This is a genomic window from Croceicoccus sp. Ery15, assembly GCF_020985305.1.
Lineage (GTDB): Bacteria > Pseudomonadota > Alphaproteobacteria > Sphingomonadales > Sphingomonadaceae > Croceicoccus.
Map to the genome: position 1 here is coordinate 2,727,501 of NZ_CP087588.1, position 54,861 is coordinate 2,782,361.

Annotated in this window: 60 protein-coding genes and 1 tRNA gene (1 of these 61 cut by a window edge); 35 read left to right on the forward strand and 26 right to left on the reverse strand. The window is 64.3% G+C overall.

Annotation, left to right across the window (positions count from 1 at the left end; genetic code table 11):
- Positions 1-177: 177 nt before the first annotated feature.
- From LOZ77_RS13345 to arsB, 7 genes are all read left to right on the forward strand, one after another.
- Positions 178-744, forward strand: a complete 567-nt coding sequence (locus tag LOZ77_RS13345; RefSeq protein WP_230279492.1) for an RNA polymerase sigma factor — start codon at positions 178-180, stop codon at positions 742-744.
- 38 nt (positions 745-782) lie between these two features.
- Positions 783-1,700, forward strand: a complete 918-nt coding sequence (locus LOZ77_RS13350) for a FecR domain-containing protein (RefSeq protein WP_230279493.1) — start codon at positions 783-785, stop codon at positions 1,698-1,700.
- Positions 1,679-4,153, forward strand: coding sequence for a TonB-dependent receptor (locus LOZ77_RS13355; RefSeq protein WP_230279494.1), 2,475 nt, complete (start codon positions 1,679-1,681; stop codon positions 4,151-4,153). Before LOZ77_RS13350 ends, LOZ77_RS13355 begins: the two co-directional genes overlap by 22 nt.
- 113 nt (positions 4,154-4,266) lie before the next feature.
- Positions 4,267-7,473, forward strand: coding sequence for an autotransporter domain-containing protein (locus LOZ77_RS13360; RefSeq protein WP_370638011.1), 3,207 nt, complete (start codon positions 4,267-4,269; stop codon positions 7,471-7,473).
- Positions 7,474-7,640: 167 nt separating this feature from the next.
- Positions 7,641-7,973 carry a helix-turn-helix transcriptional regulator gene (locus LOZ77_RS13365; protein WP_230279496.1) on the forward strand — a complete coding sequence of 111 codons (333 nt, stop codon included), beginning with the start codon at positions 7,641-7,643 and terminating at the stop codon, positions 7,971-7,973.
- Positions 7,970-8,398 (forward strand): arsenate reductase (glutaredoxin), encoded by a 429-nt coding sequence (arsC, locus tag LOZ77_RS13370; protein WP_230279497.1) that lies wholly within the window; start codon positions 7,970-7,972, stop codon positions 8,396-8,398. Before LOZ77_RS13365 ends, arsC begins: the two co-directional genes overlap by 4 nt.
- 25 nt (positions 8,399-8,423) lie before the next feature.
- The gene (gene arsB, locus LOZ77_RS13375) at positions 8,424-9,482 is read left to right on the forward strand and encodes an ACR3 family arsenite efflux transporter (protein WP_230279498.1); all 1,059 of its coding nucleotides are present in this window, start codon (positions 8,424-8,426) and stop codon (positions 9,480-9,482) included.
- Positions 9,483-9,489: 7 nt separating this feature from the next.
- Here the strand turns inward: arsB and LOZ77_RS13380 are convergent.
- Positions 9,490-9,566 (reverse strand) — tRNA-Arg (locus tag LOZ77_RS13380).
- 182 nt (positions 9,567-9,748) lie between these two features.
- Between LOZ77_RS13380 and LOZ77_RS13385 the strand changes: the two genes are divergently transcribed.
- From LOZ77_RS13385 to nadC, 13 genes are all read left to right on the forward strand, one after another.
- A complete protein-coding gene (locus LOZ77_RS13385) occupies positions 9,749-10,138 on the forward strand; it encodes a hypothetical protein (protein ID WP_230279499.1) in 390 nt (129 codons plus the stop codon).
- A gap of 40 nt (positions 10,139-10,178) precedes the next feature.
- Positions 10,179-10,676, forward strand: a complete 498-nt coding sequence (locus tag LOZ77_RS13390) for an MmcB family DNA repair protein (protein ID WP_230279500.1) — start codon at positions 10,179-10,181, stop codon at positions 10,674-10,676.
- Between the two features lie 126 nt (positions 10,677-10,802).
- A complete protein-coding gene (locus LOZ77_RS13395; protein ID WP_230279501.1) occupies positions 10,803-11,570 on the forward strand; it encodes a sterol desaturase family protein in 768 nt (255 codons plus the stop codon).
- Positions 11,567-12,013 carry a DUF2141 domain-containing protein gene (locus tag LOZ77_RS13400; protein ID WP_230279502.1) on the forward strand — a complete coding sequence of 149 codons (447 nt, stop codon included), beginning with the start codon at positions 11,567-11,569 and terminating at the stop codon, positions 12,011-12,013. Before LOZ77_RS13395 ends, LOZ77_RS13400 begins: the two co-directional genes overlap by 4 nt.
- Before the next feature lie 12 nt (positions 12,014-12,025).
- Positions 12,026-12,904 (forward strand): CoA ester lyase, encoded by an 879-nt coding sequence (locus LOZ77_RS13405; RefSeq protein WP_255671132.1) that lies wholly within the window; start codon positions 12,026-12,028, stop codon positions 12,902-12,904.
- A gap of 117 nt (positions 12,905-13,021) precedes the next feature.
- Positions 13,022-13,870, forward strand: coding sequence for a hypothetical protein (locus LOZ77_RS13410; protein WP_230279504.1), 849 nt, complete (start codon positions 13,022-13,024; stop codon positions 13,868-13,870).
- A gap of 68 nt (positions 13,871-13,938) precedes the next feature.
- Positions 13,939-15,039, forward strand: coding sequence for a phosphatase domain-containing protein (locus LOZ77_RS13415; RefSeq protein ID WP_230279505.1), 1,101 nt, complete (start codon positions 13,939-13,941; stop codon positions 15,037-15,039).
- A gap of 75 nt (positions 15,040-15,114) precedes the next feature.
- Entirely contained in the window at positions 15,115-16,512 is a 1,398-nt protein-coding gene (locus LOZ77_RS13420) for a M48 family metalloprotease (RefSeq protein WP_370638012.1), read from the forward strand.
- A 28-nt stretch (positions 16,513-16,540) separates the two neighbouring features.
- Positions 16,541-17,320: a DsbA family protein gene (locus tag LOZ77_RS13425; protein WP_230279506.1), complete on the forward strand. Its 780-nt coding sequence runs from the start codon at positions 16,541-16,543 to the stop codon at positions 17,318-17,320.
- Positions 17,317-18,288, forward strand: a complete 972-nt coding sequence (locus tag LOZ77_RS13430) for a M48 family metalloprotease (protein WP_230279507.1) — start codon at positions 17,317-17,319, stop codon at positions 18,286-18,288. Before LOZ77_RS13425 ends, LOZ77_RS13430 begins: the two co-directional genes overlap by 4 nt.
- Positions 18,289-18,402: 114 nt before the next feature.
- On the forward strand, positions 18,403-19,593 hold the full coding sequence (locus LOZ77_RS13435; protein ID WP_230279508.1) for a sensor histidine kinase: 1,191 nt from the start codon (positions 18,403-18,405) through the stop codon (positions 19,591-19,593).
- 45 nt (positions 19,594-19,638) lie between these two features.
- On the forward strand, positions 19,639-20,436 hold the full coding sequence (locus tag LOZ77_RS13440) for a LytTR family DNA-binding domain-containing protein (RefSeq protein ID WP_230279509.1): 798 nt from the start codon (positions 19,639-19,641) through the stop codon (positions 20,434-20,436).
- Between the two features lie 314 nt (positions 20,437-20,750).
- Positions 20,751-21,611: a carboxylating nicotinate-nucleotide diphosphorylase gene (gene nadC, locus LOZ77_RS13445; RefSeq protein WP_230279510.1), complete on the forward strand. Its 861-nt coding sequence runs from the start codon at positions 20,751-20,753 to the stop codon at positions 21,609-21,611.
- 9 nt (positions 21,612-21,620) lie between these two features.
- On the opposite strand, the gene LOZ77_RS13450 is transcribed toward nadC, so the two are convergent.
- Positions 21,621-22,076: a nucleoside deaminase gene (locus LOZ77_RS13450; protein ID WP_230279511.1), complete on the reverse strand. Its 456-nt coding sequence runs from the start codon at positions 22,074-22,076 to the stop codon at positions 21,621-21,623.
- Positions 22,073-22,279: a hypothetical protein gene (locus tag LOZ77_RS13455; RefSeq protein WP_230279512.1), complete on the reverse strand. Its 207-nt coding sequence runs from the start codon at positions 22,277-22,279 to the stop codon at positions 22,073-22,075. The genes LOZ77_RS13450 and LOZ77_RS13455 overlap by 4 nt, the downstream gene beginning before the upstream one ends.
- On the opposite strand from LOZ77_RS13455, the gene rpmB reads away from it, so the two are divergent.
- Positions 22,269-22,547, forward strand: coding sequence for a 50S ribosomal protein L28 (gene rpmB, locus LOZ77_RS13460; RefSeq protein WP_230279513.1), 279 nt, complete (start codon positions 22,269-22,271; stop codon positions 22,545-22,547). The genes LOZ77_RS13455 and rpmB overlap by 11 nt on opposite strands.
- A 30-nt stretch (positions 22,548-22,577) precedes the next feature.
- On the opposite strand, the gene LOZ77_RS13465 is transcribed toward rpmB, so the two are convergent.
- The 4 genes from LOZ77_RS13465 to xseA are packed head-to-tail and all read right to left on the reverse strand — an operon-like array spanning position 22,578 to position 26,254.
- Positions 22,578-23,585: an esterase-like activity of phytase family protein gene (locus LOZ77_RS13465; RefSeq protein ID WP_230279514.1), complete on the reverse strand. Its 1,008-nt coding sequence runs from the start codon at positions 23,583-23,585 to the stop codon at positions 22,578-22,580.
- A gap of 13 nt (positions 23,586-23,598) precedes the next feature.
- Complete coding sequence (locus tag LOZ77_RS13470) at positions 23,599-24,519, reverse strand: M23 family metallopeptidase (RefSeq protein ID WP_230279515.1); 921 nt, start codon at positions 24,517-24,519, stop codon at positions 23,599-23,601.
- Positions 24,516-24,719 (reverse strand): DUF2093 domain-containing protein, encoded by a 204-nt coding sequence (locus tag LOZ77_RS13475; protein WP_230279516.1) that lies wholly within the window; start codon positions 24,717-24,719, stop codon positions 24,516-24,518. The genes LOZ77_RS13470 and LOZ77_RS13475 overlap by 4 nt, the downstream gene beginning before the upstream one ends.
- Positions 24,720-24,745: 26 nt before the next feature.
- Positions 24,746-26,254 carry an exodeoxyribonuclease VII large subunit gene (xseA, locus tag LOZ77_RS13480; RefSeq protein WP_230279517.1) on the reverse strand — a complete coding sequence of 503 codons (1,509 nt, stop codon included), beginning with the start codon at positions 26,252-26,254 and terminating at the stop codon, positions 24,746-24,748.
- Here xseA and purD point away from each other — a divergent pair.
- Entirely contained in the window at positions 26,254-27,543 is a 1,290-nt protein-coding gene (gene purD / locus LOZ77_RS13485) for a phosphoribosylamine--glycine ligase (RefSeq protein ID WP_230279518.1), read from the forward strand. The two genes, xseA and purD, sit on opposite strands and share 1 nt — an antisense overlap.
- A gap of 23 nt (positions 27,544-27,566) precedes the next feature.
- Here the strand turns inward: purD and LOZ77_RS13490 are convergent, their stop codons facing one another.
- Entirely contained in the window at positions 27,567-28,562 is a 996-nt protein-coding gene (locus LOZ77_RS13490) for an adenosine kinase (RefSeq protein WP_230279519.1), read from the reverse strand.
- Between the two features lie 116 nt (positions 28,563-28,678).
- Between LOZ77_RS13490 and LOZ77_RS13495 the strand changes: the two genes are divergently transcribed.
- The 3 genes from LOZ77_RS13495 to LOZ77_RS13505 all read left to right on the forward strand — a co-directional run bounded on the left by LOZ77_RS13495 (position 28,679) and on the right by LOZ77_RS13505 (position 30,926).
- Complete coding sequence (locus LOZ77_RS13495; RefSeq protein WP_230279520.1) at positions 28,679-29,461, forward strand: EI24 domain-containing protein; 783 nt, start codon at positions 28,679-28,681, stop codon at positions 29,459-29,461.
- Positions 29,448-29,870 (forward strand): hypothetical protein, encoded by a 423-nt coding sequence (locus LOZ77_RS13500; protein WP_230279521.1) that lies wholly within the window; start codon positions 29,448-29,450, stop codon positions 29,868-29,870. The genes LOZ77_RS13495 and LOZ77_RS13500 overlap by 14 nt, the downstream gene beginning before the upstream one ends.
- 90 nt (positions 29,871-29,960) lie before the next feature.
- Entirely contained in the window at positions 29,961-30,926 is a 966-nt protein-coding gene (locus tag LOZ77_RS13505; protein WP_230279522.1) for a hypothetical protein, read from the forward strand.
- A 9-nt stretch (positions 30,927-30,935) separates the two neighbouring features.
- On the opposite strand, the gene LOZ77_RS13510 is transcribed toward LOZ77_RS13505, so the two are convergent.
- From LOZ77_RS13510 to LOZ77_RS13560, 11 genes are all read right to left on the reverse strand, one after another.
- A complete protein-coding gene (locus LOZ77_RS13510) occupies positions 30,936-31,295 on the reverse strand; it encodes an iron-sulfur cluster assembly accessory protein (RefSeq protein ID WP_230279523.1) in 360 nt (119 codons plus the stop codon).
- Positions 31,295-31,765 carry an SUF system Fe-S cluster assembly protein gene (locus tag LOZ77_RS13515; RefSeq protein ID WP_230281874.1) on the reverse strand — a complete coding sequence of 157 codons (471 nt, stop codon included), beginning with the start codon at positions 31,763-31,765 and terminating at the stop codon, positions 31,295-31,297. The genes LOZ77_RS13510 and LOZ77_RS13515 overlap by 1 nt, the downstream gene beginning before the upstream one ends.
- A 74-nt stretch (positions 31,766-31,839) precedes the next feature.
- Positions 31,840-33,051, reverse strand: coding sequence for an aminotransferase class V-fold PLP-dependent enzyme (locus tag LOZ77_RS13520; protein ID WP_230279524.1), 1,212 nt, complete (start codon positions 33,049-33,051; stop codon positions 31,840-31,842).
- A complete protein-coding gene (locus LOZ77_RS13525) occupies positions 33,048-33,806 on the reverse strand; it encodes a SufD family Fe-S cluster assembly protein (RefSeq protein ID WP_230279525.1) in 759 nt (252 codons plus the stop codon). Before LOZ77_RS13525 ends, LOZ77_RS13520 begins: the two co-directional genes overlap by 4 nt.
- Positions 33,803-34,132, reverse strand: coding sequence for a hypothetical protein (locus tag LOZ77_RS13530; RefSeq protein ID WP_230279526.1), 330 nt, complete (start codon positions 34,130-34,132; stop codon positions 33,803-33,805). Before LOZ77_RS13530 ends, LOZ77_RS13525 begins: the two co-directional genes overlap by 4 nt.
- Entirely contained in the window at positions 34,129-34,884 is a 756-nt protein-coding gene (sufC, locus tag LOZ77_RS13535) for a Fe-S cluster assembly ATPase SufC (RefSeq protein ID WP_230279527.1), read from the reverse strand. Before sufC ends, LOZ77_RS13530 begins: the two co-directional genes overlap by 4 nt.
- The gene (locus LOZ77_RS13540) at positions 34,884-35,423 is read right to left on the reverse strand and encodes a DUF559 domain-containing protein (protein WP_230279528.1); all 540 of its coding nucleotides are present in this window, start codon (positions 35,421-35,423) and stop codon (positions 34,884-34,886) included. Before LOZ77_RS13540 ends, sufC begins: the two co-directional genes overlap by 1 nt.
- 17 nt (positions 35,424-35,440) lie before the next feature.
- Positions 35,441-35,851, reverse strand: a complete 411-nt coding sequence (locus LOZ77_RS13545) for a hypothetical protein (RefSeq protein ID WP_230279529.1) — start codon at positions 35,849-35,851, stop codon at positions 35,441-35,443.
- Complete coding sequence (sufB, locus tag LOZ77_RS13550; RefSeq protein ID WP_230279530.1) at positions 35,851-37,359, reverse strand: Fe-S cluster assembly protein SufB; 1,509 nt, start codon at positions 37,357-37,359, stop codon at positions 35,851-35,853. Before sufB ends, LOZ77_RS13545 begins: the two co-directional genes overlap by 1 nt.
- Positions 37,356-37,769: an SUF system Fe-S cluster assembly regulator gene (locus LOZ77_RS13555; protein ID WP_230279531.1), complete on the reverse strand. Its 414-nt coding sequence runs from the start codon at positions 37,767-37,769 to the stop codon at positions 37,356-37,358. Before LOZ77_RS13555 ends, sufB begins: the two co-directional genes overlap by 4 nt.
- A 118-nt stretch (positions 37,770-37,887) precedes the next feature.
- Positions 37,888-39,792, reverse strand: coding sequence for a DUF885 family protein (locus tag LOZ77_RS13560; RefSeq protein WP_230279532.1), 1,905 nt, complete (start codon positions 39,790-39,792; stop codon positions 37,888-37,890).
- Positions 39,793-39,919: 127 nt separating this feature from the next.
- Here LOZ77_RS13560 and LOZ77_RS13565 point away from each other — a divergent pair, with 127 nt between their 5' ends.
- The 4 genes from LOZ77_RS13565 (at position 39,920) to LOZ77_RS13580 (ending at position 45,744) form a co-directional block, all read left to right on the forward strand.
- Positions 39,920-40,957, forward strand: a complete 1,038-nt coding sequence (locus LOZ77_RS13565) for a quinone-dependent dihydroorotate dehydrogenase (protein ID WP_230279533.1) — start codon at positions 39,920-39,922, stop codon at positions 40,955-40,957.
- A complete protein-coding gene (gene ggt, locus LOZ77_RS13570) occupies positions 40,954-42,690 on the forward strand; it encodes a gamma-glutamyltransferase (RefSeq protein WP_230279534.1) in 1,737 nt (578 codons plus the stop codon). Before LOZ77_RS13565 ends, ggt begins: the two co-directional genes overlap by 4 nt.
- A gap of 135 nt (positions 42,691-42,825) precedes the next feature.
- Complete coding sequence (locus tag LOZ77_RS13575) at positions 42,826-44,670, forward strand: long-chain fatty acid--CoA ligase (RefSeq protein ID WP_230279535.1); 1,845 nt, start codon at positions 42,826-42,828, stop codon at positions 44,668-44,670.
- 114 nt (positions 44,671-44,784) lie between these two features.
- Positions 44,785-45,744 (forward strand): DUF4238 domain-containing protein, encoded by a 960-nt coding sequence (locus tag LOZ77_RS13580; RefSeq protein WP_230279536.1) that lies wholly within the window; start codon positions 44,785-44,787, stop codon positions 45,742-45,744.
- 474 nt (positions 45,745-46,218) lie between these two features.
- Here LOZ77_RS13580 and LOZ77_RS13585 read toward each other — a convergent pair whose 3' ends face one another.
- The 3 genes from LOZ77_RS13585 to LOZ77_RS13600 all read right to left on the reverse strand — a co-directional run bounded on the left by LOZ77_RS13585 (position 46,219) and on the right by LOZ77_RS13600 (position 48,461).
- Positions 46,219-46,764, reverse strand: coding sequence for a hypothetical protein (locus LOZ77_RS13585; protein WP_230279537.1), 546 nt, complete (start codon positions 46,762-46,764; stop codon positions 46,219-46,221).
- A gap of 173 nt (positions 46,765-46,937) precedes the next feature.
- Positions 46,938-47,948: a sulfur carrier protein ThiS gene (thiS, locus tag LOZ77_RS13590; RefSeq protein WP_304505991.1), complete on the reverse strand. Its 1,011-nt coding sequence runs from the start codon at positions 47,946-47,948 to the stop codon at positions 46,938-46,940.
- Between the two features lie 90 nt (positions 47,949-48,038).
- Positions 48,039-48,461 carry a MerC domain-containing protein gene (locus LOZ77_RS13600; protein WP_230279538.1) on the reverse strand — a complete coding sequence of 141 codons (423 nt, stop codon included), beginning with the start codon at positions 48,459-48,461 and terminating at the stop codon, positions 48,039-48,041.
- A gap of 128 nt (positions 48,462-48,589) precedes the next feature.
- Between LOZ77_RS13600 and LOZ77_RS13605 the strand changes: the two genes are divergently transcribed.
- The 5 genes from LOZ77_RS13605 (at position 48,590) to rpsI (ending at position 51,463) form a co-directional block, all read left to right on the forward strand.
- Positions 48,590-49,666 carry a COX15/CtaA family protein gene (locus tag LOZ77_RS13605; RefSeq protein WP_255671278.1) on the forward strand — a complete coding sequence of 359 codons (1,077 nt, stop codon included), beginning with the start codon at positions 48,590-48,592 and terminating at the stop codon, positions 49,664-49,666.
- Positions 49,663-49,977, forward strand: a complete 315-nt coding sequence (gene cutA, locus LOZ77_RS13610; protein WP_230279539.1) for a divalent-cation tolerance protein CutA — start codon at positions 49,663-49,665, stop codon at positions 49,975-49,977. The genes LOZ77_RS13605 and cutA overlap by 4 nt, the downstream gene beginning before the upstream one ends.
- Positions 49,978-50,045: 68 nt before the next feature.
- Positions 50,046-50,297: a hypothetical protein gene (locus LOZ77_RS13615; RefSeq protein ID WP_230279540.1), complete on the forward strand. Its 252-nt coding sequence runs from the start codon at positions 50,046-50,048 to the stop codon at positions 50,295-50,297.
- Positions 50,298-50,462: 165 nt separating this feature from the next.
- Positions 50,463-50,942, forward strand: a complete 480-nt coding sequence (rplM, locus tag LOZ77_RS13620; protein ID WP_230279541.1) for a 50S ribosomal protein L13 — start codon at positions 50,463-50,465, stop codon at positions 50,940-50,942.
- Entirely contained in the window at positions 50,942-51,463 is a 522-nt protein-coding gene (gene rpsI, locus LOZ77_RS13625; protein WP_230279542.1) for a 30S ribosomal protein S9, read from the forward strand. Before rplM ends, rpsI begins: the two co-directional genes overlap by 1 nt.
- 81 nt (positions 51,464-51,544) lie before the next feature.
- Here rpsI and LOZ77_RS13630 read toward each other — a convergent pair whose 3' ends face one another.
- From LOZ77_RS13630 to LOZ77_RS13640, 3 genes are read right to left on the reverse strand one after another with little or no spacing between them, the layout of a single operon-like run.
- Positions 51,545-52,408, reverse strand: coding sequence for a metallophosphoesterase (locus tag LOZ77_RS13630; RefSeq protein WP_230279543.1), 864 nt, complete (start codon positions 52,406-52,408; stop codon positions 51,545-51,547).
- Positions 52,408-53,259, reverse strand: coding sequence for a diacylglycerol kinase family protein (locus LOZ77_RS13635; protein WP_230279544.1), 852 nt, complete (start codon positions 53,257-53,259; stop codon positions 52,408-52,410). The genes LOZ77_RS13630 and LOZ77_RS13635 overlap by 1 nt, the downstream gene beginning before the upstream one ends.
- Before the next feature lie 45 nt (positions 53,260-53,304).
- The gene (locus LOZ77_RS13640) at positions 53,305-53,583 is read right to left on the reverse strand and encodes a hypothetical protein (RefSeq protein WP_230279545.1); all 279 of its coding nucleotides are present in this window, start codon (positions 53,581-53,583) and stop codon (positions 53,305-53,307) included.
- A gap of 271 nt (positions 53,584-53,854) precedes the next feature.
- Between LOZ77_RS13640 and LOZ77_RS13645 the strand changes: the two genes are divergently transcribed.
- A complete protein-coding gene (locus tag LOZ77_RS13645; RefSeq protein WP_230279546.1) occupies positions 53,855-54,157 on the forward strand; it encodes a UrcA family protein in 303 nt (100 codons plus the stop codon).
- 155 nt (positions 54,158-54,312) lie between these two features.
- Here LOZ77_RS13645 and LOZ77_RS13650 read toward each other — a convergent pair whose 3' ends face one another.
- Positions 54,313-54,861, reverse strand: partial view of a LytTR family DNA-binding domain-containing protein gene (locus tag LOZ77_RS13650; RefSeq protein ID WP_230279547.1) — the 3' portion only. Its footprint extends 231 nt past the window's final position; the window shows 549 of its 780 coding nt (coding positions 232-780); the start codon falls outside the window, past its right edge; the stop codon is at positions 54,313-54,315.

A 54,861-nucleotide genomic window follows, 5' to 3' on the forward strand; every position in this document is an offset into this window, starting at 1 on the left:
CAATTCCGCGGATTTCAGCCATTTAGGCGTCCGGACTGAGCCTGACAGCTGCCCCGAACCGCCTTTCGGCCCATGTTTACCCGCCAAACCGATCGTCCGGCGTCGACCTTTCGTCGATTTCCAGGTGCACCCTATATAGGGCTGTCTATTGCAACGCGCCGCCCAGCGAATATCTGCATGGGCCGAAAGGCAGGATCGACAATCGCCGTGGAGCGGGACAGCCATAGAGAGGATAGCACGACCCGCCCCGCTTCGGGGCTTGAGGCGGCATATCTGCAGAACCGGCCCGCACTCTTGCGATTCCTGAAGGCGCGCGGCGCGGGCGATGCGGCAGAAGATCTGTTGCAGGAAATCTGGCTGCGTATTCGCAATGCCCCCGCCGGTCCCGTGCCTGCGCCGCTGCCCTATCTCTACCGGATGGCCAATAATGCGATGATCGACCGGCACCGGTCGCTGGCCCAGTCGGCCCGTCGCGATTCGGATTGGGCGGAAACGCAGGCGGAACCGGAGCAGCCCTCTCCCGAATCGGGAGTGGCGGCGCGGCAAGAGGTGGCGCAGCTGCTGCATCTGGTGGACCGGCTGGGCCCGCGCACCGGCGCTATCCTGCGCCGTCACCGAATCGATGGCCTGTCGCAGCGCGAAGTGGCCGCCGAAATGGGCATCAGCATCAGCACGGTTGAGAGCGATTTGCGAACCGCCTATCGGGCGCTGCTCGAATGGAAGGAGCGGCGCGATGAGGCATAAGGCAAATGTCTCCGTCTCCTTGGGCAAAGGAGCGTGCCATGGCGATTGACGAAACCATCCGCGAACAGGCGCTGGATTGGGCAGTGCGGACGGGCGACCCCGCATTCGACGATTGGGAATCGTTCACGCTGTGGCTGGAACGCGATCCCGCGCATGCCGATGCCTATGACCGGATCGCCGCCGCCACGGAAGAAGCGGGCGCAATACTGGCCGCGACTCGGCCTGCGAACGACGATTTCGTGCCCGCACCGCCAAGCCGGCGCCGTTGGATGGGGGGCGTTCTGGCCATGGCGCTGGTCGCGGTGGTCAGCCTTGCCCTGTGGCGGCAGACCGCCCCCGACCTTTATACGGTGGAAACCGCGCCCGGCACGATGCAACTGGTCGATCTGGGCGAAGGGACGAAGGTCGAGATCGCGGGCGGATCGCGCGTGGCGTTCGATCGCAGGGATGCGCGCTATGCCAGCCTGGAACAGGGACGCGCCCTGTTCACCGTGCGCCATGACGAAAACGCGCCCTTCCGCGTGACGGTCGGGCAGGACCGGATCGTCGATGTCGGCACGGTGTTCGACGTGCGCCTCGACGATGCGGCATTCAGCGTCGCCGTTTCCGAAGGGGCGGTACAGTTCAATCCCGACAGGCAGAATGTCCATGTGGCCGCGGGACAGATATTGTCGCGCGGCGCTGACGGCTATCGCCTTGGCAGCGTCGATATCGCGCAGGTCGGGGACTGGCGCGCAGGTCGGCTCAGTTTCGATGGCGAAAGCCTTGGCGCGGTGGCGATGGAGCTGGAGCGCGCGACCGGATTGTCCTTTGCCGTCGATCCGGCCAGTGCGAACCGGCCGGTCACCGGATCGATACTGGTCGAACCGGTGCGCGACGATCCGGCCAGCCTTGGCCCGATGCTGGATGTCGGCATCACGCAGCAATCGGGCACATGGGTGATCGGCACGCGGTAATGCGATTGTCGCGCCTGAGCCTTGCTGCGGCCCTGCTGGCCGCACCGCTGGCCGTTCATGCCGGCGAAGCCGAAGTCCCGGCCAAAGGGGTTTCGGCCAATGACGTTTCGGCCAATGGCGGGCGCGCAGGGGCAGTGGCGATCAATCTGGCGCGGCAGACCGGCAGCAGCATTATAATCACCGACCCGCGCCTTGCCCGTCGCAACGTGCCCGCGATCCGCGGACGCATGGCCGCATCCGAAGCGGTCCGCCGCCTTGCCGCCGCGCTGGGCGCCCGCGCGGTGCCGACCGGCGCGCGGTCGTGGCGGATCGAACCGGCTCCGCCCCGCGCCGCGCCCCGAACCTCCCGCCCAGCCGATGCGGGCAAACCCGCTGCGCCTCCGCCAGAACCGCCCCCACCAATCGTGGTACAGGCCAGCAAGCGCGATCTGTTGCCGCAACAGATACCGGCGCAAGTCTCGGTACTGGATGGCGGGCTGATCGAACTGGGCGGCAGCGGCGGCAGCGAAGAGATCACGCGCCGCATTGCCAGCGTATCGTCGACCTATCTGGGCAGCGGGCGCAACAAGCTGTTCATTCGCGGCATCGCGGATTCCAGCTTTACCGGCCCCACCCAATCGACCGTGGGGCAATATTGGGGCGATCTGCGGCTGAGCTATAACGCGCCCGATCCCGATCTGCGCCTGTCGGACCTTGACCGTGTCGAAGTGCTGGAAGGGCCGCAGGGCACGCTTTACGGCGCGGGGGCGCTGGGCGGCATCATCCGGATGGTGCCCAATGCGCCGCGCATGGACGATGCCAGCCTGTCGGGCCAGATCGGCGGATCGCTGACCCAGCACGGGTCGCCCGGCGGCGATGCCAGCCTGACCGCGAATATCCCCGCCACCGACAATATCGCCTTTCGCGCAACGGTCGATGCGGCATCGCTGGGCGGCTATATCGACAAGCCCGATGCGGGGCGCGACGACGTGAACCGGACGCGGATCGCGGGCGGACGGTTGACGGGGCGGATCGAGGTGTCGCCCGTCTGGTCGGTCGAGCTGACCGCCCTTGGCCAGACCATCGATGCGCGCGATGCCCAATATGCCGACCGCGGCGATCCGCCGCTGACCAGCACTGCCGCGGTGACCGAGGGGGCGGATATCGATTACGCGCTTGGCAGCGTGGTCGTGGACGGCGCGTTCGGGGGTATCCGCTTCCGCTCTACCACCGGCATCGTGCATCAGGATCTTGAGGAGCGGTACGACGCCGCCACCGGAATGTCGCCCGACCGGCTGTTCGTACAGTCGAACCGCGCGCGCATGGTGGCCAATGAAACGCGGCTGTGGTCGCCCGAAAGCCGTGGTTTCAGCTGGCTGGTCGGCACCAGCCTGACCCATAGCGAAAGCGATATCCGCCGCGAATTCATCCGCTATGAACCGCCGGTCGAGCCGTTTTCCGAGCTGATCGTCACGATGCGCGCCAATACGCCCGGCGTTACCAATATCGTGGACGAGGCGACGCTGTATGGCGAAGCCAGCTACCGGATTGCGCCGGTCATCGTCGCCACGGCGGGCGGGCGGCTGACATGGGCACGGCTGGGCGGCGGGGCCGACGATGTCGCGCCCGTCATCGCCCCGGCCCTTGTCCTTGCGCGGGCCGAGATTACCGCGCGGCGGACCGAGGTCGATTTCCTCCCCTCGCTTGCGCTGCATGCCGAATTGTCGGACCGCGCCTTGCTCTATTCGCGTTACCAGCAGGGGTTCCGCCCGGGCGGGCTGGCCATCGAAAGCGAATTCGTCCGCCGTTTCCGGAACGACCGCACCTCCACATGGGAAATCGGTGCGCGCTACGGGCGGGCGGGCTCCGGCGCGGGGGCTGGCAGCCCTGCCAGCGGCGATCCGTTCAGCATGGCGGTCAGCCTTTCCTATACCGACTGGCGCGATATTCAGGCCGACTATGTCGATGGCAGCGGCCTGCCCAGCACCGCCAATATCGGCGACGGTCGCATCTGGTCGGCCAGCCTGTCGGGCGCGGCGGAAGTGGCGCGGGGCCTGTGGATAGAGGCAGGCGCGACATGGAACCATAGCCGCATCGACGAGCCGCAGCCCGAACTGCGCTCGCGCACGAGGCAGATACCCAATATCGCGGAATTCGCAGGGCGGTTGGGCGTGAACTACAGCGCGCCGGTCGGCCGCGACTGGTGGCTGACGGCAGATGGCTGGGCCAGCTATGTCGGCCCTTCGCACCTTGGCATCGGGCCTGAACTGGGCGAGCGGCAGGGCGATTACCTCGACAGCGGGATCGATGTGCGGATCGGCAGCGACGATTTGGGTATCACGCTGGGCATTTCGAACCTGGCCGACATGCGCGGCAACCGTTTCTCGCTCGGCACGCCGTTCAGCGACAACCGCGATCAGGTGACCCCGCTGCGCCCGCGCACGATCAGGCTGGGCATCGACCGCAGGTTCTGAATCTTCCGGTTCGGGCTTTTTCAAATCAGGGTTTTTCGTTCTGGTTTTTTCAAGGCAGCGCCGCGCCGGCTCCGTCTGACGGATCGTAACCGATCTGAAGGATGCCCAGAACCGTGCGTAACCTGCTTTGCTCTACCGCCTTTGCCGCCATCGCCATCGCCTCGACAACGGCCGGCGCCAAGGATGTCACCGATGCGCGCACCGCGCCGATTGCCACCTCGACCGTCAATGAAGGGGCGGCGGATGCGATCAATATCACCAGCAATGGCTCTGTCACCGTGAATGGCGGCACGGCAGTGACGATGGACAGCAACCATAAGGTCACCAATGGCGGCAAGATCGCCATTTCCAACGCCGACGGCGCGACCGGCATCGGCGCGGCGGCAGGCACCAGCGGCGATATCGTCAATACCGGCACGATCACGATCGACGAACCCTATGCGCCCAAGGACGACGATAATGACGGCGACCTCGACGGTCCCTTCGCGCTGGGCAGCAACCGCTATGGCATTCGCACCATGGGCGCGCATGACGGCAAGATCGTCAACAGCGGCACCATTACCATCGAGGGCAACGATTCGGCCGGCATCGCGCTGGGCGGCACGCTGACCGGCGATCTGGTGCATGACGGCAAGACCAGCGTGCTGGGCGACCGCAGCATCGGCGTGGACGCGCAGGCCATTAACGGCAAGGTCCGGCTGGCGGGCACGGTCGAGGCCAGGGGCGAGGACGCCATCGGCGCGCGCTTTGGCGGCGATGTGTCGGGCGCGATGGTGGTGCAGGGCACGATCAGCGCCAGCGGCTATCGCTATACCAGCGCACCGGCCAATGCGACCAAGCTGGACGCCGACGACCTGCTGCAAGGCGGCCCCGCCATCAGCATCGAGGGTAATGTCGGCGGCGGCATCATCCTGGCCATCGCGCCCAAGGACAGCGATCCGGCCAATAATGACGAGGATTCCGACGGGATCGAGGATTCCAAGGAAGGTTCGGCCAAGGTGACATCCTTTGGCAAGGCGGCGGCGATCTCCATCGGATCGGCGGACCGCGATATCGCGATCGGCGAGGTGGCAGGCACGGCCAGCAAATTCGGCCTGATCGTCGACGGCATCGCCGAAGGGCGCGGCGTCTATACCGGCGTGGACGCGAACGGGATCGCTATCGGCGGACAGGGGCATGGCGTCACCATCGCCAATGGCATCGGCATTTCGGGCGGCGTCGGCGCATTGTCGAACGGCGCGAATGCCACCGCGCTGCGCCTTGGCGCGGGGGCCAGCACGCCGCTGCTGCAGAATTCCGGCACGATAGAGGCGCGCGGCTCCTCTGCCGCCAATACGCGCGCCGTCGCCGTGCTGGTCGAACAGGGTGCCAGCCTGCCGACGGTAAAGAACAGCGGATCGATCAAGGCCGTCGCTACGGCAGAGGACGGTACCGCCGTCGCCATCCGCGATGCCAGCGGCACGCTGTCCCTGATCGAGAATGCGGGCAGCATTTCGGCTACCGGCGCCAAGGCGGGCACGGGACGCAACATCGCCATCGACCTGTCCGCTGCCAATGGCGATACGACCGTGCGCCAGACGCAGGTCGCATCGGGCCATGCCGCGCCTGCCATCACGGGCGATGTGCTGTTCGCGGGCGGCGACGACGTGCTCGATCTGGCAGACGGCACGCTGACCGGCGACGTCCACTTTGGCGCAGGCGACGATGCATTGCGGCTGAGCGGCGATGCGGTCCAGACGGGCAAGGTGTCGTTCGGCACCGGCACTTCGGAAATGACGCTGGCCGGAACCTCCAGCTTTATCGGCAGCGCCGATTTCGGCGGCGGCGCGGGCACGCTGGCACTGTCGGGCAATTCGTTCTTTTCCGGCGAACTGGCGAACAGCGGCAATCTGGCCGTCAGCGTTGCCAGCGGCACGCTCGACATCAACAAGCCCGCCAGCATCGCATCGCTGTCGGTCGGGGAAACCGGCATGCTGATCGCTACGCTCGACAGCGCGGCGGGTAGCGGCACGGCGATTACCGTCGCGGGCACCGCCAGCTTTGCGGATGGCGCCAAGCTGGCCCTGCGGCTGGCCGATGTCGCCACGGCAGAGGGCAGCTATAATGTGCTGACCGCCGCGTCGATCACGGGGCTCGACGATCTGGAAACGGTCGACACGCTGGTCCCCTATATGTTCAAGGCCGAAATCAGCGAGGATGCGCCCGCCAATACGCTGACGGTCGATGTCGCGCGGCGCACGGTCGCCGAACTGGGGCTCAACCGTTCGGGCGCGGCGGCCTATGACGCGGTGTTCGCCGCCTTGTCGCAGGACGAGGATATCGAAGGCAGCTTCCTGTCGATCACCGATGGCGATGCGTTCCGCCAGACCGTCGCCAGCATGCTGCCCGACCATGCGGGCGGCGTGTTCGAAGGGATCGCACAAGGCGAACGCACGCTGATCCGCCAGATGCAGGACCCGGTCAGCCCGATCATCGACGATGGCGCGTTTACCGCCACGCTCAATCTTGCGCTGTGGAACAGCGACAAGGGGCTGGGCGACAGCGGCGCCTATGATCTGCAGGGCCACGGATTTTCGCTGACCGGCGAATATGACACCGGCTTCGGCCATGTCGGCGCGACCATCGCCAGCCTGTGGAACCAGCATACCAACGGCATGGCCAGCGACGTCAAGAACAGCTCTTACGAAGTGGCGGCGCACTGGCGCGGCAATTGGGGGCCGGCTGCCGGTTTCCTGCGCGGCGCGATCGGCCGGTCGGACATCAAGAGCGAGCGCGTGTTTACCGGCACATCCGATGGCGAGAGCGTGAAACGCACGATCAAGGGTAAGTGGGACGGCGATTTCGTCAGCTTTGCGGCGGGCGCCTCGGCAGAGGGCGGCTGGCGCTATATCTTCTTCCGCCCGCAAGTGATGGTCGATTACGTCAAGCTGGACGAAGACAGCTATAGCGAGAGCGGCGGCGACGAAGCGCTCGACCTGACCGTCGACAAGCGCAGCAGCGACGAGCTGGGCCTGAGCGCGGGCATGGTGCTGGGCGCGGATCTGATGGGCATGGGTTCGCGCGACAATGGCTGGCTGCGGATCGAGACCGAAGGCGGCTGGCGCGAAGTGCTGGCGGGCGATCTGGGCGGAACCACGGCCCGCTTTGCCGACGGCGACGATTTCACGCTGCAGGGCGAGACATCGACCAGCGGCTGGTATGGCCGCCTGCGCGTGATGGGCGGCCCCGGCGGCGTCATCATGGGCGGCGAATTGTCGGCAGAGGAACGGTTCGACAACACTGCCATCGCGCTGCGCGGGAACATGCGCATCGTGTGGTAATTCCCGCGCCGTAATGGCCAATCGGGGGGCGGCGCAGCCAGCGGGCAGCGCCGCCCCTTTTTTATTCGATGTACACTCATTTCGATAATACTCGAAACAACGATTGACTCTCGCCCCGCAGATGTTCATTTCGACCATATTCGAAATAAGAGGCCGCGACCCGCACGATGAATGCCGATAACGCACTGACGGCTTTAACCGCTCTGGCACAGGAACACCGGCTCGCGCTGTTCCGTCTGCTGGTGCAGGCCGGGCAGGACGGTATGGCGGCAGGGGCCATCGCCGATGCGCTGGGCGTGCCGAACAGCTCGCTATCCTTCCACCTTTCCCAATTGCACGCCGCCGGTCTGGTCGATCAGGAGCGGCAGCACCGTTCGATCATCTATCGCGCCAATTATGCGGCGATGAACGGTCTGGTCGGCTTCCTTCTGGAAAATTGCTGCGGCGGTGCGGATTGCGTCCAGCCGCCGGTTCAATGCGAAACGGGAACACAGGCATGAACGTCGATATCGTCATCTATCACAACCCGGATTGCGGCACGTCGCGCAATGCGCTGGCCCTGATCCGCAATGCCGGGATCGAGCCGCATGTGATCGAATATCTGAAAACCCCGCCATCGCGTGCGATGCTGGAAAGCCTGATCGAACGGGCAGGCATCACGCCGCGCGCATTGCTGCGGCAAAAGGGCACCCCTTATGCGGAGCTTGGACTGGACGATGCCGCCCTGCCCGACAGCGCGCTGATCGATGCGATGATGGAACACCCGATCCTGATTAACCGCCCGCTGGTCGTCTCGCCCATGGGGGTAAAGCTCTGCCGCCCGTCCGAAGAAGTGCTCGACATCATTCCGGCCCGCCAGCGCGGCGCTTTTACCAAGGAAGACGGCGAACACATCGTCGACGACAACGGCCTGCGCATCGGCTGACCCCTTTCGCTTTCAGGATATCGCCATGAACGACACCACCGCGCAGCCCTCTCCGCTGGGCACATTCGAAAGATATCTGTCGGTCTGGGTGCTGGCCGCCATTCTGGCGGGGCTGGCGCTGGGGCTGGTCGCGCCCGATCTGGTCGGCGTTCTGGCCGGGCTGGAATATGCATCGGTCAACTTCGTGGTCGCCGTGCTGATCTGGGCAATGATCTATCCGATGATGGTGGGCGTCGATTTTGCCAGCGTGAAACATATCGGCCGCAAGCCCAAGGGGCTGATCGTGACCCTGGTGGTGAACTGGCTGATCAAGCCCTTCACCATGGCGGCACTGGCAGTGCTGTTCTTCGATTATCTCTATGCCGGATTGATGTCCGACAGCGCAGCCGACCAGTATATCGCGGGCCTTGTCATTCTGGGGGCAGCGCCGTGTACGGCCATGGTGTTCGTATGGTCGCAACTGGTGCGCGGCGACCCCGCCTATACGCTGGTGCAGGTATCGGTGAACGATCTGGTGATGATCGTCGCCTTTGCGCCCATCGTCGCGCTGCTGCTGGGCGTGACCGATATTGTCGTGCCTTGGGAAACCCTGCTGCTCTCCGTCGTGCTGTATGTCGTGATCCCGCTGGCGGCGGGCGCGCTGACCCGGCGGCGGGTGATCGCGCGCCACGGCGGCGATATCGCGTCGGTCGATTCGTTCACCGCGCGGTTGAAGCCATGGTCGATCGTCGGCTTGCTGGCCACGGTGATCCTGCTATTCGCGTTTCAGGCGGGGACCATCGTGTCGAACCCGTTGCTGATCGTGCTGATCGCAATACCGATCATCCTGCAATCCTACGGCATTTTCGCCATCGCCTATGCCGCGGCCAAGGCATGGAGGATCCCGCATAACATCGCCGCGCCTTGCGCCCTGATCGGCACGTCGAACTTCTTTGAACTGGCCGTCGCAGTCGCCATCGGCCTGTTCGGCCTGTCGAGCGGGGCAGCGCTGGCCACGGTGGTCGGCGTTCTGGTCGAAGTGCCCGTCATGCTGTCGCTGGTCGCCCTTGCCAACCGCACGCGCGGCGCATTTCCGGCGGAATGACGGGCAATGGCGCACCCAAGAGGATTCGAACCTCTGGCCTCTGCCTTCGGAGGGCAGCGCTCTATCCAGCTGAGCTATGGGTGCTTGATGTGCCGGGTGGCAGGCGCTTAGCAGCAGCCCCAGCACGGCGCCAGCCCCTTTTGACGGTGTGGCGGTAAAGACCGCCCGAACGGTACCCCGCGATTCTGCCCTGTTCTGATACAGGGGTAGCCAGCAGGGCCGGAATTAAGAGGAATTAAACCGTTCCTGCCGCATGGGATTCGGTCATGAACGCAATGCCCGAATTCGCCCATGACTTCGACCATGCCGGTCCGGACGGCCAGTCCCGTACTGCGGCACCTGCCCGTGACGGCGGGACCGATCCGCTTGCCCCGCGCTGGGCGGCGATGCATCGGGCGGCGGGGGCCCTGGCCGCGCTGACAGGCTCCAGCGTTCCGGGGACCGAGCGTCATGCCAATCTGTACCCCGTCGCCATGCCCGAAGGGCGCAGCGCCGCGATGGAGGCGGTTCTGGGCGATCTGTGCTCCATGCTGGAAACCGGCCTTTACGCCGTGTTGCAGGCCCGCGAACATGGCGCCGACGGCAAGATCGCGGCTCGCGCCCTGCTCGCCCGGTTCGAACGCGAACGTGGACGTTTGACCGGAAACACGCACTAAGCCGCTTGCCCGTTCTCTTTATGTTCACTACGCTGCGGGCATGGTTGATTCGCCGCTCGCTACCGTTGCTGCCGTAAATTCTCCGCATCTGTCGGGCGATGTCGCGCGGGGGATTTGCCGGCTGTTCGCGCGCAACGATATCTGGTGCATCCCCGAAATGATGCTGCCCGGCGGCCGCCGCGCCGATCTGATGGGCGTGGATGCCAAGGGGCATATCGTCATTGTCGAGATCAAGGTCGCCCGCGGCGATTTGCTGGGCGATGCGAAATGGCCCGATTACCTCGATTTCTGCGACCGGTTCTTCTGGGGCCTGTCGCCCGACCTCGACCGCGCCTGTCTTGAGGGGGAGAATTTCCTGCCCGACCGCTGCGGGGTGATCGTGGCCGACGGTTACGATGCCGAAATCCTGCGCCCCGCTCCGCTGCAAAAGCTGGCACCGGCACGGCGCAAGGCGCAGGTCGAACGGCTGGCCCGCGCTGCCATGCGCCGGCGACAGGTTGAGATTGACAGCGCCTGTGCGCAATGGGGCGGGGATTAGGGGCGCTCGTCAGGATTGGCCTGAACGGCGTTGGTTCCGTGTCGGACCCGCCACAGTTTTCCCCCGATTCACCGTTGCTTGCCGCACATCTGGCCGATGCGAAGCGCCCGCGCTATGGACCGCTCCATGGCTTTCGATGCCGCCCCTGACGCCGGAATCCTCGCCGGAATCCTCGCCGCCATGTTCTCGGTGCTGGCGATGATCGCGATTGTCGCGCTGCGCTATGTACTGGCCAGCGGCATGTTCGCGTGGGCGACCCGTTCGGCCCGGCCCGGCCTCTATCGCGGATTGAACCCGCAAATCCGGCAGGAAATCCGCTGGTCGCTTGTTTCCGCCGCGATTTATGGCGCGCCCGCGGGCATCGTCGCATGGGGCTGGCAGGCCCATGGCTGGACGCGGATCTATACCGATCCCGATGCCTTTCCGCTGTGGTGGATGCCGGTGTCGCTGGCGCTCTATCTGGTGGCGCATGACAGCTGGTTCTACTGGACCCATCGCGCCATGCATCATCCGCGCATCTTTCGCGTGGCCCATGCCGTTCACCACGCCAGCCGCCCGCCGACTGCATGGGCCGCAATGGCCTTTCACCCGTGGGAGGCGGTTACCGGTGCCATCGTGATTCCCGCCCTGGTCTTCGTCATTCCGATCCATGCGGGCGTGCTGGGCGCAGTGCTGGCGATTATGACCGTCATGGGCGTCACCAACCATATGGGGTGGGAGGTTTTTCCCCGCCGCCTCGTCCGCTCACCCATTGGCGGCGGGCTGATCACGGCCAGCCACCACCAGCTTCACCACGATCGATATCGCTGTAATTACGGCCTTTATTTCCGGTTCTGGGATCGCCTGTGCGGAACCGACCGGGGCCTTGCGGCAGAAGGATGGGACGCGAAATGATTTCACGATGGCTTGCAGCACCCGTCGCGGGCCTGTTGCTGACTTCGGGTGCGAATGCCGGATCGGCGGCGCAAACGGGGTCGATCCACGTCACCGTTACCGACCTGCGCTCGACCAAGGGAGAGGTGCATGCCTGCCTTGCCCCCACACGCGACAGCTTTCCCGATTGCGAAAAAGGCGCGGTCCGCACGCTGACCCTGCCTGCATCGCAGCATCTGGAATTCACCTTCAGCAACGTGCCCAACGGCCGCTATGCCATTGCGCTGATGCATGACGAAAATGCGAACGGCAAGATCGACAAGGCGCTGCTGATCCCGCGTGAAGGGTTCGGCTTTTCGCGCGACGCGCCCTTGCGGATGGGGCCGCCCAGCTTCAAGGATGCCGCCTTTGACGTGGACGGCAAGGGTATCAACCAGTCGATCCGCATGCGCTATATCATCTAGGGTCGTATCCTTATGCCTGCCAATCTGCCCATCGTCCGCTCTGCTCTGTCCATGCCCGGTTCCAATGCCCGCGCGCTGGAAAAATCGCGTGCGCTTGGCTGCGACTGCGTGATCTTCGACCTTGAAGACGCCGTCGCCGCCGAAAAAAAGGTGGAGGCGCGGGCCATGGTGGCGCAGACGCTGGCCGATGGAGGGCTGGAACCGCGCTTTCGCGTGGTGCGGATCAACCCGATCGACGGCGAATGGGGCGCAGACGATTTGCGCGCCCTGTCGCGCGCGCCGCTCGATGCCATTCTGGTGCCCAAGGTATCCTCTGCCGGTGATGTAGAGGCGATTGCCGGCGCCATGGCGACAGCGGGCTATGGCGCCGATGTCGCGCTATGGGTGATGATCGAAACGGCGGCGTCGGTGCTGGCGCTGGAACGGATTGCGCAAATGGCCGCGACCACGCCATTGGGCGGGCTGGTGCTGGGCGCGAACGATCTGTCCAAGGAAACCGGCATGTTGCGCACCGTCGGGCGCGAGGCGCTGGTCCCCGTTCTGTCGCAATGCGTGATGGCCGCGCGCGCCCACGGCCTGGTCGCGATCGACAGCGTGCTGAACGCGATCGGAGAGGACGAGCGGCTGCATGGCGAATGCCGACAGGGCCGCATGTTCGGTTTCGACGGCAAGATGCTGATCCACCCGTCGCAGATCGACGCTGCCAACACGGCCTTTGCCCCTTCCCCTGACGCTCTGGCCGAGGCGGAGGCGATCGTCGCGGCCTTTGCCGACCCCGCCAATGCGGGCAAGGCCGTCGTCACCGTCAACGGCCAGATGGTCGAAGAACTGCACCGCGACGAGGCAAGCGCCCTGATCGCCCGCGCAAAGGCCATCGCCGCGCGCGGCTGAAACGCGCTGCAAATGCGAAATTTAACCGATTGTTTACCTCTATGCGCGAGTCTGGAGGCCGTGGGGACTCGCACCGTGCGTGACCGCTGCTGATCGATTCGAGGGGGACGTCACTGCATGGATACGCTGCGCTTCTTCGGCGATGTCGGCGCGCCGGATGCACTTTGTCCCGATGATCCACTCGATCTGACCGGTTTCGAACATTTCGCCGAGGCAGAGGCGGAGGCCAACGCCTGCCACGCGCCCCCGCCCGCCATCGGGCAGGACGAACGCCGCATGCAGGTGCGCGCCTATAATTACTGGGCCGGATTGCTGGGCGAGGATGATTTTCCCGAAATCTACCGGCTGGACCCGCAAGGCCATCCCGATTTCGGACCCTATTCGGTGCTGCTCGACCTGTCGGAGGATCACAGCGATCCGCGCATCGTGCATCTGGGCAGATCGCTGGCACGTGCCTGCGGCTGCGCGCTGGGCGAACAATCGGCGCGCCTGTCCGACGTTCCGGGCAACAGCCTGCTGACACGCATTACCGACCATTACAGCGAGCTGCTGGCCAACCGCGCCCCCATCGGGTTCGAGGCGGAATTCGCCTCCGGTCCCGAACGGCTGGCGATCTATCGCGGCATATTGCTGCCCTTTTCGTCGAACGGGCACGAGATCGATCACGTCTATGGCGTGCTCAACTGGAAGGAGCTGGCCGATGGCGATGTCGCCGGATCGCTTCCCGCTTCGGTAGAGCTGGCCTGCCCCTCTGCCGAAACCGAAACGCCATGGGGCGAAGCGGTGGCAGAGCCGGTGGCCGAACGGCTGCGGTCGATCACGCCCGCGGGTTTCGATACGCTTTCTGCGGACGGGCCCGAATTCACCCTGCTGATGGCTCGCCGCCTCAGCTCGGGCAATGTCGTGTTGCTGGGCGAACTGCCCTATGACCGTGACGGGGTCGAACGCGCCGCACAAGGGCTGTAGGCCCGCGCCAATTTCCGACCGCTGCAGCCGTTGACCCGACTGTCGCGACCATGCACGGTCGTTGCTCTATGCCGCTGCTCAGAACGCCGCCCGTCATATTCCCCTTTTTCGGCCATCGCAGCGTGACACGGCTGCGTATCGCGGGCCGCGCCCTTCGCAACCGTCCACCCCGCTGGGACCACGATTCGCGGCTGGCCAAAATGCGCGCGCTCGCTTCGCATTTCGCCTCGCGCGAATATGCGGGGCTGCCGATCCAGCTCGAAATACGCGCCCCTTCGGGCGAAAGCTCGCTCCACGCCGGTTTCACCGATGACGAGGGTTATCTGGATTTCGACCTGCCGCTCGAAAACTGGGCGATGCCGCGGCAGACCGAATGGGAGACCATCTGCTTTACATGGAACGACGGCGAAGGGGCGCAATCGGCAGAGGGCTATGTGTTGGCCCCCGGCGAGGACAGCGATCTGGCGGTGATATCCGACATCGACGATACGATCATCGAAACGGGAATCACGGGTGGATTCCGCTCCGTTCTCAGGAACTGGCAGCGGATTCTGGCGCAAATGCCCGCCGAACGGGTGCAAGTGCCCGGGTCCGACCGGTTCTATGGCGCGCTATCGGGCGGGCTGTTGCCGGCAGCTGCGGGCAAGCATCTGCCCGCCACGCGCCATCCGTTCTTTTATGTCTCGTCCAGCCCGTGGAACCTGTTCGCCTATCTCACCACTTTCATCCAAAGCCGCGGCCTGCCGCTCGGCCCGCTGGAACTGCGCGATTGGGGCCTGAACCGCGAGACGTTCGGATCGGCCAGCCATGGCAGGCACAAGGTGCTGGCCATGCAACGCCTGCTCGACTTTTATCCGGACCTGCGTTTCGCACTGATCGGCGACGATACGCAGGGCGATCTGGTCGCGTTTGCGCAAATCGTCCTGGCCCGCCCTGATCGCATCGCCGCGATCTTCATCCGGCAAGCGGGCGAGGCGCATTCGCCAGAGGAAGAGCAGGCCAAGGCCGATATCGGGCGCGCGGGCGTGCCGCTGTGGCTGGGCAGCGAGTATGATATGGGGCGGCAATTTCTGGACCGCATCGGCCTGGCCCACGATCATGAGGCGGAGCGCATTGTCGAAACCGTAAGCGAAACCGGCAGCGGCAGCGGGTCCGGCCAGACCGAATAACGCGCGTCTTTCGCCCTTCAGCATGCGTTCACACCATTGTGGGCACGCCCTGCGATCACTAGAACAATGGCCAACATGTCGCGTCCGAAACACTCTTCCGCTCCGTTGCGCCGTCTGGCGCGCGCCGCGATGTGGCTGTCCGCCCTGCTGGCGCTGGCGCTGTTTTCCGCGCGCCCTGCCATGGCGCAATCGATCCTGCGCGATGCCGAGACGGAGGAACTGTTCAAGGACATGTCCGCCCCGCTGATCGAAGCGGCAGGGCTGGAGCCTAATAATGTCGATGTCGTCATGGTCGGCGATCCGTCGGTCAATGCCTTCGTCGCGGGCGGGCAGGTCGTCTATATCCATGCGGGCCTGATCGGAGAGGCGGATAACGCGCTGCAGGTTCAGGGCGTGATCGCGCACGAGCTGGGCCATATCACCGGCGGCCATGTGATCGGCATCGGTCAGGGCGCGCAGGCGGCGACCAATATCTCGATCCTCTCGCTGCTGCTGGGCGTGGCGGCCGCGGCGGCCGGCGGCGGAGAGGCCGCGATGGGCGTGATGGCCGCGGGCCAGCAGGCGGCGATGGGCAAGTTTCTGGCCTTTACGCGCGGGCAGGAATCGGCGGCCGATCTAGCGGGTGCGCAATATCTGTCGGCAGCGGGCATGTCGGGGCGCGGCAGCATCGAATTTTTCCAGAAACTGCAACAGCTTGAACATCGCGCGGGCTATTTCGCCAAGTCCGAGGACACGTTCTATCGCACCCACCCCTTGTCGCGCGACCGTATCCAGACGCTGGAACATGTCTATATGCGCGACCCCGCGTGGGACCGGCCCAATAATGCGGATATCGAGGCGCGCTTCCGCCGCGTGAAGGCCAAGCTGTACGGCTATCTGGCCGATCCCAAGGATACGCTGGCCCATTATCCGGCCAGCGATACCAGCGTGCCTGCGCGCTATGCCCGCGCCTATGCCTATCACAAGGAAGCGCGCGTCGACATGGCATTGAAAGAGGTGGACGCGCTGATCGCCACAGCGCCGCACGACCCCTATTTCCTCGAATTGCGCGGACAGGTCCTGCTGGAAGCGGGGCGGCCCGACGAATCGCTGGCGTCATTGCGCGAAGCGGTGGAAATCACGCGGTTCCAGCCGCTGATCGCGACCATGCTGGGCCATGCGCTGATCGCGACCGAGGACAAGGACCATTACGAAGAGGCGGAGCGCGTGCTGCGCGCATCGGTGGCCCGCGACCGTTACAATCCCACCGCATGGTATCTGCTGGGCCGCATCTATGACGCACAGGGCGATATGCCCCGCGCGCGTCTGGCCAGCGCGGAAAAGCAGATCATGACGGGCGATCCCGGCGCGGCGCTGCAAAACGCGCAGGCCGCCAGCGCATCGCTGCCCGAATCGACGCCCGACTGGCTTCGCGCCAATGATATTGCCATGGAAGCGCGCGCGCAGATCGAACAACGATCGAAACGCCGCTGACATCCGAAACGACAGGTCCCCATCCGCCATGACTTTCCGCCTATCCCCGCTTCGCATCGTGCTGGTCGCCGCGCTTCTGGCCGTGGTGGTGCTGGGCGCATTCTGGGCCCTGCGCGCCAACGGGCCCGAGGATGCCGACGCCGATGCCAAGGCCACGATCGCCGCGGCGGGCTTCTCGGCAGAGCAGGAGGAAGCCATCGGCCTGATGGTGCGGCAATATATCCTCGAACATCCCGAAGTGCTGCCCGAGGCGATCGCCGAATTGCAGCGCCGCCAGACCACCGAACAGCTGGCCAATGCGGGCGACGGGCTGACCAAGGCTTTTCCCGGCGCGGTGCTGGGCAATCCCAAGGGCAGCAAGGTTCTGGTGGAATTCAGCGATTACGCCTGCGGCTATTGCCGCCAGTCGGTCGAGGATGTGAAAGCGCTGGTCGCGGCGGACAGCGACCTGCAAGTGGTGATCCGCGAATTCCCGATCCTCAGCCAAGGCTCGGTGGAAGCCGCCAAAATGGCGCTGGCCGCTGCGAAACAGGGCAAGTTCGAAGCCTTTCACGAAGCCATGTACGCACAGGGCCGTCCCACCGACGATGCCATCGAACTGGCCGCGAAACAGGCGGGCCTCGACATGACCCGCGCCCGCGCCGATGCCGGCAGCGAGGACGTGGCGAAAGAGATCGAGGCCAATCGCGAATTCGCCCAGCAATTGCAGATCAGCGGCACGCCCGCATGGATCGCGGGCGATCAGGTGATGGAAGGCGCGGTCGGCCAGTCTGCCCTGCGCGTGGCGCTCTACCCCGAAAAGCGGTGACGCATCGCGCCATGAAAGCGGCGCTGGCCGCGCTGGCCGCGCTGGCCATGGCCTTGCCGGCGCTGCCCGCCACGGCGCAAGAGGCGAACCCCTATCGCCAGTTGCAGATGCTGGACGCGCGGGTGCAATCGATCGGCTGGCGGCTGATCCGCGCCAATGCGCCCTTTTGTCAGGCCACGATCCCTGCCGTCGGCCTGCTGTTGCAGGACAGCCATAGCTGGACCGATCCCGCCGCCATGCGTGCCGCGCTGGGGCTGGACAGCGACATCTCCATCGGCGCGGTCGCCAGCGGATCGCCTGCCGACAAGGCGGGTCTGCGCGCCAACCGGCCGGTGATGGCGCTGGACGGTGTGGACGCGGCACAATTCCCCGATGCGGAACCGGGCGATTATCAAAGGCTGACCACGCTGCATGACCGGATCGACGCCGCGCTGGTCCGCGATGGCGCGCTGGCCATAGCCATCGGCACGGCGGATGGCCCGCAAGAACTGTCGATCACCGGAGTGCCCGCCTGCGCCAGCCGCTTCGAACTGCTGACCAGCGGCGATTCGGCGCGCGCCGACGGGCAACGCGTGCTCGTCACCCGCAGGCTGGTCGATGCGATCCCCGACGATGACATGCTGGCCGCAGCCATTGCGCACGAACTGGCGCACAACCTGCTGCGCCATCCGCAAAAGCGCATCGAGGAAGGCAAGAGCTGGGGCAAGATCCGCCATAACGAGCGCGAGGCCGACCGGCTTTCGGTCTGGCTGCTGGCCAATGCCGGTTTCGACACGGCAGGGGCAGTGCGTTTTCAGCGGGAATGGATGCGCCACCACGATTACGGCTTTCTTGCCCCCACCCATGACGCATGGGACGAACGGATCGACGCCATCGAACAGGAACGCGCGCTGATCGCGGCGCTGGATGCCGCCCCTTACGACTGGTCCGGCCGCTTCCCGATGAGCCGCGAGGACGCCAAGCCCTGACGTCTTGAATCGACCACGCGCCCCGCATCTGCGACGGGCAGCCCCCGCCGGTCAGGTCGCAGAAGGGTTTGCCAACTGTTGCGCCGCGATATTTTCGGTTATCGAGTCGACACCATGGCCGTCTTGCCCGTTCGCCCGCTTCCGTTCTTCGCCGACAAGAACCGCGCCTTCTGGCGCTTGCAGTCGCTTGGCTGGGGCGGGGCGATGTTGCTGCGCGCCATGTCCAGCCTTGCCAATGCGCAGCCGGTGTCGTTCCTTGTCATCGTGCTGGTGGCGACCTTCACCGGCTTTTCGATCAGCCTGATCCTCTCGGTCATCTTCCGCACGCTGATCGGGCGCAAGCCACTGGTGACATGGGGGGCGACCGCGCTGGTGCTGGCCGTGGCGGTCAGCCTTTATGCCTTTATCGATTCATGGGTGATCTCGCTCTATCGCCCGTCCAGCGATCCGGGCTTCGCCTCGCTGTTTCTGGGCGTATTCTACCTCGATCTCACCCTGTTGGGCGCATGGTCGGCGCTGTATTACGCGATTAATTTCTTCCTGCAGGTCGAAGAACAGAACGACCGGTTGCTCAGCCTTGAAAATCAGGCGACCAGCGCGCAGCTGGCCATGCTGCGCTATCAGCTCAATCCGCATTTCCTGTTCAACACGCTGAATTCCATCAGCACTCTGGTGCTTTTGAAACAGACCGAACCGGCCAATGCGATGCTCTCGCGCCTGTCCAGCTTTTTGCGCTATACTCTGGTCAATCCGCCGACGGGTCGCGTCACCGTTGCGCAAGAGATCGATACGCTGAAACTCTATCTCGACATCGAACGCATGCGGTTCGAGGAACGCCTGCGCACCCGCTTCGACATCGATGACGAAGCGCGCGAGGCCGTGCTGCCTTCGCTGCTGCTGCAACCGCTGGTCGAAAACGCGATCAAATATGCCGTCAGCCCGCAGGAAAGCGGCGCGGAAATCTCCGTCTCGGCACAGCGCAAGGCGGACAGGCTGCGCATTACGGTGGCCGATACCGGTCCGGGCGTGCCGTTCGGCGTCGATCCCGATGCGGTGATCGGCGTCGCGCATCAGGGGACGACGGTCGATACGCGCCATTCCACCGGCGTCGGCCTTGCCAATATCCGCGAACGTCTGGCGCAGGCCTATGGCGAGGAGCAGCGCTTCGAAATCCGCTCGCGCCCGCACGAGGGCTTTGCCGTCATCATCGAATTGCCCTTCGAAACCGCCGAGGGCGTCAATCCGCCGAAAGCGGCGCACGGATCGTCGGGGTCAGTCATGTTCCAGCCAGAAACCATGTCCTAGCTCGCTCGTTATTCCCTGAACCCTCTTTGACAGGAACCGCACAAAATGAGCATCCGCACGATCATCGTCGATGACGAGAAGCTGGCCATCCAGGGCCTCCAGCTGAGGCTCGAACAATTTCCGGATATCGAGATTATCGCCACCTGCGCCAACGGGCGCGAGGCGATCCGCGCGATCAAGACGGAGAAACCCGACCTCGTTTTCCTCGACATCCAGATGCCCGGTTTCGACGGGTTTTCGGTGGTGAAGGGCGTGATGGGCATCGATCCGCCGCTGTTCATCTTCGTCACCGCCTATTCCGAACATGCGCTGAAAGCGTTCGAGGCCAATGCCGTCGATTATCTGATGAAGCCGGTCGAGGAAGACCGTCTGGCCGACGCCGTATCGCGCGCCCGCACCCGCATCGCGGAAAAGAAAAACACCGAGGAAGTCGAAAAGCTGAAAAACGTGCTGGCCGAAGTCGCCCCCGACGCGATCGACGCCATGCCCGAGGGCGAGGAAACCGCCACCGGCCGGTTCGAAAAGATGCTCAACGTCAAGGATCGCGGCCAGATCTTCCGCGTCGATGTCGATACGATCGAACATATCGAAGCCGCGGGCGATTACATGTGCATCTATACCGGCGATAATTCGCTGATCCTGCGCGAAACGATGAAGGATCTGGAACGCCGCCTCGACCCGCGCCATTTTCAGCGCGTGCACCGCTCGACCATCGTCAATCTGGATCAGGTCCGTCAGGTAAAGCCGCACACCAATGGCGAATGCTTCCTCGTGCTGGGCTCGGGCGCGGAAGTGAAAGTGTCGCGCAGCTATCGCGACGTGGTGGCGCGTTTCGTGCATTGATTTGTTGGCCCGCCCGTGGGGCGGGCACCCTCAGACGCCGGGCGGCGGGCGTCCGCCCGCCTTGGCGTCGCGCCAATAAGGCGCGGCGCGCAGTCGCGCTTGCGGGACTCGCTTCGCGGCACATTTTTGTTTTGGTCCCTCAAACGGCGGGCGGGGCGCATCCGCGCCCCTTGCCTTCGCGCCAATAAGGCGCGGCGCGCGTTCGCGCTTGCGGGACTCGCTTCGCGGCCCGGTTCGGTTTGGATTGGCGCCCTGCGGCTGGCAATTTTTTCGGTTGGGTTGAAGTCCTTGATCAAACACCGCATCTGGCTTGCATGAACGACTTCACGCTGACCGGCTTCGATCTCGATGCCTTCGTACAGGCCACTCTGGCCGAGGATCTGGGCGTCGGGCTGGAAGGGGGCGGCGTCGATGTCACCAGTTCCAGCGTCATCCCCGAAGATGCGCGCTTTTCGGGCGTGATGGACAGCCGCGATGCGATCACCGTCGCGGGGCTGCCGATTGCCGCCGCCTTTTTCACCGCGCTCGATCCGGATGTAGAGATCGAGATGCTGGTGACCGACGGCACCGCGGTCGGGGCGGGGACCGATCTGATGCGCCTGTCGGGCAATGCCCGCGCCTTGCTGACGGCGGAACGCAGCGCGTTGAACACCGTCCAGCACCTGTCGGGCATCGCCACCATGGCCGCGCAATATGTCGCCGCCATCGGCGGGAAATGCACGCTGCTCGATACGCGCAAGACCATACCGGGCATGCGCTTTCTTGAAAAATACGCGACGAAAATGGGCGGCGCGCAGAACCATCGCATGGGGCTGTGGGATGCCGCGATGATCAAGGATAACCATGTCGCCGTCGCGGGCGGCGTGGGTGAAGCCGTGGCCCGCGCCAAGACCGCCGGCGTGGCCGAGATCATTTGCGAGGTCGATCGCATCGACCAGATCGAACCCGCGCTGGAGGCCGGGGCGACCCATCTGCTGCTCGACAACATGCCCCCCGCCACCCTGCGCGAGGCGGTGGCGATGATTGCCGAACGCGTTCCGGCAGAGGCTTCGGGCGGGGTCACGCTGGAAACGATCGGCGCGATCGCGGAAACGGGGGTCGACTATATCTCGGTCGGCCGACTGACCCAAAGCGCGCCTGCCGCCGATATCGGGCTGGATTTCCAGATCGCGTAAAGCGGCGAATCACCGCCTTCCGGCAAAAAACCCGCGCAGCAGTTCCGCTGCCTCGTCCTCGCCAATGCCGCCGTAAACCTCGGGCCGGTGCAGGCTGCCCGCGCGGTCGAACAGGCGCGGGCCATGGTCGACCGCGCCGCCTTTCGGGTCGCCCGCCCCGTAATAGACGCGCGCGATCCGTGCATGCTGGATCGCGCCCGCGCACATCGGGCAGGGTTCCAGGGTGACATAAAGATCGCAGCCCGCCAGCCTTTCGTCGCCCAGCACTTCGGCGGCGGCGCGAATCGCCAGCATTTCGGCATGGGCCGTCGGATCGTGCAGTCCGCGCGGCGCATTATGCGCCGCCGCCACGACCGCGCCATCCTTTACCACCACCGCGCCCACGGGGACTTCGCCGCGCTCTTGCGCATGACGCGCCTGTTCCAGTGCCAGCGCCATGGGTTCGGGAAGGGGCCATCTGTTCATTGCCTGCGGGGCTTGCCCGAATCGGCCAATGCGGGCAATGGCAACCGCGAAAGCGCCGATGGCGCGGCCTTGTTACGGCGAGTTGCTTGACGATTCGCCATGGGGCCGCTATGCGCGCCGCTTTCTCCGGCAGATTGCCAGTTTCCAAGCTGGGCCGGAACCACCGGATTCTTTGAAAGCGAGTTGTAAGCCATGTCGCGCATCTGCGAACTGACCGGCAAGGGTCGCCAGATCGGCCACAATGTGAGCCACGCCAATAACAAGACCAAGCGCGTCTTTCTGCCCAACCTGCAGAACGTCACGCTGATGAGCGAGAAGCTGGAGCGCAGCTTCAAGTTCCGCGTTTCGACGCAGGGCCTTCGTTCGGTCGAACATAATGGCGGCCTCGACAACTGGCTGCTGAAGACCAACGACGAAAAGCTGTCGCTGCGCGCCCGCAAGGTAAAGCGCGAGCTGATCAAGGCTGCCTAAGGCCCCTTAACGGTGTCGACCCCGCCTGCGTTACAGCGCGGCGGGGTCTGCCGTTAATTCCAGCAGCTTGGTCGACTGCAGGATTTGCTGCTGGTTGTCGTCCGACACCAGCCAGACCCTTATCCGCCCCTCCGCACCCGGCGCAGCGGCGATCCCTTCGTAATTATCCGACAGCGCACCGCCCGTGATGGTGGCGACAGGCTGTGCCCGCACCAGTGCGGCGGATTCGATCGGGCGCGGATCGATCAGCGCGATCATGCTGTAGAACCGGAACGGAAAGCGCAGATCGCGTCCCAGCACCAGCACGCGTCCGTCGGGCAACACGGCCGCGCCCACCGGCTTGTAATCGCCGGGCATGGCCAGATGCGCATGAACAGGCTCTGCGCTCTTTACCGGATCGCCCGAAAACAGCAGCATGGGGAATGTTTGGTCGCGGCCATCTTCGCGCAACTCGCCTATGACCAGAAATCGCCCGTCATCCAGTCGCACCATGGCCTCGGGACCGATATTCGATGGCCATAACTCCATCGCTATGGGGTCGACATCGGCCTGTCGCGAACCGTCAATCCCATAAGACACAATCCGGTTGTCGGTTTCCATCGCCGTCCAGAAAGCACCGGTTGCAGGTTCGACCGCGATGCTTTCGACATCGTCGGTCTCCATGCGGAAACCGGCGGGACGGTGAAGCTTGCCAATCCGATGCCCGGCGCTTCCCTGCAAAGTCGGGGGGGCCATTACGACCAGAGAGCTTCGGTCGCCCACGGCGATCAGACGCCCGTCGGGTAGCACATCCAGGCCCGACAGGCCTGTCACCAATGCCGGGTCGCCCGTCAATTGCCATGCACCGACAATCTCGAAAGGAGCCAGCGAGCGTATCGCAGCGCGCGGCGCGGCGATCGGGCGAAAGCGAATCTCTTGCGATCCGCTGATGTCGATCGGGGTCGAACGGAACCACACCACGGCGAGTACGAAACCGGCAAAAACCAGCACAGCCAGATCCCGCGCCTTGCGACGCCATGCGCGGCGCGGAATTTTCATCGAAAAAGACCCCTTAGCCCTGCGGTCCGGTAAACAGCAGCGGGTCGAGCCGCGAGGTGCCCCACATCAGGCTCCAATGCAGATGCGGGCCGGTGGCGCGCCCGCTCGATCCGATCAGCCCCAGTTGCTGCCCCTGCTTCACATGGTCGCCCTGTTTCACATCCAGGCTTTGCGAATGAAGAAACGCGCTGTTGAGCCCGTTGCCGTGGTCGATGATCAGCAGATTACCCTCTAGCGAGAAGTCGCTGGCAGCCAGCACGACCACACCGTCGGCAGGCGCAACATAGGGGGTTCCCGCGCCCGGCGCGATGTCGATGCCGGTGTGATAGCTGCCCGGTTCGCCGCGATAGATGCGCTGCGATCCGAAACGACCCGAAATGCGGCCCTTCACCGGCCAGATGAAATCCTGCCGCCAACCGGCCGCATCGGTTTTCATTGCGCGGGCGGCATAGATCCGCTCCAGCTCGGGCCGGCGGCGCTGCATAAAGCTCTCGCTCGCCCCGCCGGCGCGGCGGGCAGCATTGATATGCTCGATATTCCAGTCGCGCGGCGACACGGTCAGCGTCTGACGCGCCGTGGTTCCGTCGCTGCGCGTGGCGACCAGCGTGGCGCTGCGGCCCGCATCGCGGTCGAATGCCGCCAGAAACGATCCGTCTGCCGCCATCGGCACCGGCGCATCGTCCAGCATCAACGACACCGTACCCGCGGGGGCAACGCCGCGAATCCAGCCGCCCTGCGTCAACTCGCCCGAAAAAGCGAATGTCGCGGGCGGCAATGCTGCGGGAACGGAAGCCGGCGCGGGGGTCGGCGCAGCTGATAGCGCGGGAGTGGGTGCACCCTGCTCCGCAGCCACGGCCTGCGGCTGATCGGCAGCCGGAACGACGGTGCAGCCTGCAGCCAGCACCGCAAGCGATGCCGTGGCCGCCCGTATCATTTGTCTTGCAGCAGGCGCTGGGTCGCGATTTCGGCAGTGGCATAGGGCTCCTGCCGGTCCACGCTCCAGTAACGCAGCATGTCGAGCGCGATCGGCGCGCCGGTGACCGCGCACAGCACGTGATCGCCGGGCGTCATCTGGCGGAACCCGTTGGGGCCATAGAGAAGCTTGGCAGGGCCGGTAGAGGAATTCATCAACATGCCCCCAAACTAACGATCATCGCGGGTTAAAACAATGATTGCTGCTCGGGACCGCCTTCTTTCGGCGCGTCCTGCCGGGTGCGACGGGGGGTGGCCCTTGGTGCATGGGTGGGTGAAGGCGGGGATGAAGGCGCGCTACCCGCAGGCACCGTATCGATGGTGCCGTCCGCGAATCGCAGCGTCAGCCCCGCTTGCGCCGTCGCGGCGGCACGGCTTGTCACCGTTTCCCCGTTCGCGCCGGTCACCACGGCATAACCGCGCTCCAGCGGGGCATAGGGGTTAAGCTGGCCCAATAGCCGCGCAGTGGCGGCCAGTTGCTCGGCGCGGCGCTGCTGGATGCGGGCGACCATGCGGCCCATGTCGGGCACGCTGGCCATGCGCCGCCGTTCCTGCGCCACCAGGCGCGTCAGCACGGCGGGCCGCAGGAAACCGCCCGCTTCGGACAGGCGCCCCTGCGCCTTGGCCGCCCGCGTTGCCAGACCGCGCCGCAGCCTTTCGCCCAGATCGTCGATGCGCTGTCCGCGTTCGGCCACGATGGCGCGCGGATCGGGCAGGCGCTGGCTCCAGTTATCCAGCCGCTCCCGCGCCAGGGCGACAGGCCGCTGCACCCCGCGCCTTTTGCGCAGGCCCAGTTCGGCCAGCATATTGGCCAGTTCGGCGCGCACCGGCACGGCCAGTTCGGCCGCGGCGGTGGGCGTCGGCGCGCGCAGATCGGCGGCATAGTCGGCAAGGGTCGTATCGGTCTCGTGACCCACGGCGGAAATCACCGGAATCGGACTCTCCGCAATGGCACGCACGGCCACTTCGTCGTTAAAGGCCCACAAATCCTCGATCGACCCGCCCCCGCGTGCCACGATCAAGATGTCGGGGCGCGGGATCGCACCACCCTGCGGGATTGCGCCGAAACCGCGCACGGCGGCCGCAACCTGTTCCGCCGCGCCCTTGCCCTGCACCATGACCGGCCAGACCAGAACACGGCTGGGGAACCGGTCCGCCAGCCGGTGCAGAATATCGCGGATCACCGATCCGGTGGGCGATGTGACCACGCCGATTACTTGCGGCAGGAACGGCAAGCGGCGTTTGCGTTCGGGGGCGAACAGCCCTTCGGCGTCCAGCCTTGCCTTCAGCTTTTCCAGCAGGGCCAGCAGCGCGCCCTCGCCCGCGATTTCCATCGAATCGACCACGATCTGGTATTTGCTGCGTCCCGGATAGGTCGTGATCTTGCCGGTCGCGACCACTTCTATCCCGTCTTCGGGCCGGAACGACAGGCGCTGCGCATTGCCGCGCCACATCACCGCGTCGATGACCGCATTATCGTCCTTTAGCGCGGCATACATATGCCCGCTGGCCGCACGTTTGACGCCCGATAATTCACCGCGCAACCGCACATGGCCGAAACGGTCCTCCACCGTGCGCTTCAACGCGTTCGAGATTTCCGACACGGTCAGCGGCTCGGCGTTGTCGCCCGCCCGTTGCCGCGCTAGGAGCGGCGACTCTTCACCGTCGGAATAGTTATCGTAGGGACTGCGCGGCAATGAATATCCTTCTTATCGGCTCGGGCGGGCGCGAACATGCGCTGGCATGGAAGCTGGCGCAATCCCGCCTTTTGCAAAACGGAGACAGACTGTTCGCCGCCCCCGGCAATCCGGGCATGGCCGAATGCGCCGCTCTCGTCACGCTGGACGTGGCCGATCATGCACAGGTCATGCGCTTTTGCGAAGAGCGCGAGATCGGGCTGGTGGTCGTAGGGCCAGAGGCTCCGCTGGTGGCAGGCCTTGCCGACGATCTGCGCGCAGGCGGCATCGCGGTGTTCGGCCCCAGCGCCGCCGCCGCGCAGCTGGAAGGGTCGAAGGCCTTTACCAAGGGGCTGTGCGACGAAATGAACATCCCCACCGCCGCCTATGCCAAGGCGGAGAGCCTTGACGAGGCACTGGCCGCGCTGGAGGGTTTCACCATTCCCGTCGTGATCAAGGCCGACGGTCTGGCGGCTGGCAAGGGCGTGATCATCGCCGAAAGCGCAGATGAAGCGCGCGAGGCCGTGGAAGACATCTTCGGCGGCCGTTTCGGCAGCGCCGGCGCCAGCGTGGTGATCGAGGAATTCCTGACCGGCGAGGAAGCCAGCTTTTTCGCGCTGACCGACGGCAGCACCATCGTCCCCTTTGGCTCTGCGCAGGATCACAAGCGCGTGGGCGAAGGCGATACCGGCCCCAATACCGGCGGCATGGGCGCATACAGCCCCGCCCCCGTGCTGACCGCGCTGCTGGAAGGCGAAGTGATCGAAAAGATCATCGCCCCGACCGTTTCGGGCATGGCAGGTCGCGGCACGCCCTATTGCGGGGTGCTTTATGCCGGGCTGATGCTGACGAAGCAGGGGCCCAAGCTGATCGAATATAACTGCCGCTTCGGCGATCCCGAATGCCAGGTATTGATGATGCGGATGGAGGACGATCTGGGCGAATTGCTGCTCGCCGCCGCCGAATACCGCCTGTCGGCCCTGCGCCCGCCGCGCCTGTCGCCCAGGACCGCGCTGACCGTGGTGATGGCGGCGAACTTCTATCCCGACACGCCCGAAAAGGGCGGCGCGATCGGCGGGCTGGACGCGGCCGAAGCGACCGGCGCAAAGGTCTTTCACGCGGGCACGAAGCTGGATGGCGATACGCTGAGGGCCAATGGCGGGCGCGTGCTGAATGTCACCGCCACCGGCGCGACCGTGACCGAGGCGCAGGCCTCAGCCTATCGCGCCGTCGACGCGATCGATTTCCCCACCGGATTCTGCCGCCGCGACATCGGCTGGCGCGAAGTGGCGCGGGAAAAGGGAGCCTGACGCCTCTTTAACCCGCGCGGTTCTCAGCCCAGCCGCTCACGCGCCAGCTGGGCGAGATCGGCTTCGGGCCGCGCGCCGTAATGGCCGATCACCTCGGCCGCCGCGACCGCGCCCAATGTCAGGCTTTCCTCAAGGCTTTTGCCCTGCACATAGCCGTGCAGGAAACCCGCCGCGAAACTGTCGCCCGCGCCGGTCGTGTCGATCACCTGCGCGACCGGTTCGGCAGGCACTTCGACCCGCTCGTCCCCGCGAATGGCCAGCGCGCCCTTTTCGCTGCGCGTGACCACCAGAACGGGCAGCTTCGGAGCCAGCCAGCCGATCGCCTTTTCGATGTCGTCCGTACCGGTCAGCGCCAGTGCCTCACCCTCGTTCGCGAACAATATGTCGATCTCGCCCGCTTCGATCATCGCGCGGAAATCGTCGCCGTGGCGGTCCAGCAGGAATGCGTCCGACAGGGTAAAGGCCACTTCGCGCCCCGCTTCGCGCGCGCATTCGATGGCGCCCTGCATCGCGGTGCGCGGCCCGTCGGGGTCCCACAGATAGCCTTCCAGATAAAGCACCTTGGCATCAGCCACGAGGGCAGGATCGATCGAGGCTGCCGACAGGAACTGCGACGCGCCCAGAAACGTATTCATCGTGCGCTGCCCGTCGGGCGTCACCAGCACAAGGCAGCGCGCCGTGGGCGGCTCGCCCTCGCGCGGAAGCACCGCGTAATGAATGCCCGCCGCGCGGATGTCATGCGCGAACACATGGCCCAGCTGGTCATTCGCGACCTGCCCGATAAAGGCGCAGCGGCTGCCCAGTGCGGCAAGACCCGCACAGGTGTTGCCCGCCGATCCGCCCGACACTTCCTTGCCCGGCCCCATATTGGCGTAAAGCGCCTCGGCCTCTGCCGTATCGACCAGCCGCATCGCGCCCTTGTCCAGCGCGTGTTCGGCCAGAAATCCGTCGTCGCAACTGGCAATCACGTCCACAATCGCATTGCCGATGGCGAGAACGTCGAAACGGGGTTCGGTCATGATCTTCCTTTGAAATGCGGCGCGCGCGGAACCGGCGCCATGATCGTGGATGGCGGTCTCGCTATCGGGCGAAGCCGTTGACAGCAAGCCTTCCAGAGCATCTACCCTTTCGCACCATGGCCGTTCCCGAAAACCCCCGCCGCGCCATCGCGGATAATGCGCTGCAAACGCTGACGATTCCCGGTGCCTTCGCACTAGGCGCGGCGCAGCTGGCCGATGCGCGGGTGATGCGCGTGCTGGTGAAAAGCGCGATGGTGTCGCTGGTGCTGCTGGCATTGGTGTTCTGGAGCGGCTTTGCGGCATTCGATGCGGGGATCGAATGGATGGCGGGCACCGAAAATGCGTGGATCGCGGGGCTCGGCAATCTGCTGGCCGTCATCGCCGCCGTCCTTTGCGCATGGCTGGCGTGGAGGATCGTCGCCATGGCGGTGCTCAATTTCTATGCCGATAACGTCGTCTCTCTGGTCGAGGCGAAGCATTACCCCGCATTCTCCGCGCGCGACGTGCCGCTGGCAGAGGAAATCGCCATGGCCCTGCGCGGCGCGATGCGGGCGCTTTTCGTCAATGCGCTGGCCCTGCCCGTCGCACTGGCACTGGCGATCACCGGCGTCGGCACGGCGGTTTTGTTTATTACCGTCAACGCCTTCCTGCTGGGGCGCGAATTGCAGGACATGGTCTGGGCCCGCTTTGACCGAAAGGGGGCGGCAATGAACGGCACAATTGCACCACTCACCGCAAGCACCCGTTTCCTGTTGGGATTGGGGGTGGTAGGGCTGCTCGCCATTCCGGTCGCGAACCTGCTGGCCCCTTTTCTGGGCGCGGCAGCCGCCACCCATCTAGTCCACCGCGCCGCCGCGCGCAGAGCCGGGAAACCCGCAGACGGCCATGATGTCCCGTAATCTGATCGCCGCACTGGCGCTGCTGCCGGCACTGGCGGCCTGTGCCCCGTCGGTAAAACAATCGCGCCCGTCCGCCCCGCCGCCGGTACAGGGCGTGCCCCCGCAACAGGCACAGCCGGTTCCGGCCACCGGTTTCCGCCCGGCGCGGGTGATGCAGGGACCCGGTCTTGAAGGGGTGATCGGCGCCGATGCCGACGGGCTGATCCGCCAGTTCGGCACCCCCCGCCTCGACGTATGGGAGGGGGATGCGCGCAAGATGCAGTTTTCGGGCACGCGCTGCACGCTCGACGTGTTTCTCTATCCGCCGCGTCAGGGCGCAAAGGAAACCGCCACATGGATCGACGCGCGCCGCAGCGACGGGCAGGACGTGGACCGCGCCGCCTGTGTCTCGGCCATGCGTCAGCGTTGAATGGCGGCGAAAAGGCGGGCGCTAACCCCGTCTTAACCGTGATGCGCGATATCTGGGCCGGACAGACATCCACAGGCCTTGGCGGAACGCATGACGATCAGTTTTCAGGAAATCGCAGCGCAGGCAGCGCAGGACGGCATTGTTACCGATGCGGAACTGCTGGATCTGCGCCGTAACGGCTGGTGCGACGGCTCGATCTCGGCGGAAGAGGCGGACGCGATTTTCGCGGTCAATCATACGCTTGGCACGGGAAGCGCGGCATGGACCGACTTTTTCGTCGAGGCGCTGGGCGAATATCTGCTCAACCGGCAGGAGCCGCGCGGCTATATGGCCGAGGATCAGGCCGACTGGCTGATCGCCAAGGTTACCCATGACGGCAAGATCGATTCGATGGCCGAACTGGAATTGCTGACCCGCATGATCGAGCGGGCGAAGAACGTTCCGCAAAAGCTCAAGGATTTCGTCCTCGAACAGATCGAGCGCGAGGTTCTGACCGGCACCGGACCGACACGCTATGGTGCTGATTTTTCGGGTGGCGGCGCGCTGTCCGACAGCCATGTCAGCGATGCCGAAGTCAACATGCTGCGCCGCGTGCTGTTCGGACAGGCCAGCGACCGGCCCGCCGCGATCAGCCAGCGCGAGGCCGAGCTGCTGTTCCGCATCAAGGACGCGACCATAGGTGCCGATAATGCGCGCGGGTGGAAACGCCTGTTCGTGCAGGGCGTCGGCAATTATCTTCAGGCCTATTCCGCCGCCAATGCGCAGATCAGCCGCGAACGCGCGGGCGAACTGAATGCATTCATGAACGACAGCAGCAGCAATGTGGGCCGGTTCATGACCCGCATGGTCAAGGCCGTGCCGAACAGCGCGGGCGTGGTGTTCGGCCGCAAGAAGCCCGCCGAACCCGATCTGGACGCAAGGCTGGCGGCAGAGGCCGAAGTGACGAAAATCGAAAAAGCTTGGCTGAACGCGCAGGTCGAAGCCAATGGCGAAGTCGACGAATACGACCGCGCCCTGCTGCATTTCCTTGCCGGCGGCGATCCGCCCGCCGCCTGAGAACCCTGCCTAGACGGTAAAGCTTTCCCCGCAACCGCACGCGCCGGTGGCGTTGGGATTGTCGAACACGAATCCCGCCTGGAAATCATCCTCGCGCCAGTCCATCACGCTGCCGATCAGATAGAGGACCGAGGCGCTGTCGATATAGAAAGTGCCGCCGGGGGTCTCGATCTTCTCGTCGAATTTTTGCTCGTCGGTCACGTAATCGACCGAATAGGCAAGCCCCGAACAGCCGCGGCGCGGGGTCGACAGCTTGACGCCGATGGCATCGGCGGGTGCCTGCGCCATCAGATCGGCAATGCGCTGCTCTGCCGCAGGGGTCAGCGTCACGGCGGCCTTGGGGGCGGGTCGGGTCTTTGTCTCGCTCATCACAGCATCCCCAGTTCCAGTTTCGCCTCGTCGCTCATCTTCTGGGGGTCCCACGGCGGGTCCCACACCAGATTGACTTCGGCATCGCCGACACCGGGCACCGAACCGACGCGCAATTCGACTTCGCCGGGCATGGATTCGGCCACGGGGCAATGCGGGGTCGTCAGCGTCATGGTCACATTGGCATGGCCGTCGTCGCTGATCTCGACCCCATAGATCAGGCCAAGGTCATAGATATTGACCGGAATCTCGGGGTCATAGATTTCCTTCAGCGCCGCGATCACGCTTTCGTACAGATCGCCGCCGGGCTCGTTGCCGGAAATCCCCTGCGGGCGCTCCTTCAAAAAGCCTTCCAGATAATCCTTCCTGCGCTCCTCGGGCTGTTCCACCGCATCGTCGACGCGCGCGCGGCGCGGCGCCTCTACGCTGTCGACGGTCTCGCTCGCTACCGCCTGATGGGCGGGCCGCATCTCGTCGAACGGAGAGGGCGCGATCACGCGGCCATCGTCGCGGATGTTGTTGTTCTGGTCTTCGGGGGTCTGCATTAGCCGAAAATCCTTATCGTACGTTCGATGCCGCGGATCAGCGCGGCAATATCGTCCTCGTCGGAATAGATGCCGAAACTGGCGCGCGCCGTGGCCGGAACGCCCAGATGGTCCATCAGCGGCTGGGCGCAATGGTGGCCCGCGCGGATCGCCACGTTTTCCTCGTCCAATATGGTGCCCAGATCGTGGGGGTGAATACCGTCCATCGTAAAGCTGACGATGCCCGCGCTGTCGTCAGGCCCCCACAGCCGCAGCGAATTGATCCGGCCCAGTTCCTCGCGCGCCTTCGCGGTCAGGCGATCCTCGTGCGCGGCGATGGCTTCCATGCCGATCGCCTCGACATAATCGACCGCTGCGGCAAAGGCGATCGCCTCGGTAATGGCGGGGGTTCCGGCCTCGAAACGCTGGGGCGCGTCGGCCCATGTGGTGCGTTCGAATGTCACGCGGTCGATCATCGAACCGCCACCCTGATAGGGCGGCATCGCCTGCAGCAATTCGCGCCGCGCCCACAGCGCGCCAATGCCCGTCGGGCCATACAGCTTGTGCGCCGAAAAGACGTAGAAATCGCAGCCCAGCGCCGCAACATCGACCGGCAGGCGCGGTACGGCCTGACAGCCGTCCAGCAGCAATTTCGCGCCCACCGATTGCGCCAGTCCGGCAGCGGCGGCGACATCCAGCCGCGATCCCAGCACGTTCGACACATGCGCCAGCGCGAATAATTTATGCCTATTATCAACGATCTGCCGTGCAGCATCGATATCGATGCGACCATCTTCGGTCAGCGGGCAGACGTCGATCTCCACCCCCGTCCGCTCGCGCAGCAATTGCCATGGGACGATGTTGGAATGATGCTCCAGCACCGACAGCAGGATGCGGTCGCCCGCCTTCAGATTTGCTGCACCCCATGTTGCGGCGACCAGATTGATCGCCTCGGTCGCGCCGCGGGTGAAAACCAGCTCGTCCTCCGCCCCGCCGACAAAGCCCGCGATGCGGCGGCGCGCGGCTTCATAGCCCAGCGTCATTTCGGCGCTGCGCGAATAGACGCCGCGATGCACGGTCGCGTAATCGCGGCCCAGCGCATGGCTCATCGCATCGACCACGGCCTGCGGCTTTTGCGCGGTGGCGGCCGTGTCGAGGTAATGCCACGGCGCACCATCGGCGGTCATCATGCCGGGGAAGTCGGCTTTGCGGGAGAGGAGATCAGTCGTCATAGGGACGCATCCTCCAGCCGGTCGAGCACCTTGCCCAGCAGTTCTTCCGCCTTCGCCTCATCGTCCATGGCAGAGAATGCATCCGCGACGAATGCCTGCACTTGCAGCCTGCGCGCCACATGCGGCGGAATACCCCGCGCCGCCATATAAAAGCCCTCCATCGGGTCCAGCGCGCCGATGGCCGCGCCGTGGGCGCATTTCACATCGTCGGCAAAGATTTCTAGCTCCGGCTTGGTATTCGCGGTCGCGCCCTTTTCCAGCAGAATCGCCCGGAAATTCTGCGCCGCATCGGTCTTTTGCGCGTCCTTCACCACTTCGATCCGGCCCAGAAAATTGCCGGTCGCCCGGCCCCAATGAACGGCGCGGATGGTCTGATTGCTGGTCGCTTCCGGCTCGGCATGAACGCAGCGGGTAACGAATTCGCGCACCGTATCGCCGCCGCCGATGGTGACGCCGCCGAATTCGAAATGAGCGCCGCGGGCCAGCGTCGCCTCGACTTCCAGCCGCGCGTATGCGCTGGCCGATGCGATGGCATAGATTTCGGCGCGGGCACCCTCACCCAACACGATCCGCAGGCGGGTCACGCCGGCATTGGCATCGTCGAGCACGAGGGTTTGCACGCTGCTCTCACCGGCAGGGATCGCGACCTCGCGCCAGTCGTCCAGCACATCCGCCGTCAGCTCTTTCAGCGCCGCGGGATCGGCATAGCGCCAGTCCTCGTCGCGGGTTGTCGGAAGAATTGCTACATCGTTCATGAATTGCGCCTCGCTTCGCGCGTGAATTTCTCGATCAGCGTGGATTTGCTGCGGGTCACGCATTGCGTCACATCCGCCTCGCTGCCGGCGCCCTTGCGGACGCAATCGGTAACGGCCCTGCACAGCCGATCATCCAGAGCGGGCACGCCGCTCGATCCGTCCATGCTGCAATGCCAGCGGCCCTGTTCATCCTGTCCGACCATGACGGACACGCTTGCCATGCGCCCGGCGATCACCGTGATGGGATCGCCTTCGGGCAGCGGCTGCGCTTGCGGCGCGGCTGCCGGTGCCATGGCAAGAAGGATGGAGGCCGCCAGCATGGTCATGCACCCACGGCTTCGCCCAATGCCTCATACCCCTCGCGCTCAAGCTCCAGCGCAAGCTCCGGCCCGCCGGTCTTCACGATCCGGCCCTTGGCCAGAATGTGCACCTTGTCGGGCTGCACATAGTCGAGCAGGCGCTGGTAATGGGTGATCAGCAGCACGGCCTTGTCAGGCTGGCGCATGATCGCATTGATCCCCTCACCCACCGTGCGCAGCGCATCGATGTCGAGGCCCGAATCCGTCTCGTCGAGGATCGCCAGCTTGGGGTCGAGAATGCCCATCTGCACCATCTCGGCGCGCTTCTTCTCGCCGCCCGAGAAACCGACGTTCACGTTGCGCTTCAACATCTCCATGTCGAGCTTCAGCAGACCCGCCTTTTCCTTGGCAAGCTTCAAAAATTCACCGCCCGACAAAGGGTCTTCGCCCCGCGCCTTGCGCTGCGAATTCAGCGCCTCGCGCAGGAACTGCACGTTGGAGACGCCGGGGATTTCGACCGGATACTGGAAGCCGAGGAACAGACCGGCAGCGGCACGTTCATGCGGCTCAAGCTCCAGCATATCCTGCCCATTGAATTTCACCGAACCCTCGGTCACTTCGTAACCCGGACGGCCGCCCAGCACATAGGCAAGCGTCGACTTGCCCGCGCCATTGGGGCCCATGATCGCGTGGACCTCACCCGCGCCGACTTCCAGCGTCAGCCCGTTGAGGATCTTTTTGCCATCTATCTCGGCGTGGAGGTTTTCAATCTTCAACATCAGTCTTCTCTCGGTCCATCGCGATAGGTGCGGGGCTTGTAGCCCTGCCCGCTTCCGCGCTTCTGTTCGAAATGCTTCGCCCGCGCCTCGCGCCGGTCACCGATGCGCACGCGCATGCCGGCAGTGATCCGGTCGAGCACGGCGTCCATGTTTTCCAGAATATCGCTCGCCTTCAGGCGCATCACCTTGATGCCCACGGCCTCAAGGCTCTTGTCGCGGCGGGTGGCGATCGTCTCGTTCTCGCCCTCTTCCTCGATGATGATCGCCATGCCGAGGTTGTGGCAGTTGAAATCGACGATGGCCGATCCCACCACGGCGAACCGCTTGAAGCTGTATTTGCCCATGTCCGCTTCGGCGAACTTGTCGGCCAGCGCCTTGTGCGCCTCGGAAGGCTCGCGCCGCATCTCGCGCGCACGGTCGTGCAGCGTGTCGAGGCGGGATTCGGAAATCTCCCACCCGCGGCCCCGCTTTTTCAGCGCGGGGGCGGTGTCGTCCTGCTCGGACGCGGGCTTGATCTGGAGGGTTTTACGGTCGGTCATTTCCATGATGCCTGTGCTCAATTGCCAAGACTGCGACGAAAGTTCGCAATTTGCGCTTCCACAACCATCGCTCTTTCCCTTTGGTTCTGGTCATGCGTATCGAAGGCTCGGTTCACTTCTGCCTCTGCTGCCACAGGGTCAGACCATGCAGGGTCTAGCACCAATGCAGCGTTCGCCTTCTGGATCGAGTCTTGTCGCAATTCGGCGCACGATTGGATGGCAAACTCTACCTGTTTGACTGGGCTAGATTGTTCAGCTTGATCGGTTTGATCCGATACGCAGTCAGCGTATTCTTCGAACGCTGGGGCGATCGCGGTTTGTATTTCATTCGAACTGCTGAACACGACCCGATCGCCGATAGGTGGCTTTTCCTGAGCGGCGTGGGCGGCTGAGATGGCCAGCATAATTGAAAGCACACCGCCAAACATCACCCCACGCTCCCCTCAAGCGAGATCGCGAGCAGCTTCTGCGCCTCGACCGCGAATTCCATCGGGAGTTCCTTGAGAACCTCCTTGGCAAAGCCGTTGACGATCAGCGCCACGGCCTCTTCTTCGCCGAGGCCACGCTGCATCGCATAGAACAGCTGGTCGTCGCTGATCTTGGACGTGGTCGCCTCGTGCTCGATCTGGGCGCTGGGGTTCTTCACCTCGATATAGGGCACGGTATGCGCGCCGCTGGTGTCGGACAGCAGCAGCGAATCGCACTGGGTGAAATTGCGGACGTTATCGGCATTCGCGCCCACGCGGACAAGGCCGCGATAGGTGTTGTTCGACTTGCCCGCCGAAATACCCTTGGAGATGATGGTCGAGCGGGAATTCCTCCCGTTGTGGATCATCTTGGTGCCGGTATCGGCCTGCTGGAAATTATTGGTGACGGCGACCGAATAGAACTCACCCACCGAGTTTTCGCCGTTCAGCACGCAGGACGGGTATTTCCACGTCACCGCGCTGCCGGTTTCCACCTGCGTCCACGAAACCTTGCTGTTCTTGCCCTGGCACAGGGCCCGCTTGGTCACGAAATTATAGATGCCGCCCTTGCCGTTCGCATCGCCGGGATACCAGTTCTGCACCGTCGAATATTTGATCTCGGCATCGTCCAGCGCGACCAGTTCCACCACAGCTGCGTGCAGCTGGTTTTCATCGCGCATCGGCGCGGTGCAGCCTTCGAGGTAGGAGACATAGCTGCCTTCGTCGGCCACGATCAAAGTGCGTTCGAACTGGCCGGTGTTCTCGGCATTGATGCGGAAATAGGTCGACAGCTCCATCGGGCAGCGTACCCCCTTGGGGATGTAGACGAAGGTGCCGTCCGAAAAGACCGCGCAATTGAGCGTGGCGAAGAAATTGTCCTGCATGGGCACCACGCGGCCCAGCCATTTCTTCACCAGATCGGGATATTCGCGGATCGCCTCGCTGATAGAGCGGAAGATGACGCCCGCTTCCTCAAGCTCCTTGCGGAAGGTCGTGGCGACCGAAACGCTGTCGAACACGGCATCGACGGCCACCTTGCGCGCGCCTTCCACGCCCGCCAGCACCTTCTGCTCCTCAATCGGGATGCCAAGCTTGTCGTAAACCGACTTGATCTCGGGATCGAGCTCGTCAAGCGACGACAGGGTCGGCTTCTTCTTGGGCGCCGCGTAGTAATAGGCGTCCTGATAATCGATCGGCGGCACGTTCAGCTTCGCCCAGTCCGGCGGGGTCAGCGTCAGCCAGTGGCGATAGGCTTTCAGGCGCCATTCCAGCATCCATTCCGGCTCTTCCTTCTTGGCCGAAATGAAGCGGACCGTATCTTCCGACAGGCCTTTTTCCGCGAATTCCTGTTCGATATCCGACGAAAAGCCGAACTCGTATGTTTCCAGCTTTGCCGCTGCCTCGCGGGCCTCGCGGTCCTGCTCGACGGCTTCGTTCAGCGTGGTCGTATCTTTGGGGGCGTCGGTCATGCCGCCTCTTCCTCCTTCGCCAGATCGGCGAGCGTTATTCCCTCAAGCGCGCCGCGAATGGCACGGTTGACTTGCGGCCAGTGCGGTTTCGTGCCGCAATTATGTTCGATCTGGCACCCCGACGGGCCATCGCTGCACTGGGTCATGGCGATGGGGCCTTCGACCGCCTCGATAATGTCGGCCAGCGTGATCGCCGCCGCCGGACGGGCCAGACGGATGCCGCCATTCGCCCCGCGCGTCGAACGCAGCAGCCCCGCGGCGCTTAACCGGCTGACCAGTTTCTGCACGGTCGGCACGGGCAGGCCGGTCTGTTCGGCCAGCTGCGCCGCGCTCCACAAGGTGCTGCCGCAATGGCCGGCCGCGGCGCGCATGGCGACCACCGCATAATCGGCAAGATTGGACAATCTCATGGCAGTTCACGGCGCATGGGGGTGCACAGACTCGTTAATTCGGACCAAATCGTTCCGAATTGCAGCTAGTGACGCACCCCCATGGATGCAAGCGAAGATTAACTCTTGCGAGTCGTTCTTATTTCCCGCCTGCTTTCACCTCTTCTATCCACGCATCGACATTCTCTTCCATGATCGACAGCGGCACCGGTCCGTTGCCCAGCACCACCGTGTGATAGGCGCGAATGTCGAAATCATCGCCCAGTTCGGCCTTCGCCTTGTCGCGCAATTCCTCGATCTTCAGCTTGCCGATCATATAGGCGGTCGCCTGACCCGGCATCACGATATAGCGTTCGATGGCCTTTTGAATGTCGCCGTCGGGATTGGGCGTATTCTCGGTCAGAAAGGCGATGGCCTGCTCGCGGCTCCATTTCTTGGAATGGATGCCGGTGTCGACCACCAGACGGCAGGCGCGCCATAATTCGGCCTGCAGACGGCCAAAATCGGAAAAAGGATCGGTATAGAACCCCATGTCCTTGGCCAGATTTTCCGAATACAGGCCCCAGCCTTCGGAATAGGCCGTCACCCCGCCAAAACGCCGGAACGGGGGCAGATCGCCCAGCCCCGTCTGCACCGAAAGCTGAAGATGGTGGCCCGGCAGACCTTCGTGATAGGCCAGCGCCTCCAGCTCGTTCAGGCTCATCGATTCAAGCTTGTAGAGATTGACGTAATAGATGCCGGGTCGCGAACCGTCGGGCGCGGGGCGCGAATAGAATGCCTTGCCCGCCGATTGTTCGCGGAATGCCTCGACCGGCTTAACCTGAAGGGCGTCTTTCGGCAGAACCTCGAACCATTTGGGTAATTCGGCTTCCATCGCATCCAGCGCGACATCCACCTTGGCCAGATATTCCTCGCGGCTTTTGGCGTAAAAGCGCGGGTCGGTTCGCGTATATTCGAAGAATTCGGGCAGAGTGCCCTGATATCCCACCTTTTTCATGATCGCGCGCATCTCGTCATGAATGCGCGCGACATTGTCCAGACCGATCTGGTGGATCTGGTCGGCAGGCAGGTCGGTGGTCGTATAGCTCTTGAGCAGGGCCGCGTAATATTTGTCGCCATCGGGCAGCCGCCACACGCCATCGTCGGTGCCCGCTTTGGCCTGCTGTTCGACCATCACGGCGCGCAGCAATTTATATGCGGGCAGCGCGCTTGCTTCCCATGCGGCGATGGCCTCGGCAGTCAGCTCCTTCTGGTCCACCCCGTCGAGCTTGGCGATTTTCTCGCGGAAATCGTCGATGATCGCATTGCCTGCATAGTCGGGGCCGGCTGGCGTGATCAGATTGTCGATATCCGAAATCACATAGGGATAGACCCAGCGCGGCGGAATCACGCCTGCCTGCGCGCGCTGCACCGCGCGCTTGGTCTGCCCGTCGAGATAGGGGCCGATGCCCGCAATCCGCTCGATATAGGCGTCGGCCTCTTCCTCGTTACCGATGCGGTGCATATTGACGAGGAACGAGGGGATGCCGCTTTGCGCGCCGAACATCTGGTTGAAGATATAGCCGTTCTCCCGATACGGGGTCAGCGCTTCCTGCCGCTCCATCGCGGATTTGAACAGGCGATAGGACAGCGCATCCTGCCCTTCCAGCCTTGCCGGATCGAAACCTGCTTCCATCCTCGACAGAAAGGCGCGGTCCATCGCGTGTTCGCGCAGATCGGCAGCCAGCGAGGGATCGTTCCACTTGCCGTAATCTTCGTCGCGAATGCCGCGAGAAGTCTTGGTCATCGGGCTGAACGACAGGCCCGCTTCCTCATAGGCCTGAAAGAACGCATTGATATCGCCTGCCTCGATGGCGGCATTCACCATGGCCATTTGCGCGGCGGGGATCGCATCGGTGATCGCGGGGCTGCCCGTTACCTGTTGCGCAACAGCTTGCGCAGCAGCTTGCGCCGCCGGTTGGGCCACGCCGTTGGAATTGCCGGTCAGGAACAGGGCCGAACCGCTGCAAAGCAACAGGGCGGATAGGCGGCGGAACTGGGTCAAGGGGCGTCTCCCGGTTAAGTGCAATTGAAACTATCTCGTCATCAGTGCCGCATCGCGCGGCAAGAGGCAAACACAAGCGGAAAAGCGTTCGACAGCGCGCCCCGTCTCGCATACGCAATATGGCCATATGGCCTATTCGCTGCTCCGTCCGCTGATCTTCCGCCTCGATGCCGAAAACGCCCATGGCTTGGCGCTGGCGGCACTGAAATCGCTGCCCTCGTCGCTGCTGGCCAGCCCGCCGCGCCCCGATCCGGCACTGGCGATAGAGGTCGCGGGTCTGCGCTTTCCCAATCCGGTCGGCATGGCGGCGGGTTTCGACAAGAACGGCGAAGTCCCCGATGCGCTGCTGCGCTGCGGCTTCGGCTTTGCCGAGCTTGGTTCGGTGACCCCCAAGCCGCAGGCGGGCAATCCGCGCCCGCGCCTGTTCCGGCTGGAAGAGGACCGCGCGGTGATCAACCGCATGGGATTCAACAACGAAGGCGAGGTCGCCGTCGAACAAAGGATGAAACGGCGCGCGGGGCAGGCCGGCATCGTCGGCATCAATATCGGCGCGAACAAGGACAGCGCCGACCGCGTCAGCGATTATGCGATCATGGCCCGATCCATGGCTCCCTATGCGTCCTATCTGGCGGTCAATATTTCCAGCCCCAACACGCCCGGACTGCGCGCCCTGCAAGACCCCGAGGCGCTGGGCGGATTGCTGGACGTGGTGATGGATGCGCGCGGCAGCGATGTGCCCGTTTTCCTGAAAGTCGCGCCCGATTTGCTGCCCGAGGATATCGACGCCATCGCCCGTATCGCGGTGGACAAGGGGCTGGGCGCGCTGATGATTTCGAACACCACCATCGAACGCCCCGCGCTGCAATCGCGCCATGCGGGCGAAGCGGGCGGGCTGTCGGGCGCGCCCCTGAAACAGATGGCGCTGGAACGGCTGCGCGATTTCCGCAAGGCAAGTGGCGGCAAAGTGCCGCTGGTCGGCATCGGCGGGATCGCCACGGCCGAAGACGCATGGGAACGCATCCGCGCGGGCGCCAGCCTTGTGCAGCTTTACAGCGCGATGGTCTATGAAGGGCCGGGCATTGCCGCCGCCATCACCCGCGGCCTACCCGCGCTGATGAAGCGCGACGGTTTCGCGACGATTGCCGAAGCGGTGGGGAGCGAATGACGATGCGCGCTCTGCCCGCCTTTCTCCTCGCGGCACTGCTGGCGGGCTGCGCCGCGCCGGTCGATCTGGCTAGCGCTCCTCCCGCGCCGAGTGAGCTGAGCCAGCCAGATAAGGGGCCCCATGCGGGCGGTGTCGTCAGCGCCGCCGACCGCCGCGCCGCCGATGCAGGCGCACGCATCCTGCGCGAAGGGGGCAATGCGCTGGATGCCGGATTTGCCGTGCTGCTGGCGCTGAACGTGGTCGAACCGCAAAGTTCGGGGATCGGCGGGGGCGGCTTCCTCGTCCTCGACACCGGCGACGGGCAGCCGGTAACCTATGACGGGCGCGAAACCGCCCCCGCCGCCGCCACGCCCGACCGGTTCATGCAGAACGGCCAGCCGATGTCCTTTCCGCAAGCCTGGCCCGGCGGCAAAAGCACCGGCGTTCCGGGCAATGTCGCGATGATGGCGCTGGCGCACCGCGACCACGGCCGCCTGCCATGGTCGCAGATCTTCCGCCCCGCGATAGAGCTTGCGCGCGAGGGTTTCGTGGTCACGCCGCGCCTTCACAACACGCTAGCCGCCGCAAAGCTGACCGGCCCGCTATCGGCAGAGGCGCGCGCGCTGTTCTATCCCGATGGCGACCCCGCGCCGGTCGGTTCGACCATCCGCAACCCCGCATTCGCCGCCATGCTGGAACGCATCGCGGCAGAAGGACCGGACGCGTTCTATCGCGGCGACAACGCCGCCAGCATCGCCGCCGCCGTGCAGGGCGCCCCGGTCAATCCCGCCGATATGACGGTGGAGGATATCGCCGCCTATCGCGCACAGCGGCGCGACGCAGTCTGCGGCACCTATCGCGTATACACCATCTGCGGCATGGGCCCGCCATCGTCGGGCGCGACGACCGTGCTTGCCATTCTGAAGCAGTTGGAACGCTTTGACATGGCATCCCATGGCCCCGACACGCCCACCGGCTGGCACCTCTTCGCCGAGTCCCAACGCCTCGCCTATGCCGATCGGGAGCAATATCTGGCCGACAGCGATTTCGTGGCGGTGCCCGTCGCGGGGCTGACCGATCCCGATTACCTCGCCCGCCGCAGCGCGCTGATCGATGCGGGCACCACCATGGCCAGCGCCAGTGCGGGCATGCCTGCGGGCGCATCGCTTGCCCATGCACCGCAAGCCGCGCAGGCCGAACACGGCACCAGCCATTTCGTCGTCACCGATGCCGACGGCATGATCGTCAGCGAGACTTCCACGATCGAGGCGGCCTTCGGATCGGGCCTGTTCGTCAACGGCTATTACCTCAACAACGAACTCACCGATTTCGCCCGCTCGCCCACCGAAAACGGCAAGCCCGTCGCCAATCGGGTGGAAGCGGGCAAGCGCCCCCGTTCGTCCATGTCGCCCACCATCGTCTACGGCCCCGACGGCAAGCCGCGCCTTGCGGTCGGTGCGGCAGGCGGGTCGACCATCATCGTGCAGGTCGCCAAGGCGATCATCGGCGTGGTCGACTGGGGCCTGTCCGCGCAGGACGCGATCGCCCTGCCCTTCCTGTACGCCCCCGGCGACACGCTGATGGTAGAGGAAGGCACCGAACTGGAAGCCATGCTGCCCGCGTTCCGCGCATTGGGGCATGACGATGCCACCACCATGCCCGGCAGGCTCAAGGCGAATGCCGTCGAATGGGTCGATGGCCGGCCCGTGGGCGCAGCCGATCCGCGCAGCGAGGGGGCGATGGTCACCCCCTGACCGGCAGAAGCACCCATCCTGCCAGAAACCCCCGTTTTGCCGGAAAGCCCCACCCGCCCTAGATGCTGAAACGGCACACGGCAGCCCTGCGCAGACGGGCACCGCACCGCAGAGGAAGAGGTCGACAAAGGCATTATGGCGCACGGCAATCCGGGACATCCCGACAGGCACGGCCCGCACGGCTTTACGCTGGCGGATATCGAGAATGCACAGAACCTTGTCGCGCTGTTCCTGAAACGCGCCGATGTGCTGGGCGATGCCCCCTTCCTGTTCGCCAAGGCCGATGGCGAATGGCACTCGCTCAGCTGGGCCGAAGTGTCGCGGCAGGTGTGCCTGTTGTCGCAATCGCTGCTGCAACTGGGCCTGCAAAAGGGTGACCGCGTCCTGCTGGTCAGCGAAAACCGCCCCCAATGGTGCATTGCCGATCTGGCGATCATGGCGGCGGGGCTGATCACCGTCCCCGCATACACCACCAATACGGTCAACGATCACCAGCATGTGATCGAGAATTCGGGCGCGCGCGCGGTGATCGTTTCGGGCGCAAAGCTGGCAAAAAACCTGATGCCCGCCGTGGTGACCAGCAATTGCGCCGAGTTCGTCATCGCGATGGAGCCGATCCGCCCGCCGCAGAACGTGATCTATCACGATATGGCCTCGCTGCTGACCGGCGATGCCGAACTGGCGCGCCATGCGGTCGACGCGCGGGTCGCGGGGATCAAGCGCGAGGATCCGGCCTGCATCATCTATACCAGCGGCACCGGCGGCCTGCCGCGCGGCGTGCGCCAGCACCATGGCGCGCTGCTGCACAATGCGGCGGGCGCGGGCGATGTGATCGCGAACGATTTCGGGTGGGAGGAAGAGCGGTTCCTCTCCTTCCTCCCCCTCAGCCATGCCTATGAACATACCGGCGGTCAGGCTTTCCCGATCGCACTGGGCGCACAGATCTTCTATTCCGAAGGGCTCGACAAGCTGGCCGGCAATATCGAGGAAGTGCAGCCGACGATCATGGTCGTCGTCCCCCGCCTGTTCGAGGTTTTGCGCACCCGCATCCTGAAACAGCTGGCGAAGCAGGGCAAGCTGGCCGAAACCATGGCCATGCGCGCCAGCAGGCTGGCCGAGCGCAAGGGCCTTGGCAAATCGCGTCCGCTGATCGACCATGCCGAAGACGCGCTGCTGGAACGCGTGCTGCGCCCCAAGGCGCGGGCCAAGTTCGGCGGCAGGGTCAAGGCGCTGGTATCGGGCGGCGCGCCGCTGACGCCCGAAATCGGCTATTTCTTCACCGGCCTCGGCATGCCGCTGCTGCAGGGATACGGGCAGACCGAATCCGGCCCGATCATCAGCGTGAACCGCCCGCGTTCGGGGCTGAAGATGGATACGGTCGGCACGCCGCTGCGGGGCGTGGAGGTCCGCATTGCCGAGGATAGCGAAATCCTTGTGCGGGGCGAGCTGGTGATGCACGGATACTGGCGCAATGCCGAGGAAACCGCGCGCGCGCTGAAAGACGGCTGGCTGCACACCGGCGACATCGGCCATATCGACCGGCGCGGCCGCATCGTCATTACCGACCGCAAGAAAGACATGATCATCAACGACAAGGGCGACAATGTCGCGCCCCAGCGCGTTGAGGGGATGCTGACCCTGCAGCCCGAAATCGGGCAGGCCATGGTCTATGGCGACCGCAAACCCTATCTGGTCGGGCTGATCGTGCCCGATGCCGACTGGGCCCGCGAATGGGGCGAGGCCCATGGCCGCACCGGCGACTGGACCGGCTGGCGCGAGAACGCCGAATTCGCCGCCGCCGTGCGCGAAGCGGTCGACCGCGTGAACAACGATCTGTCGGTGATCGAAAAAGTCCGCCGCATCATGCTGGCCGAAGAGGCTTTCACCATCGAGAACGAGGAAATGACCCCCTCGATCAAAATCCGCCGCCACAAGCTGCGCGAACGCTATGGCGCGCGGCTGGAGGGGATGTATCGCTAGGCGGGTTTTCGGGTTTTCGGGCTAAAGGCGGTCTGTCTGGAAACGACCGGTTTTGGAAATTGCCCCCGCTAATGTAGACATTGGCGGCCTCTTTTTGTTCAGCCTCATAAGATCATGCCGCTCGACCACTACGTTTCCCAAGTTCACCTGAAACGGTTCTATGCGGCTGACCTTGACGGGAAAAAGATGCACGCCTTCCGAAAGACGGATGGGCGAAAGTTTTTCTGTGGCGCCGAGGATGTGTGTCGGATCGAGGACGGCAACACCAATGCCTTCCTTTCCGAGCCGCGAATGATCGAAGAGTTCGCGAAACTGTTCGAGCCCAAATACAACTGGGCTTGCGCCACCTTAGAACGAGGTAAGGTTGATCCCGACGCTGTCTTCGTCATTGCGAGCTTCGTCGCCTTCGTGATGTGTTGCTCGCCAGCAGGCATGCGACTTGGATGCGCGCCATACGAGGCAGGGCTGCCGATCGAAGCGAAGTTGCTGGATCGCGCGGGAGAATTTGACCCGGTGCCGCCCGAATTGGGTGAGAAATCCGTTGCAGAGTTGATTGATGAAGGCTCCCTCGTCTTCGATATAAACGCACGTTACCCGCAGGCGATCGGCATTAGTAACATCATCGATCATGTGACCGCGTACGGGAATTTTCATTGGGATATCTTGATCAATGAGCATGCCGAAACCCCATTTTTCACCAGCGATTTTCCGGTGGCTGTAGAAGCAAGCCGCGACCCACGTCTTGTGAATCGGGTCGTGCCCCTCACGCCTAAGCTTGCCGTTAGGATTTGTCCGCGTATCGAACTGTCCGGCAGGAAATTGGAACCGACATTTGAACGCTTCAGTTTCACGGTGCTGAGGCCGCCACGTCAGGAAATCCTAGGGTTGAATCGGACAATTGTTCGATCAGCCGAGACAATGGTTTTCTACCCAATGGCCGCGCCGTGGGTTGCAAGGTTTGTCGGCAAACACGCAAAATTCAGAGCGGAGATCGAGACCACAAACATTCCCGATGGCACTGGATATCTAACTATGTCGCGAACAGTGGTGCGAGATCGTGACGTTGCTCCCTAGGCGAGAATATGTCGTTGCAGGCGATCTTCGTTAGAGCACGCAAGAATTAAAGTTCAGCTTTCCCTCCCATTCCAGTCATGAACGCGTGAAAACCAAGCGCCCGAAAGCTGCCGCAGCCACGTCACAGCCGCGGCTGTCACGTTGAACGGATCGCTGCGGGCGTTGTCGCCCTTGCGTCCGTCAGCCGGGGCACCGCCTCTGGCGAATTAGCGCTCCGCTTGCTGCGCAATGCTAACCCTAATTCACGGGCGGCTACCCCCGCCATGGCCGCAAAATCCGCTGTCCTACACGCCGACGGGGCGTTAGCTGTTTGCGCCAACGCTTTTTGACATCGCCGGAACTGCGCACATCCGCCCATGTGTCACCCGACAGCCGGTCGGTGAAAACACCGCATTCCTGCGGCTTTGCGGCGGGTGACAGCCGGGTGACAGCTGTCACCTTTGTCACCCGTGGCCAGTCGTTGGCGAACGCGGCTCAGCCCTCGTCCAGCCCCAGTTCCTCGTCCGCAGGCAGAAAATCGGGAAAGAACCCCGGCTTGCGGCGCGACCAGCCCGGTGCGCAGGCGGCGGCTTCGCTGATCGAATGGAGCAATTGCTTGCGGCGTTCGGGCTGGATCTGCGGCAGCGCGGCGGCGGCGCAGAAGGCCGCGGGCAGCCATGGCCGCGATTCGGGGCCCAGCAAACGCTCGTACAAAAAGCGATAGGCGGAAAAGCCGAACAGGCACCCCTCGCCCAGATCGAACAGCGACACGCGCACCAGCCGCCCGATATAGCTGTCGAGCCGCGTATCGTTGCGCGAACTGGGCACGGCCCCGCGCAGGGCGTTCAGCTCCTGATAGGCCAGCGATTGCCTGCGGATCGACGCGGTTTCCCGATCGTCGCGCGCCCAGCGTTCAAAGGCATCGGCGCGCGCCAGCCCGACGTCGAGGCTGCGGCGGATATAGCGTTGTTCGGCCGGATCGAATTCGGCGAATTCGCGCATCTCGGCAATGGCCAGACTTGCCGTGTCGAGATAGCCCATCCGGTGTTTCCCCTGCTTGCTGGACGAGGATGTTTGCCGGACGAGGATGTTCGCCCGATGCCGTCGCCCCCCGCGCGATTCGCACGGGTCCGTTCACTGCCGCCATTTTTCGCGGCAGAGGGTTAGCATCGGGTTAAAGAGGGGCCTTAACGCAAGGGCCGTTTCAGGGCTGGCTAGATCAGCCCCGCCAGCGGGCTGGACGGATCGGCATAGCGCCGCTGCCCCATGCGCCCCGCCAGATAGGCAGCGCGCCCTGCCTCTACCGACAGCTTCATGGCACGGGCCATCAGGATCGGGTCCTTCGCCTCGGCAATAGCGGTGTTCATCAGCACCCCGTCACAGCCCAGTTCCATCGCGACCGCCGCATCCGATGCCGTGCCCACGCCCGCATCGACCAGCACCGGCACGCTGGCCCCTTCGACGATCAGGCGGATCGTCACGCGGTTCTGGATGCCCAGCCCCGAACCGATCGGCGCGCCCAGCGGCATCACCGCCACCGCGCCCGCGTCTTCCAGCTGCTTGGCCGCGATGGGATCGTCGGTGCAATAAACCATCGGCAGAAAGCCTTCCTTGGCCAGAACCTCGGTCGCGCGCAGGGTTTCGGTCATGTTGGGATAAAGCGTCTTGGCCTCGCCCAGCACTTCCAGCTTGACGAGATCCCAGCCGCCCGCCTCACGCGCCAGACGCAGCGTGCGGATCGCGTCCTCTGCCGTGAAGCAGCCCGCCGTATTGGGCAGATAGGTGACTTTCTTGGGGTCGATGAAATCGGTCAGCATCGGCGCCTTGGGGTCCGACACATTGACGCGGCGCACCGCGACGGTGACGATTTCGGCGCCGCTCGCTTCCAAAGCAGCGGCGTTCTGGGCGAAATCCTTGTATTTGCCGGTGCCCACGATCAGCCGCGACCGAAACGTGCGGCCCGCCACGGTCCAGCTGTCGTCCGCCTTCACCGCGTCCTGATGATCGCCGCCGCCGACGAAATGGACGATCTCCAGCTCGTCCCCGTCGTGCAGGGTCACCGTTTCCAGCGTGGTGCGGGGAATGACATGGCGGTTGCATTCGACCGCGACCTTCGCGGGATCGAGTTCGAGCATGCGGGCAAGATGCGCGATGCTGGTGTTTTCGGGCACGCGACGGGTTTCCCCGTTCACCGTGATCGCGATCATGTTGGAATTCGGAGCCATGCAAGGCGACATAGCGCCAGCGGGCCGCAGTTCAAGTGAAACAGGCGGCTTCAGCGCTCCGGCGAACGGGTCAGCGCTGCGGCGAGCGGGTTAGCGCCGCGGCGAGCAGGCCCTGATGTTCAGAATATGCCCCAGCGCCAGAACGTTGACGCCCGCGATGGTCAGCACCGCTTCGGTCACGCCATGCGGTCCGGCAACGGCAATCGCCATCAGCGCAATGCCCAGCGCGCCCAGCACCAGCGGCAGCACATGGCCATGGCGGATCGCCCCCAGCCCGATCGTCAGCGCGCCGACGACAATGGCGGCCACCAGCCCGTATTTGTGAATTTCAGGCGCGAAAAGAAACGAATGCCCCTCGCCCAGGCTGCCAAGACCCAACAGGCCGACAAGCGCCAGGCCTGCGATGCAGTGAATCGCGCAGGCACCGGACAGGATGATGCCCAGCCGGTCTAGGCGCGAACGGGCATCGCGATCCGCTGGCGAATGCGAACAAGAGGGAGAATGGGTCTTCATTTCGCTGGATGATATAATGTAACATGGGCGAATGGCAATGGCTTATCGGCAAACCCTTGCGAATTCCGGCATTTGTGGCAAAGCACCGCGCTGTGAAACCGTATAACGAAGGCATTCCTGTCAACGCGGTGGCCAATTACGGCCCTGCCCGCCCCCATGCGATTGCGCGCTGGCTCTATTTCATGGCGGCGCTGGTCGTGGCCATGGTGCTGGTCGGCGGCATTACGCGGCTGACCGAATCGGGCCTGTCGATCACCGAATGGAAGCCCGTAACGGGCGCCTTGCCGCCGCTCAGCGATCGGGCATGGCAGGCCGAATTCGATGCCTATCGCCAGATCCCCGAATATACGCAGGTGAACGGCCCGGCGGGCATGACGCTGGCCGATTACAAGTTCATCTATTTCTGGGAATGGCTGCACCGGCTGCTGGGTCGCTTTATCGGCGTGGCTTTCGTGGTGCCTCTGGTGTTTTTCTGGGCACGGAACGCGATTCCGATCGGCTTCAAGCACCGGCTGGTCGCGCTGCTGGCGCTGGGCGGGTTGCAGGGGGTATTCGGCTGGCTGATGGTCAGCTCGGGCGTCGGGGCAGAGGCGCAGGAGCTGGGTCGCACCGATGTCAGCCATTACTGGCTGTCGATCCATCTGATGACGGCGTTCTTCACGCTGGGCGGTCTGGTGTGGACCGCGCTGGACCTTGGCAATTATGCGCAGGGACAGCCACGCGCGGGGCTGCGGGGCTTTCCGCTGGCGGTCCTGGGCGTGGTGGCGCTGCAATTGCTGTATGGCGCGTGGATGGCGGGGCTGAACGCGGGTTTTGTCGCGGGTGGCGGATGGCTGAACAGCTGGCCGTTGATGCAGGGTTCGTTCTTTCCCGAAGGCGTCGATTGGTCGCTGGGGGCATGGCATGCTTTTACGGCCGATCCGTTCATGGTGCATTTCATCCATCGCTGGTGGGCATGGATCACGGTCGGCTTCCTGATCGTGATGGCGCGCCGTTTGCGCGCGACACAGCGGCCCATTTCGGTTGCGATCCATATCGTCTTCGGCAGCCAGATCCTGCTGGGCATCGCGACCGTCTGGTCGGGTGTGTCGCTTTGGGTGGCCGTCGCGCATCAGCTGTTCGGCGCACTGCTGGTCTGCGTAACAGTATGGGGCGCGCACGCGATGGGCTTTCGCGACCGCATGCCGGGAAGCGCGCTGCGGTGACCGACGCGGGCGCAGCGCTGATCTGGTGTCCCTTCGCGGATGAGGACAGCGCCTCCGCCATTGCCGGACAATTGCTGGACGAAAGGCTGATCGCCTGTGCCAATCTGCTGCCGGTCCGCTCGCTGTATATCTGGAACGGTGAGCGGGGAGAGGGCCGGGAATGTGCCGCCCTGTTCAAGACCCGCGCCGACCTGCTCGATCGCGCCGTCGCGCGGCTGGAATCGCTCCATCCCTATGACACGCCTGCCATTTCGGGCTGGAGCTGCGACGCAACGGGCACTTCGATGCGGGAATGGTTGGCGACGATCTGATCCGGTCGCATTTGCCGCGCGCATCGCCGCAGCGTTCAGCATTTGTGAAGCATGTTGCGATAGGTCTGATGCCGGATCGTATCACCGACAGGACCTATCACCCTATGTTCCAAGAGCACGCCCGCGCGCTCCGCTATCTGACATGGCTTGCCGCCGGGCTTTTTCCGTTCGGCATCATCATCGAAAGCCTGAAGCAGGGCGGCGGGGAGCCTTTTCCCGTCTATGCGCTACTGGCGCTGATCGGCGTGCTTTGCCACGCGAACTGCCATGCCGAATGGCGGGCGGACAAGGGGATGGCGCGACCACCACGGGGTGGCTAGACCGCGCTCCCAAATAGCTCGCGGTATTATTTTACCTCTCTGCAATCGCGCGGTTTCGCTTGACTTGACGCGCCCGAACGGCAAAAGCGCGCCCACTTCGCGCCGATGCCGAATCGTTTCGGTCTGCGCGGTGCATGAACAATTCAACCAAAGGAACTGAAAGCCATGAAGGCGCTCAGCACCCAGACCCGGTCGATCAAACCGGCCGAGGTCGAAAAGAAATGGCATATTATCGATGCCGAAGGTCTGGTGGTCGGCCGTGTTGCCACCATCATCGCCAACATCCTGCGCGGCAAGCACAAGCCGAGCTTTACGCCCCACGTCGATTGCGGCGATCACGTCATCGTGATCAACGCCGACAAGGTGCGCTTCACCGGCAACAAGCTGCAGGACAAGCGTTATTACAAGCACACCGGCTATGCCGGCGGCATCAAGGAAACCAGCCCCGCCAAGGTGCTGGAAGGCCGTTTCCCCGAACGCGTCCTTGAAAAGGCTGTCGAGCGTATGGTCCCGCGCGGACCGCTGGGCCGTCAGCAGATGAAGGCCCTGCACCTCTATGCCGGCACCGAGCATCCGCATGACGGGCAGCAGCCCGAAGTGCTGGACGTTGCCGCCCGCAATCGCAAGAACAAGGTTAGCGCGTGATGGCCGAGAACGAAGTCAACGATCTGTCGGACCTGAAGGATCTGACCAACACTGCCGAACTGGCCGACGCTGGCGAAGAAACCGTCGCGCCTGCCGCTCCCGCCGCGCCGCTGCGCGACAAGGAAGTGGACCAGTATGGCCGCGCCTATGCCACCGGCCGTCGTAAGGACGCCGTGGCCCGCGTGTGGCTGAAGCCCGGCACCGGCAAGATCACCGTCAACGGCCGCGATCAGGAAGTGTATTTCGCACGTCCGACCCTGCGCCTGGTGATCAACCAGCCCTTCCAGGTTACCGACCGCGAAGGCCAGTACGACATCGTCGCCACCGTCAAGGGTGGCGGTCTGTCGGGTCAGGCCGGCGCCGTGAAGCACGGTATCTCGCAGGCGCTGTCGCGCTTCGAACCCGCGCTGCGCAGCACCGTGAAGGCCGAAGGCTTCCTCACCCGCGACAGCCGCGTGGTCGAGCGTAAGAAGTACGGCCGTGCGAAGGCACGTCGTAGCTTCCAGTTCAGCAAGCGCTGATCCGCTACAGGCTTACGCCAAACGGAAAGGGCGGCACCCGTACGGGGCCGCCCTTTTTCGTTGGTTCGCTGTTTCCCGCAGTCAATGCACCGGCGGATCTTCTGCCGGAACGCGCCCTACCGGTGCCACCGGCTCGTCCGGTTCGCGCGGGGGCATGGCATCTTCGGGCACTTCGTCGATCTGCATGTCGCGCGTCGGCACTTCTTCCAGATTGCGGACGACCACTTCGAAAGTCTCGCCGTCCCAGTGCAGCTCGTTAAAGCTGGGCGGGGTCGAACGGACACGCTGCGACAAGGTGCCCGCGCCGATCATGCGGATCGGGCCATTGGGCGTGTCGGCCACCATGTCGAATGCGTCGTGCACATGGCCCGACAGCACGGCCACCACCTTGCGCTTTGCCAGTTCGGCCAGCGCATGATTGCCGCCCTTGGTCAGCGCCTTGCCGCGCGTCCCTGCCTCTACCAGCGGGTGATGGCAGGCGACCGCGACTTTCATGCCCGCGGGCAGGGCGTCGATGGCCTTCAGCGTCTTTTCCAGCTGGTGATCGGTGACAAAGCCATAGCTCCACGGCCAGCGCGGCTGCGCGCGCGGCGCGGTGTTCAGCGATACGATGGCAAGGCCGGGCAGGTCGATCTCGGCCTCCACCTTGTCCTTCATGCCGTTGAACCGGCGATAGGGGTCGGTAAACCGTTCGAACAGGTTGAAATAGGGCATGTCGTGATTGCCCACTTCCACCGTCACCGGCGCTTCCAGCGAATTGATCCATGCCGTCGCCGCATCGAATTCGCGGTGCCGCGCGCGCATCGTAAGATCGCCGGTGATCGCCACCGCGTCGGGCTTCATCCGCGCAATTTCGGCCTTGGTCCAGTCGATCGCGGCCTGATCGACCAGCCCGAAATGAATATCCGAGAGATGAAAGATCAGCGCCTTAGTGCCGCCCGCCATTACGAGGCCCCCGTGGCGATCAGGTCCACGCCGCATGCGCCCAGCGTAAAGCGCAATTGCGCGGCGCCATCCTGCCGCTCGCCATCCACCAGCAGCGGGATTGCGGTGCCGTTATCGCTTGTGGCCAGCATAGTCGTGAAATTCCCCAGATCGTCATGCGGCCCTTCGCGGAAATTGCGCCGCAAAATGGCCAGTCCCTGCCGTGCATAGTCGACGATCCCTTCGGCATAATAGCCCTTCACCGAAAAATTCCCGTCTTCGGGCGTCAACATCAGCAATGGATAGCCTTCCGCCCTGCCCGCTGCCGGTTCGGAGCAATGGACATGCGCGCCTTCGGTTGATTCGCTGACCGCCTCGACCGTTTCGCCAACCATGGCGGGCACATCCAGATCGCGCATCGCCTCGCGCACGTCGCCCCACGCTGTGGCGGGGCCCGCCAGCAAACCGGCCAGCGCCATGTGATCGCCGCATCGCACGGTCGAAAGGCGCACGCGGCGCGCATCGCCGGTGACGACGGCATCGACGATCTCCTCGCTCGACCTTGGACCGTGCAGCCGGATCGACAGCAGGTTCATCGTGCCCCCCGGCAGCACCAGCACCGCACCGCCCCATCCGTCCAGCGCGGTGACCAGCGCATTGATCGTGCCGTCGCCCGCGAAAACGGCGATCGTTCCGATCCCTGCCGCGTCGAGTTCGGCCGGCGTCGGCAAATCCTCGTCCGGAAAGGCAATTTTCCGCGTCAGGCACAAACCCGCCCGTTCGCACCGGTCGGATAGCGCGTTCAGCGCATCGTCGTCATTGCTGCCGCTGGCCGGATTGGCGACCAGCCAGATGTCCTGGGGTTCTGTCATAGCCCTAAATCGCCGGAACCGCCCGTCGGGTTCCCGCCCGACCGGCTATACGCGCCGCGTGATGATCAGCCACGCTGCCAGCGCATTGGCGATCGTATAGCCGAAATAGGCCAGCGCCGCCCCGCTGCCCCCCGCACCGTCGGTATTATAGGTGACCAGCATTGCCGCCGTCAGCAGCAGATATTCGACCAGCAGGCCGAACCGTCCGCCCAGCATATGCACGAACCATGGCAACTGGCCAAGCAGCGGGTGGCCGCTTTCCAGCACCGCCTTGTGCATCGCGAAATTGCCGACGCCCAGCACGAAGAGAAGGATCAGAGCCACTTTGCATGCTTAACGCGAACTTGCCCGCGATGGAAACCCACCCGTTCGGACCACCGCTTCGCCTATGCGAATCTTCCAGCGTGTAACCTTTCTGTAAAACTTCATGTCGTTCGACGGTCGATGTAGGTCGTTCATAGACGAAGAATGCCGCTGGCAGACCGGTCGCGCCGCTTGGCAGAGCGATTGCGGCGGGGCGCGGGCAACTCCTCTATCCAGAATAGCGAGGCACCGGAGAGCACCGGAGAGCCGCAGTAGAAGAGGAGAGAAACCCATGAAGAAACTGATGATCATGGCTGCACTGCCGGTTCTCGCCATGGCCGCCCCGCAGGTTGCAATGGCCGAGGAAGCGAACACCGCAGTCGTGTCCTATGCAGGGCTCGATCTGACGACCGAAGCCGGCCAGACAGAGCTGAAGAAGCGCCTCGACCGCGCCGTCACTTCGGTCTGTTCCGATTTCAAGGGCGGCAGCTCGGCGGCAGAAGCCAGCCAGCGCACCGCTTGCAAGAAGATCGCCCTGCGGAAGAGCGAACAGCAATATGCTTCCGCAGTAAGCAGCGCCCGTTACGGCGGCTAATCCCGAGCCGTTTGTAAATAGCCGGTCCGGTTCAGTCCCCCGGGCCGGCTATGCCTTCCGCCAGGGCGGCGGACAAGAACACGACATTTCCCCTGGGCCGGCCATTGCGCCGGCCACTTTTTTGGTTCGCCGCATCTTGCCAGACGGGACTGCGGTTAACGGCCCGCCATCGATTTCACCGATTTCAGAAAGGTGCGGCCGATCCGCACCGGTTCCTTCTCACCCAGTTCGGCCGACCACACGCCCAGCCCGTCATGGCGCAGACCCGTGATCGTATCGCGCCGCAGAATGGTGGACCGGTGAACGCGGATGAATTTCGCAGGGTCGAGCCGCTGTTCGAGCGATGTGATCGTTTCCAGCAACAGATGGCTGCCGCCCGGCACATGCAGGCGCACATAATCGCGCTCGGCATCGATGCGGTGCACTTCCTCGACCCCGACGCGCAGCAGTTCTGATCGGTGGGGCACCCAGAATTCGGAAATCCACGCCTGCCTTGGCTCTGCGCCGGTGGCCGAACCCGTCCCCCGGCGCGCCAATGCGCGGGCAATTGCGCGCTCCAGACGGTCCTGCGCGACCGGTTTCAACACATAATCGACCGCATCGAGGTCGAATGCCTCTACTGCGAAACTGTCATGCGCGGTGACGAATACGACCACGGGCCGCTCTGCCGGATCGGGCACAACCTCGGCAATGCGCCGCGCGAC

What these genes read in the sequence shown, in the direction of transcription:
- LOZ77_RS13390 (WP_230279500.1), top strand. Translation starts at nt 10,179, where the DNA reads ATGGTTGATTCGCCGCTCGCTACCGTTGCTGCCGTAAATTCTCCGCAT.
- LOZ77_RS13455 (WP_230279512.1), bottom strand. Translation starts at nt 22,279, where the DNA reads ATGCGCGACATGGCTTACAACTCGCTTTCAAAGAATCCGGTGGTTCCG.
- LOZ77_RS13580 (WP_230279536.1), top strand. Translation starts at nt 44,785, where the DNA reads ATGCCGCTCGACCACTACGTTTCCCAAGTTCACCTGAAACGGTTCTAT.
- LOZ77_RS13400 (WP_230279502.1), top strand. Translation starts at nt 11,567, where the DNA reads ATGATTTCACGATGGCTTGCAGCACCCGTCGCGGGCCTGTTGCTGACT.
- LOZ77_RS13530 (WP_230279526.1), bottom strand. Translation starts at nt 34,132, where the DNA reads ATGACCATGCTGGCGGCCTCCATCCTTCTTGCCATGGCACCGGCAGCC.
- LOZ77_RS13525 (WP_230279525.1), bottom strand. Translation starts at nt 33,806, where the DNA reads ATGAACGATGTAGCAATTCTTCCGACAACCCGCGACGAGGACTGGCGC.
- LOZ77_RS13600 (WP_230279538.1), bottom strand. Translation starts at nt 48,461, where the DNA reads ATGAAGACCCATTCTCCCTCTTGTTCGCATTCGCCAGCGGATCGCGAT.
- LOZ77_RS13645 (WP_230279546.1), top strand. Translation starts at nt 53,855, where the DNA reads ATGAAGAAACTGATGATCATGGCTGCACTGCCGGTTCTCGCCATGGCC.
- LOZ77_RS13540 (WP_230279528.1), bottom strand. Translation starts at nt 35,423, where the DNA reads ATGACCGACCGTAAAACCCTCCAGATCAAGCCCGCGTCCGAGCAGGAC.
- LOZ77_RS13405 (WP_255671132.1), top strand. Translation starts at nt 12,026, where the DNA reads ATGCCTGCCAATCTGCCCATCGTCCGCTCTGCTCTGTCCATGCCCGGT.
- LOZ77_RS13355 (WP_230279494.1), top strand. Translation starts at nt 1,679, where the DNA reads ATGGGTGATCGGCACGCGGTAATGCGATTGTCGCGCCTGAGCCTTGCT.
- LOZ77_RS13495 (WP_230279520.1), top strand. Translation starts at nt 28,679, where the DNA reads ATGGCCGTTCCCGAAAACCCCCGCCGCGCCATCGCGGATAATGCGCTG.
- rplM (WP_230279541.1), top strand. Translation starts at nt 50,463, where the DNA reads ATGAAGGCGCTCAGCACCCAGACCCGGTCGATCAAACCGGCCGAGGTC.
- ggt (WP_230279534.1), top strand. Translation starts at nt 40,954, where the DNA reads ATGACGATGCGCGCTCTGCCCGCCTTTCTCCTCGCGGCACTGCTGGCG.
- rpsI (WP_230279542.1), top strand. Translation starts at nt 50,942, where the DNA reads ATGGCCGAGAACGAAGTCAACGATCTGTCGGACCTGAAGGATCTGACC.
- LOZ77_RS13365 (WP_230279496.1), top strand. Translation starts at nt 7,641, where the DNA reads ATGAATGCCGATAACGCACTGACGGCTTTAACCGCTCTGGCACAGGAA.
- LOZ77_RS13415 (WP_230279505.1), top strand. Translation starts at nt 13,939, where the DNA reads ATGCCGCTGCTCAGAACGCCGCCCGTCATATTCCCCTTTTTCGGCCAT.
- LOZ77_RS13385 (WP_230279499.1), top strand. Translation starts at nt 9,749, where the DNA reads ATGAACGCAATGCCCGAATTCGCCCATGACTTCGACCATGCCGGTCCG.
- LOZ77_RS13345 (WP_230279492.1), top strand. Translation starts at nt 178, where the DNA reads ATGGGCCGAAAGGCAGGATCGACAATCGCCGTGGAGCGGGACAGCCAT.
- sufC (WP_230279527.1), bottom strand. Translation starts at nt 34,884, where the DNA reads ATGTTGAAGATTGAAAACCTCCACGCCGAGATAGATGGCAAAAAGATC.
- LOZ77_RS13630 (WP_230279543.1), bottom strand. Translation starts at nt 52,408, where the DNA reads ATGGCGGGCGGCACTAAGGCGCTGATCTTTCATCTCTCGGATATTCAT.
- arsC (WP_230279497.1), top strand. Translation starts at nt 7,970, where the DNA reads ATGAACGTCGATATCGTCATCTATCACAACCCGGATTGCGGCACGTCG.
- LOZ77_RS13565 (WP_230279533.1), top strand. Translation starts at nt 39,920, where the DNA reads ATGGCCTATTCGCTGCTCCGTCCGCTGATCTTCCGCCTCGATGCCGAA.
- LOZ77_RS13500 (WP_230279521.1), top strand. Translation starts at nt 29,448, where the DNA reads ATGATGTCCCGTAATCTGATCGCCGCACTGGCGCTGCTGCCGGCACTG.
- LOZ77_RS13575 (WP_230279535.1), top strand. Translation starts at nt 42,826, where the DNA reads ATGGCGCACGGCAATCCGGGACATCCCGACAGGCACGGCCCGCACGGC.
- LOZ77_RS13490 (WP_230279519.1), bottom strand. Translation starts at nt 28,562, where the DNA reads ATGACCGAACCCCGTTTCGACGTTCTCGCCATCGGCAATGCGATTGTG.
- LOZ77_RS13545 (WP_230279529.1), bottom strand. Translation starts at nt 35,851, where the DNA reads ATGTTTGGCGGTGTGCTTTCAATTATGCTGGCCATCTCAGCCGCCCAC.
- arsB (WP_230279498.1), top strand. Translation starts at nt 8,424, where the DNA reads ATGAACGACACCACCGCGCAGCCCTCTCCGCTGGGCACATTCGAAAGA.
- LOZ77_RS13350 (WP_230279493.1), top strand. Translation starts at nt 783, where the DNA reads ATGGCGATTGACGAAACCATCCGCGAACAGGCGCTGGATTGGGCAGTG.
- LOZ77_RS13615 (WP_230279540.1), top strand. Translation starts at nt 50,046, where the DNA reads ATGCCGGATCGTATCACCGACAGGACCTATCACCCTATGTTCCAAGAG.
- LOZ77_RS13465 (WP_230279514.1), bottom strand. Translation starts at nt 23,585, where the DNA reads ATGAAAATTCCGCGCCGCGCATGGCGTCGCAAGGCGCGGGATCTGGCT.
- LOZ77_RS13585 (WP_230279537.1), bottom strand. Translation starts at nt 46,764, where the DNA reads ATGGGCTATCTCGACACGGCAAGTCTGGCCATTGCCGAGATGCGCGAA.
- LOZ77_RS13420 (WP_370638012.1), top strand. Translation starts at nt 15,115, where the DNA reads ATGTCGCGTCCGAAACACTCTTCCGCTCCGTTGCGCCGTCTGGCGCGC.
- LOZ77_RS13555 (WP_230279531.1), bottom strand. Translation starts at nt 37,769, where the DNA reads ATGAGATTGTCCAATCTTGCCGATTATGCGGTGGTCGCCATGCGCGCC.
- sufB (WP_230279530.1), bottom strand. Translation starts at nt 37,359, where the DNA reads ATGACCGACGCCCCCAAAGATACGACCACGCTGAACGAAGCCGTCGAG.
- LOZ77_RS13515 (WP_230281874.1), bottom strand. Translation starts at nt 31,765, where the DNA reads ATGCGGCCCGCCCATCAGGCGGTAGCGAGCGAGACCGTCGACAGCGTA.
- LOZ77_RS13505 (WP_230279522.1), top strand. Translation starts at nt 29,961, where the DNA reads ATGACGATCAGTTTTCAGGAAATCGCAGCGCAGGCAGCGCAGGACGGC.
- LOZ77_RS13395 (WP_230279501.1), top strand. Translation starts at nt 10,803, where the DNA reads ATGGCTTTCGATGCCGCCCCTGACGCCGGAATCCTCGCCGGAATCCTC.
- LOZ77_RS13440 (WP_230279509.1), top strand. Translation starts at nt 19,639, where the DNA reads ATGAGCATCCGCACGATCATCGTCGATGACGAGAAGCTGGCCATCCAG.
- LOZ77_RS13475 (WP_230279516.1), bottom strand. Translation starts at nt 24,719, where the DNA reads ATGTTGATGAATTCCTCTACCGGCCCTGCCAAGCTTCTCTATGGCCCC.
- LOZ77_RS13435 (WP_230279508.1), top strand. Translation starts at nt 18,403, where the DNA reads ATGGCCGTCTTGCCCGTTCGCCCGCTTCCGTTCTTCGCCGACAAGAAC.
- LOZ77_RS13635 (WP_230279544.1), bottom strand. Translation starts at nt 53,259, where the DNA reads ATGACAGAACCCCAGGACATCTGGCTGGTCGCCAATCCGGCCAGCGGC.
- LOZ77_RS13470 (WP_230279515.1), bottom strand. Translation starts at nt 24,519, where the DNA reads ATGATACGGGCGGCCACGGCATCGCTTGCGGTGCTGGCTGCAGGCTGC.
- LOZ77_RS13510 (WP_230279523.1), bottom strand. Translation starts at nt 31,295, where the DNA reads ATGAGCGAGACAAAGACCCGACCCGCCCCCAAGGCCGCCGTGACGCTG.
- LOZ77_RS13425 (WP_230279506.1), top strand. Translation starts at nt 16,541, where the DNA reads ATGACTTTCCGCCTATCCCCGCTTCGCATCGTGCTGGTCGCCGCGCTT.
- purD (WP_230279518.1), top strand. Translation starts at nt 26,254, where the DNA reads ATGAATATCCTTCTTATCGGCTCGGGCGGGCGCGAACATGCGCTGGCA.
- rpmB (WP_230279513.1), top strand. Translation starts at nt 22,269, where the DNA reads ATGTCGCGCATCTGCGAACTGACCGGCAAGGGTCGCCAGATCGGCCAC.
- thiS (WP_304505991.1), bottom strand. Translation starts at nt 47,948, where the DNA reads ATGGCTCCGAATTCCAACATGATCGCGATCACGGTGAACGGGGAAACC.
- LOZ77_RS13450 (WP_230279511.1), bottom strand. Translation starts at nt 22,076, where the DNA reads ATGAACAGATGGCCCCTTCCCGAACCCATGGCGCTGGCACTGGAACAG.
- nadC (WP_230279510.1), top strand. Translation starts at nt 20,751, where the DNA reads ATGAACGACTTCACGCTGACCGGCTTCGATCTCGATGCCTTCGTACAG.
- LOZ77_RS13520 (WP_230279524.1), bottom strand. Translation starts at nt 33,051, where the DNA reads ATGACGACTGATCTCCTCTCCCGCAAAGCCGACTTCCCCGGCATGATG.
- LOZ77_RS13410 (WP_230279504.1), top strand. Translation starts at nt 13,022, where the DNA reads ATGGATACGCTGCGCTTCTTCGGCGATGTCGGCGCGCCGGATGCACTT.